At 33.9% G+C, this 57,671-nt stretch carries 56 protein-coding genes and 2 other annotated features (2 of these 58 cut by a window edge); of the genes, 47 read left to right on the forward strand and 9 right to left on the reverse strand.

Features of this window, described 5'->3' with window-relative positions; all coding sequences use genetic code 11:
• The 8 genes from cydD to V7S50_RS26610 all read left to right on the forward strand — a co-directional run.
• On the forward strand, positions 1-1,279 hold the 3' portion of the coding sequence (gene cydD / locus V7S50_RS26575; RefSeq protein WP_309260022.1) for a thiol reductant ABC exporter subunit CydD. It extends 446 nt beyond the left edge of the window; only the last 1,279 of its 1,725 coding nucleotides appear in the window; the start codon falls outside the window, past its left edge; the stop codon is at positions 1,277-1,279.
• Entirely contained in the window at positions 1,272-2,996 is a 1,725-nt protein-coding gene (gene cydC, locus V7S50_RS26580) for a thiol reductant ABC exporter subunit CydC (RefSeq protein WP_242251549.1), read from the forward strand. Before cydD ends, cydC begins: the two co-directional genes overlap by 8 nt.
• 163 nt (positions 2,997-3,159) lie before the next feature.
• Positions 3,160-4,308, forward strand: a complete 1,149-nt coding sequence (locus V7S50_RS26585; RefSeq protein ID WP_242251551.1) for a hypothetical protein — start codon at positions 3,160-3,162, stop codon at positions 4,306-4,308.
• Between the two features lie 106 nt (positions 4,309-4,414).
• Positions 4,415-6,976 (forward strand): glycosyltransferase, encoded by a 2,562-nt coding sequence (locus V7S50_RS26590; protein WP_242251554.1) that lies wholly within the window; start codon positions 4,415-4,417, stop codon positions 6,974-6,976.
• 19 nt (positions 6,977-6,995) lie between these two features.
• Positions 6,996-8,126, forward strand: coding sequence for a DegT/DnrJ/EryC1/StrS aminotransferase family protein (locus tag V7S50_RS26595; RefSeq protein ID WP_242251555.1), 1,131 nt, complete (start codon positions 6,996-6,998; stop codon positions 8,124-8,126).
• On the forward strand, positions 8,119-8,685 hold the full coding sequence (locus V7S50_RS26600; RefSeq protein ID WP_242251556.1) for an acyltransferase: 567 nt from the start codon (positions 8,119-8,121) through the stop codon (positions 8,683-8,685). Before V7S50_RS26595 ends, V7S50_RS26600 begins: the two co-directional genes overlap by 8 nt.
• Before the next feature lie 233 nt (positions 8,686-8,918).
• Positions 8,919-9,140 carry a hypothetical protein gene (locus V7S50_RS26605; RefSeq protein WP_063224199.1) on the forward strand — a complete coding sequence of 74 codons (222 nt, stop codon included), beginning with the start codon at positions 8,919-8,921 and terminating at the stop codon, positions 9,138-9,140.
• A gap of 90 nt (positions 9,141-9,230) precedes the next feature.
• Positions 9,231-9,677, forward strand: coding sequence for a DUF6376 family protein (locus tag V7S50_RS26610; RefSeq protein WP_063224198.1), 447 nt, complete (start codon positions 9,231-9,233; stop codon positions 9,675-9,677).
• Positions 9,678-9,820: 143 nt separating this feature from the next.
• Here V7S50_RS26610 and V7S50_RS26615 read toward each other — a convergent pair whose 3' ends face one another.
• Entirely contained in the window at positions 9,821-10,822 is a 1,002-nt protein-coding gene (locus tag V7S50_RS26615; protein ID WP_242251557.1) for a S66 family peptidase, read from the reverse strand.
• A gap of 206 nt (positions 10,823-11,028) precedes the next feature.
• Here V7S50_RS26615 and V7S50_RS26620 point away from each other — a divergent pair, with 206 nt between their 5' ends.
• Together V7S50_RS26620 and V7S50_RS26625 are read left to right on the forward strand one after the other, a co-directional pair.
• On the forward strand, positions 11,029-11,982 hold the full coding sequence (locus tag V7S50_RS26620; RefSeq protein ID WP_242251558.1) for a D-alanyl-D-alanine carboxypeptidase family protein: 954 nt from the start codon (positions 11,029-11,031) through the stop codon (positions 11,980-11,982).
• 245 nt (positions 11,983-12,227) lie between these two features.
• Positions 12,228-12,830, forward strand: coding sequence for a nitroreductase family protein (locus tag V7S50_RS26625; protein ID WP_242251559.1), 603 nt, complete (start codon positions 12,228-12,230; stop codon positions 12,828-12,830).
• 47 nt (positions 12,831-12,877) lie between these two features.
• On the opposite strand, the gene V7S50_RS26630 is transcribed toward V7S50_RS26625, so the two are convergent.
• The gene (locus tag V7S50_RS26630) at positions 12,878-13,048 is read right to left on the reverse strand and encodes a DNA mismatch repair protein MutT (protein ID WP_242251560.1); all 171 of its coding nucleotides are present in this window, start codon (positions 13,046-13,048) and stop codon (positions 12,878-12,880) included.
• Between the two features lie 629 nt (positions 13,049-13,677).
• Here V7S50_RS26630 and entFM point away from each other — a divergent pair.
• Positions 13,678-14,943: an enterotoxin EntFM gene (gene entFM / locus V7S50_RS26635; RefSeq protein WP_242251561.1), complete on the forward strand. Its 1,266-nt coding sequence runs from the start codon at positions 13,678-13,680 to the stop codon at positions 14,941-14,943.
• A gap of 99 nt (positions 14,944-15,042) precedes the next feature.
• Here entFM and V7S50_RS26640 read toward each other — a convergent pair whose 3' ends face one another.
• Positions 15,043-15,807 (reverse strand): alpha/beta fold hydrolase, encoded by a 765-nt coding sequence (locus V7S50_RS26640; RefSeq protein ID WP_001194292.1) that lies wholly within the window; start codon positions 15,805-15,807, stop codon positions 15,043-15,045.
• 240 nt (positions 15,808-16,047) lie between these two features.
• On the opposite strand from V7S50_RS26640, the gene V7S50_RS26645 reads away from it, so the two are divergent.
• Genes V7S50_RS26645 through hitS form a run of 3 tightly spaced genes read left to right on the forward strand, consistent with a single transcriptional unit; the run spans position 16,048 to position 19,598 of the window.
• Positions 16,048-17,808: an ABC transporter ATP-binding protein gene (locus tag V7S50_RS26645; protein ID WP_336376431.1), complete on the forward strand. Its 1,761-nt coding sequence runs from the start codon at positions 16,048-16,050 to the stop codon at positions 17,806-17,808.
• Between the two features lie 36 nt (positions 17,809-17,844).
• Complete coding sequence (gene hitR / locus V7S50_RS26650; RefSeq protein ID WP_242251919.1) at positions 17,845-18,522, forward strand: envelope stress response regulator transcription factor HitR; 678 nt, start codon at positions 17,845-17,847, stop codon at positions 18,520-18,522.
• Positions 18,519-19,598 (forward strand): envelope stress sensor histidine kinase HitS, encoded by a 1,080-nt coding sequence (gene hitS / locus V7S50_RS26655; RefSeq protein WP_242251563.1) that lies wholly within the window; start codon positions 18,519-18,521, stop codon positions 19,596-19,598. Before hitR ends, hitS begins: the two co-directional genes overlap by 4 nt.
• A gap of 17 nt (positions 19,599-19,615) precedes the next feature.
• On the opposite strand, the gene V7S50_RS26660 is transcribed toward hitS, so the two are convergent.
• Positions 19,616-20,203 carry a DUF3139 domain-containing protein gene (locus tag V7S50_RS26660; protein WP_242251564.1) on the reverse strand — a complete coding sequence of 196 codons (588 nt, stop codon included), beginning with the start codon at positions 20,201-20,203 and terminating at the stop codon, positions 19,616-19,618.
• A gap of 195 nt (positions 20,204-20,398) precedes the next feature.
• Between V7S50_RS26660 and V7S50_RS26665 the strand changes: the two genes are divergently transcribed.
• The 4 genes from V7S50_RS26665 (at position 20,399) to V7S50_RS26680 (ending at position 23,885) form a co-directional block, all read left to right on the forward strand.
• Positions 20,399-21,118: a 3-ketoacyl-ACP reductase gene (locus V7S50_RS26665; protein ID WP_026591950.1), complete on the forward strand. Its 720-nt coding sequence runs from the start codon at positions 20,399-20,401 to the stop codon at positions 21,116-21,118.
• Between the two features lie 148 nt (positions 21,119-21,266).
• On the forward strand, positions 21,267-21,938 hold the full coding sequence (locus tag V7S50_RS26670; protein ID WP_242251565.1) for an O-methyltransferase: 672 nt from the start codon (positions 21,267-21,269) through the stop codon (positions 21,936-21,938).
• A 131-nt stretch (positions 21,939-22,069) separates the two neighbouring features.
• Positions 22,070-22,939 (forward strand): aminoglycoside 6-adenylyltransferase, encoded by an 870-nt coding sequence (locus tag V7S50_RS26675; protein WP_242251566.1) that lies wholly within the window; start codon positions 22,070-22,072, stop codon positions 22,937-22,939.
• A 118-nt stretch (positions 22,940-23,057) separates the two neighbouring features.
• On the forward strand, positions 23,058-23,885 hold the full coding sequence (locus tag V7S50_RS26680) for a peptidoglycan-N-acetylglucosamine deacetylase (protein WP_063224186.1): 828 nt from the start codon (positions 23,058-23,060) through the stop codon (positions 23,883-23,885).
• A gap of 183 nt (positions 23,886-24,068) precedes the next feature.
• Here V7S50_RS26680 and V7S50_RS26685 read toward each other — a convergent pair whose 3' ends face one another.
• Positions 24,069-24,677: an NUDIX hydrolase gene (locus V7S50_RS26685; RefSeq protein WP_242251567.1), complete on the reverse strand. Its 609-nt coding sequence runs from the start codon at positions 24,675-24,677 to the stop codon at positions 24,069-24,071.
• Between the two features lie 81 nt (positions 24,678-24,758).
• On the opposite strand from V7S50_RS26685, the gene V7S50_RS26690 reads away from it, so the two are divergent.
• The 22 genes from V7S50_RS26690 (at position 24,759) to V7S50_RS26795 (ending at position 49,384) form a co-directional block, all read left to right on the forward strand.
• Complete coding sequence (locus V7S50_RS26690; RefSeq protein WP_242251568.1) at positions 24,759-25,397, forward strand: pyridoxamine 5'-phosphate oxidase family protein; 639 nt, start codon at positions 24,759-24,761, stop codon at positions 25,395-25,397.
• A gap of 234 nt (positions 25,398-25,631) precedes the next feature.
• Positions 25,632-25,863 (forward strand) — a binding site (T-box leader).
• Positions 25,864-25,978: 115 nt separating this feature from the next.
• Positions 25,979-26,210, forward strand: a binding site (T-box leader).
• Positions 26,211-26,364: 154 nt separating this feature from the next.
• Positions 26,365-27,660 (forward strand): homoserine dehydrogenase, encoded by a 1,296-nt coding sequence (locus V7S50_RS26695; protein ID WP_242251569.1) that lies wholly within the window; start codon positions 26,365-26,367, stop codon positions 27,658-27,660.
• On the forward strand, positions 27,653-28,711 hold the full coding sequence (thrC, locus tag V7S50_RS26700) for a threonine synthase (RefSeq protein ID WP_242251570.1): 1,059 nt from the start codon (positions 27,653-27,655) through the stop codon (positions 28,709-28,711). The genes V7S50_RS26695 and thrC overlap by 8 nt, the downstream gene beginning before the upstream one ends.
• Positions 28,708-29,601 carry a homoserine kinase gene (thrB, locus tag V7S50_RS26705; RefSeq protein WP_242251571.1) on the forward strand — a complete coding sequence of 298 codons (894 nt, stop codon included), beginning with the start codon at positions 28,708-28,710 and terminating at the stop codon, positions 29,599-29,601. The genes thrC and thrB overlap by 4 nt, the downstream gene beginning before the upstream one ends.
• Before the next feature lie 115 nt (positions 29,602-29,716).
• Complete coding sequence (locus V7S50_RS26710; RefSeq protein ID WP_063221738.1) at positions 29,717-29,926, forward strand: DUF6366 family protein; 210 nt, start codon at positions 29,717-29,719, stop codon at positions 29,924-29,926.
• Between the two features lie 215 nt (positions 29,927-30,141).
• Positions 30,142-32,442 (forward strand): glycoside hydrolase, encoded by a 2,301-nt coding sequence (locus V7S50_RS26715; protein WP_242251573.1) that lies wholly within the window; start codon positions 30,142-30,144, stop codon positions 32,440-32,442.
• Between the two features lie 201 nt (positions 32,443-32,643).
• Positions 32,644-33,645 (forward strand): LCP family protein, encoded by a 1,002-nt coding sequence (locus tag V7S50_RS26720; protein WP_063221744.1) that lies wholly within the window; start codon positions 32,644-32,646, stop codon positions 33,643-33,645.
• 164 nt (positions 33,646-33,809) lie between these two features.
• Positions 33,810-35,057 carry a hypothetical protein gene (locus V7S50_RS26725; RefSeq protein ID WP_242251575.1) on the forward strand — a complete coding sequence of 416 codons (1,248 nt, stop codon included), beginning with the start codon at positions 33,810-33,812 and terminating at the stop codon, positions 35,055-35,057.
• A gap of 13 nt (positions 35,058-35,070) precedes the next feature.
• Positions 35,071-35,760, forward strand: a complete 690-nt coding sequence (locus tag V7S50_RS26730) for a response regulator transcription factor (RefSeq protein WP_063221735.1) — start codon at positions 35,071-35,073, stop codon at positions 35,758-35,760.
• Positions 35,757-37,118 (forward strand): sensor histidine kinase, encoded by a 1,362-nt coding sequence (locus V7S50_RS26735; RefSeq protein ID WP_242251578.1) that lies wholly within the window; start codon positions 35,757-35,759, stop codon positions 37,116-37,118. The genes V7S50_RS26730 and V7S50_RS26735 overlap by 4 nt, the downstream gene beginning before the upstream one ends.
• 100 nt (positions 37,119-37,218) lie before the next feature.
• A complete protein-coding gene (locus V7S50_RS26740) occupies positions 37,219-38,040 on the forward strand; it encodes a peptidoglycan-N-acetylglucosamine deacetylase (protein ID WP_063221733.1) in 822 nt (273 codons plus the stop codon).
• Positions 38,041-38,054: 14 nt separating this feature from the next.
• On the forward strand, positions 38,055-38,711 hold the full coding sequence (locus V7S50_RS26745; protein WP_242251580.1) for a YkyA family protein: 657 nt from the start codon (positions 38,055-38,057) through the stop codon (positions 38,709-38,711).
• A gap of 158 nt (positions 38,712-38,869) precedes the next feature.
• A complete protein-coding gene (locus V7S50_RS26750; RefSeq protein WP_000119510.1) occupies positions 38,870-39,550 on the forward strand; it encodes an MgtC/SapB family protein in 681 nt (226 codons plus the stop codon).
• A gap of 70 nt (positions 39,551-39,620) precedes the next feature.
• Complete coding sequence (locus tag V7S50_RS26755) at positions 39,621-40,187, forward strand: GNAT family N-acetyltransferase (protein WP_242251581.1); 567 nt, start codon at positions 39,621-39,623, stop codon at positions 40,185-40,187.
• Between the two features lie 310 nt (positions 40,188-40,497).
• Positions 40,498-42,306 (forward strand): IucA/IucC family protein, encoded by a 1,809-nt coding sequence (locus V7S50_RS26760; RefSeq protein WP_242251582.1) that lies wholly within the window; start codon positions 40,498-40,500, stop codon positions 42,304-42,306.
• Between the two features lie 59 nt (positions 42,307-42,365).
• Positions 42,366-44,204, forward strand: coding sequence for an IucA/IucC family protein (locus tag V7S50_RS26765; RefSeq protein ID WP_242251583.1), 1,839 nt, complete (start codon positions 42,366-42,368; stop codon positions 44,202-44,204).
• Entirely contained in the window at positions 44,191-45,429 is a 1,239-nt protein-coding gene (locus V7S50_RS26770) for an AMP-binding protein (RefSeq protein WP_063221728.1), read from the forward strand. Before V7S50_RS26765 ends, V7S50_RS26770 begins: the two co-directional genes overlap by 14 nt.
• On the forward strand, positions 45,426-45,701 hold the full coding sequence (gene asbD / locus V7S50_RS26775) for a petrobactin biosynthesis protein AsbD (RefSeq protein WP_063221727.1): 276 nt from the start codon (positions 45,426-45,428) through the stop codon (positions 45,699-45,701). The genes V7S50_RS26770 and asbD overlap by 4 nt, the downstream gene beginning before the upstream one ends.
• A gap of 23 nt (positions 45,702-45,724) precedes the next feature.
• Positions 45,725-46,708 (forward strand): DUF6005 family protein, encoded by a 984-nt coding sequence (locus V7S50_RS26780; protein ID WP_242251584.1) that lies wholly within the window; start codon positions 45,725-45,727, stop codon positions 46,706-46,708.
• 37 nt (positions 46,709-46,745) lie between these two features.
• Positions 46,746-47,588, forward strand: coding sequence for a petrobactin biosynthesis 3-dehydroshikimate dehydratase AsbF (gene asbF / locus V7S50_RS26785; protein WP_242251585.1), 843 nt, complete (start codon positions 46,746-46,748; stop codon positions 47,586-47,588).
• A gap of 123 nt (positions 47,589-47,711) precedes the next feature.
• Positions 47,712-47,918, forward strand: coding sequence for an alpha/beta-type small acid-soluble spore protein (locus V7S50_RS26790; protein ID WP_000113545.1), 207 nt, complete (start codon positions 47,712-47,714; stop codon positions 47,916-47,918).
• 236 nt (positions 47,919-48,154) lie between these two features.
• Entirely contained in the window at positions 48,155-49,384 is a 1,230-nt protein-coding gene (locus V7S50_RS26795; protein WP_309260265.1) for an MFS transporter, read from the forward strand.
• A gap of 53 nt (positions 49,385-49,437) precedes the next feature.
• On the opposite strand, the gene V7S50_RS26800 is transcribed toward V7S50_RS26795, so the two are convergent.
• Positions 49,438-50,052 (reverse strand): LysE/ArgO family amino acid transporter, encoded by a 615-nt coding sequence (locus V7S50_RS26800; protein ID WP_063221724.1) that lies wholly within the window; start codon positions 50,050-50,052, stop codon positions 49,438-49,440.
• 118 nt (positions 50,053-50,170) lie between these two features.
• Here V7S50_RS26800 and V7S50_RS26805 point away from each other — a divergent pair, with 118 nt between their 5' ends.
• Both V7S50_RS26805 and V7S50_RS26810 read left to right on the forward strand, forming a co-directional pair.
• On the forward strand, positions 50,171-51,613 hold the full coding sequence (locus V7S50_RS26805; RefSeq protein WP_242251586.1) for an aminotransferase-like domain-containing protein: 1,443 nt from the start codon (positions 50,171-50,173) through the stop codon (positions 51,611-51,613).
• Positions 51,614-51,625: 12 nt separating this feature from the next.
• Positions 51,626-51,793 carry a DUF3933 family protein gene (locus tag V7S50_RS26810; protein ID WP_000816383.1) on the forward strand — a complete coding sequence of 56 codons (168 nt, stop codon included), beginning with the start codon at positions 51,626-51,628 and terminating at the stop codon, positions 51,791-51,793.
• Positions 51,794-51,901: 108 nt separating this feature from the next.
• On the opposite strand, the gene V7S50_RS26815 is transcribed toward V7S50_RS26810, so the two are convergent.
• Together V7S50_RS26815 and V7S50_RS26820 are read right to left on the reverse strand one after the other, a co-directional pair.
• Positions 51,902-52,867, reverse strand: coding sequence for a patatin-like phospholipase family protein (locus V7S50_RS26815; RefSeq protein WP_242251587.1), 966 nt, complete (start codon positions 52,865-52,867; stop codon positions 51,902-51,904).
• 87 nt (positions 52,868-52,954) lie between these two features.
• Complete coding sequence (locus tag V7S50_RS26820) at positions 52,955-53,098, reverse strand: YjcZ family sporulation protein (RefSeq protein WP_000540420.1); 144 nt, start codon at positions 53,096-53,098, stop codon at positions 52,955-52,957.
• A 224-nt stretch (positions 53,099-53,322) separates the two neighbouring features.
• Here V7S50_RS26820 and V7S50_RS26825 point away from each other — a divergent pair, with 224 nt between their 5' ends.
• From V7S50_RS26825 to V7S50_RS26840, 4 genes are all read left to right on the forward strand, one after another.
• Entirely contained in the window at positions 53,323-54,075 is a 753-nt protein-coding gene (locus V7S50_RS26825; RefSeq protein ID WP_242251588.1) for a YwqG family protein, read from the forward strand.
• A 145-nt stretch (positions 54,076-54,220) separates the two neighbouring features.
• Positions 54,221-55,381 carry a transglutaminase domain-containing protein gene (locus V7S50_RS26830; RefSeq protein WP_242251590.1) on the forward strand — a complete coding sequence of 387 codons (1,161 nt, stop codon included), beginning with the start codon at positions 54,221-54,223 and terminating at the stop codon, positions 55,379-55,381.
• A 103-nt stretch (positions 55,382-55,484) separates the two neighbouring features.
• Positions 55,485-55,682, forward strand: coding sequence for a DUF4083 domain-containing protein (locus V7S50_RS26835; protein ID WP_242251591.1), 198 nt, complete (start codon positions 55,485-55,487; stop codon positions 55,680-55,682).
• 30 nt (positions 55,683-55,712) lie between these two features.
• Positions 55,713-56,174: an NUDIX hydrolase gene (locus V7S50_RS26840; RefSeq protein ID WP_242251592.1), complete on the forward strand. Its 462-nt coding sequence runs from the start codon at positions 55,713-55,715 to the stop codon at positions 56,172-56,174.
• Between the two features lie 47 nt (positions 56,175-56,221).
• On the opposite strand, the gene nadE is transcribed toward V7S50_RS26840, so the two are convergent.
• Positions 56,222-57,040 (reverse strand): ammonia-dependent NAD(+) synthetase, encoded by an 819-nt coding sequence (nadE, locus tag V7S50_RS26845; protein ID WP_242251593.1) that lies wholly within the window; start codon positions 57,038-57,040, stop codon positions 56,222-56,224.
• A 271-nt stretch (positions 57,041-57,311) separates the two neighbouring features.
• Between nadE and V7S50_RS26850 the strand changes: the two genes are divergently transcribed.
• Positions 57,312-57,671 carry the 5' portion of an FtsX-like permease family protein gene (locus V7S50_RS26850; protein WP_242251594.1) on the forward strand. The gene runs 1,521 nt beyond the window's last position, so the window shows 360 of its 1,881 coding nt (coding positions 1-360); its start codon is at positions 57,312-57,314; its stop codon lies off the right edge, out of view.

Genomic DNA, 57,671 nt, shown 5'->3' on the forward strand with positions numbered 1-57,671 from the left:
TGTTTTTACGCTAGATATTGAGTCTGGAGTCATTTTAGTTGTAACGATTCCTATCGTAATTATATTTATGATCCTACTAGGATTAGCAGCGCAGAAAATGGCGGATAGCCAATATGAAACATATCGTGTTCTTTCTAATCACTTTGTAGATACGTTAAAAGGGGTAGAAACATTAAAGTATTTAGGTAAAAGTAAACAGCATGAAGGAAAGATTGAGAAAGTAAGTAAAAGGTATAGAAAAGCAACGATGCGTACTTTGCGAGTTGCTTTTCTTTCTTCTTTTGCATTAGATTTCTTTACGAGTTTATCAATCGCATTTGTGGCGGTCGGATTAGGGATACGTTTAATAGACGGGACAATTGTACTATTGCCAGCCCTTACGATTTTAATTTTAGCTCCGGAATACTTCTTGCCGATTAAACAAGTTGGAGCAAATTATCATGCTACGTTAGATGGGCAACTTGCAATGGAGCAAATAGAAGAGATTTTACAGCAACAAAAAGAAATAGAAACGAAAGAATCAAATGTCGATATCATATGGAATTCCACAAGTAACTTAAAATTACAAGATGTAAAAGTAAAGATTGATGAATCTGAAAAGGCAATATTAGAAGGAATTAACTTTACTTGGGAAGGCAGTGGCACTATAGGTGTAATTGGTGAAAGTGGGGCGGGGAAATCGACGTTAATCGACGTATTAGCAGGATTTTTAACTCCTTCGGGTGGAAAGATGATAGTAAATGGTGTGGAAATTGACGGGGCTACTCGTGAAGATTGGCAAAAGAATATTGCTTATATTCCGCAGCAACCTTATATTTTCCCGCTTTCATTAAAAGATAACATTTGTTTCTATGAAACAAATACAACTGATGAAGAAGTGGAAAGAGTCATTAATGAAGTGGGTCTTCATTCACTCGTTACATCGCTTCCAAATGGGCTGTACGAAAGAATTGGAGAAGGCGGGCGTATGCTTAGTGGCGGACAAGAACAACGTGTCGCAATGGCACGTGCACTTTTAAGTAAAAAGCCAATTATTTTATTAGACGAACCTACAGCACATCTTGATATTGAAACTGAATTTGAAATAAAGCAATCGATGTTACGTCTGTTTGAAGGTAAATTAGTATTTCTTGCAACACATCGTCTTCACTGGATGAAACAGATGGATCATATTCTTATTTTAAATAAAGGGAAAATGATAGAGAGTGGAACATATGAAGAACTTTTAAAGAATGAGGCATTACATTTTCAAAGGAAAGAGAGGGATAGAGATGAGTAACTGGATTAAACCTTATATACAGCAAAATAAAAGTAGAATGACTTTAACTATTTTCCTTGGTCTTCTTGGAGTTAGTTCAGGTGCGATGCTACTTTTTATTTCAGGTTATTTAATCTCTAAATCTGCTCTTAGACCAGAAAATGTAATGGCTGTATATGTTCCTATCGTTGCAACGCGTGCGTTTAGTATAGGACAAGCTGTGTTTCATTATATAGAGCGTTTAGTCGGACATGACGTTGTACTACGCATATTAGAAAAAATGAGAACGAAACTATATAGGATAGTAGAACCACAGGCGTTATTTTTCCGTTCGCGATTTCAAACGGGTGATATGTTAGGGGTATTATCCGAAGATATAGAGCATTTGCAAAACCTATATTTACGTACAATATTTCCAAGCATATTAGCATTAGTTGTATATAGCATATTCGTACTTGTTATCGGTGCATTTGACGTGATGTTTGCACTTATTGCAGCAAGTATGTTGGCTATTATCGTTTTTCTTCTTCCACTTGTATCATTACTTTTAATGAAGCAACATCATGTTACATTAAAGCAAGGAAGAAGCCGTTTGTATCAACAACTAACAGATGCTGTTTTTGGATTATCTGATTGGCAAGCAAGTGGTAGAAAAGATGAATTCATTGATAAGTATGTAGAACAAAATGCTCAGTTGTTAAAAACGGAGAAAAGAATGAAGCGCTGGAATCATATTCGAGATAGTATCATTCAATTAGTAGTGGGGATTGTAGTTATTTCAATGATCATATGGACTGGAAATGAGGCAGCCAGTGAACAGATTGCACCTACCGTTATTGCGGCTTTCGTCTTAATGACGTTATCGGTCACAAACGCGCTTATTCCTCTTTCAGATGCAATCGATCGAATTCCATCATATGTAGAATCTGCTCATCGTCTCAATCAAGTAGAAGGTAATGATGTTTTGCAGGATGAAAAGGAATTACATGAAGATAAAGATTATGTTGCATCAAAACATATAGACATTGAATTAAATCATGTATCGTATAGTTATCCAGATAGTAATGAATTTGTATTGAAAGACGTATCATTACAAATAAAAGCAGGGAAGAAAATCGCCATTTTAGGAAGAAGCGGAACAGGGAAATCTACTTTATTAAAACTGTTAACAGGTGCGATAAGCCCGTTACATGGTGAAGTTTTATTGAATAGTGAACATGCTCATACGAATCTTTTAGCAAAATATATTTCTGTATTGAATCAAAAGCCACATTTATTCGATACGACAATTGGAAATAATGTGCGAATCGGCAAACCAGAGGCTACAGATGAAGAGATATGGACAGCGTTAGAGAAAGCACAATTAGCTTCGCATATTGCTTCTCTTCCAGATGGACTACAAACAAAAATGCATGAAATGGGAAAAAGGTTTTCTGGCGGGGAAAGACAACGGGTTGCTTTTGCTAGAACGCTAATGCAAGAAGCGCCAATTATTGTACTTGATGAACCTACGATTGGCTTAGATCCAAAGACAGAATTATCTTTAATCGAAACAATGTTTTCTGCAACGGAAGAAAAGACAGTTATTTGGATTACACACCATCTTGTAGGAATTGAACATGTAGATGAAGTTATATTCCTTGATCGTGGTCAAATCGTAATGCAAGGTAGTCATGAACAACTTCTTACAGAAAATGAGAAGTATCGAAAGCTTTATGAACTAGATAAAGGAATATAGTTTGAATAAGTAATAATTGTAAAAATAGCTAAGCCAAATGGTGAAGCTATTTTTTTGTTTTGAAATGAATATTCTATTCTTTTTCATGTTGGATTGCAGATGTATATGATTGTTACGAATGAAAAATGAATTTCATATTATACATATAATGGAGGGGATGTACATGGAGAGGCAGTATAAAATTATTATTTTAAGTGATGAATTATCAGAGGGGCGGATTCGAAATGTATTAGACAAAAATAAATGTAAAACAATAGTTCATGTTGTAGACGTTACAGATATTGTTCATATAGAAAATTCTTTTCAATATATAATCATTTGGAGAGTGGATGCAGAAAAACTTACAAATGAATTGAGAAACAGAGGCGTGCAAAGTTCAAAACTTATTAATTTAACAAAATACATGTATGAATGGAAGAATAAATTGATTTCTATATATCAAATAAATCCGGATCTTATGTCTATATACATTTCTATGAAAAAAGCAAAGAGTGATCCGACGTATGAATTGTTTGCGACAGGTTTGTCTTATCCGCATTGTGGCATAAGTACGGAGCTCCTCTTAAAAAAGTCAATGAAATTAACACTTCCATCGCAAGATCTATACTATGATTATTTAATAGCGTCACAACTTCTATCAAACGATCATTCATTTCAATATTGTTTGATAGGAATAGCTTATTTCTCGTTTTACTTTGATATGTCGTTATCATCTGAATCATATAGAATTCACAAAGTATATTATCCATTGTTTCAAGACGGTCATCATACTGTAGTTCATTCTCCTCTACCCACTGATGGATTCGCACATCTAGATACCCCGAAACCACTTTTTTCTATTTTTAATTTGCATTTTGAATATGTTTTATTAGACGAACTAAAAGATGAATCATTGATACTGCCCTGGATAAATGCTGAATGGAATACCACTCCTCTTCACATTCCTTTTGAAGAACACGGCAAAATAAGAGCAACTTCGCATGCTAAGTTGTCATATCCTCATACTTTAGTTGAAAATAAAACGATTTTTAAAAAATATTTAGAACTACTGTTAAAACATGATATAAAACCAATAATTGTTGTATTCCCAGTTACTTCACATTATTTCAATTGTAGTAGTAAGAAATTAAAAGAAGATTTTTATAAAGTTATAAATGATTTTCAAACTCAATATTCTTTTCGGATTATAGATCTATTTGATTCACCATTATTTTGTGATGATGATTTTTATGATAGTGATCATATGAATAAAAAAGGTGCAAATAAAATGTCTGCGTTATTAAATATGTTTATTCAGGAACGAAAAGTATGATATTTTATTTCATGTTTGCATAAAAGTATATAGGCTCCATACAGTTAAAGTAATGTGATTTTTGTGTCGCGTATATAAATAATATGCGAAGAGGTGAAAGAGTAAAATGGGAACTCGTATTGAAAGAACTGAAGAGATGGTAGATCAACTTCCATTGGTAAGTGTTTTAATTCCTACATATAATCGTCCTCGCTACTTTGAAGAGGCGTTATGTAGTGTGTTAGAACAAACGTACCCTAATATAGAAATTATAGTTGGAGATGATAGTACGAATGATGAAACAGAAAAGGTGTTACAAAAATACTTATGTGATCATTCAAATATTATTTATATAAAAAACAGGTCAACTCTCGGACAATTTGAAAATGCGCTAATGTTATTTAATGAAGCGAACGGAGAGTATATAAACTTTTTAATGGATGATGATATATTTCATGTGAATAAAATTGAAAAAATGATGAAGTATTTTTTCAATGATCTAGATAATGAAATTAAGCTTGTAACATCTCATCGTCAAGTAATTGATGATAAAGGAGAAGAACTACGCCATATTTATTCAACTGTTCGTTTATTTGAAGAGGATATGATTATAGAGGGAACAGAATTAGGGAATAGGGTAATTATAGATCAAAAAAATTATATCGGAGAACCGACAACAGTTTTATTTCGTAAAAATGATTTACAAGAACCGTATGGGATTTTTGATAAGAGGAGGTATCTATGCAACGTAGATATAGCTTCATGGTTATCTTTATTAAGTAAAGGAAAAGCAGTATATATAGCAGAGACACTTAGTTACTTTCGATTACACCAAGATCAACAGCTAAATGAATCTAATAAAATGATGGATGGATTAGAAGATTTTTCACATAGTATTATAGCAGGAGAAAAATATGGTTTCTTATCCACCGAAAAAGAGTTAGACAAAGCGATAACTAATTTTCTAGATTATGCAAGAAGGATAGTTCCATCATCGATATTATATACATTAGACTATTATCAAAAAATTAGGGGAAAGAAAATAAACATAGAAAAGAAAAAACAACATATAAATAATAATTCTTCATTACCGAAAGTAAGTATACTGATTCCAGCGTACAATAGACCTTATTACTTGGAATTGGCACTCAACAGCGCTCTGAATCAAACATATGAAAATATTGAAATTGTTATTTCTGACGACAGTACAAATAATGAAGTCAATGCTATGATTCAACCGTATTTACGTGAATATGATTGTGTTACATATGTTAAAAATGAAACACCGTTAGTTGCTGAAAACTTTAATAAGTGTATAGAACTTGCGAACGGAGAGTATATAAACTTTTTATTAGATGATGACTTATTTCACCATGAAAAAATCCAGAGAATGATGGAATACTTTTTGAAGTTAGAAAATATTTCATTTGTGACGTCATATCGTGAACTGATTGATGAGAATGGGGAGATATTACCACCTACAACATTGAATATGAAAATTGCGAAAGAAACTACACTTTTTGAAGGAAAAGAATTAGGGAATTATATATTAAAAAACTTAAAAAATATAGTTGGTGAGCCGACAACTGTTCTGTTTAATCGAGATTTGTTTGAAGGGAGGTTTGGGTATTTTAAAGGGAAGGCGTATTCTGCTATTAACGATATTGCAACTTGGTTAGATATGATGAGGAGAGGAAAAGTAGTTTATATACAAGAACCTCTCAGTTATTTTAGACAACATAGTGGACAAAATCAAAAACAAATGCACTTTATTTTAATGACAATTGAAGAATGGATTGAATTAATTATAGATGCGTATAATAGTGGATTTTTAAGTTCTGAAAGAGATTATAAAGAGAGCTTATCTTATTGTTTAGAAAATGCGGGATTTATAGTTAAGGATGCAGTAAGAAATGGCGAACTAGATAAAATTTATAATGAAAAGATAGAAAAAGGGTTAAACAAGCTAGTTGCTCATATGTTTGAGAAAGAATGTTGTTATTGTCAATATTGCAATCAACAATTTGAAAAATTTTCCCCATGGCCAGCACATTATGATTTTCCGAAATATAAATTCGAGATGTGGAATAAAGATACAGGGATATGTCCAGTTTGTAGTTCGATGGATCGTGAAAGATTGTATCGTGCGTACATTGAAGCAGAAACGGACTTGTTAAGTAGAAAATATACTATACTTCATATTGCACCTGAAGCAAATTTAAGAGATTGGTTTAACGAGTATAAAAATATTACGTATGTATGTGGGGATTTAGAGCCAAAGGATCCACTAATGAAGGAAATTGATGTTACAAGAATTACATATGATAGTAATACTTTTGATGTGATTTTATGTAGCCACGTATTAGAACACGTTCCTGATGATGACAAAGCAATGCGAGAGTTATATAGGGTTCTAAAGCCAGGTGGATGGGGAATTATTCAAGTACCAATCGTAATGAATGTGGATTCTATTATAGAGAATGAATTAATTGTAACTCCACAATTGAGGAAATTAGCTTTTGGTCAAGAAGATCATGTGCGAATTTATAATCAATCAGGATTCATTCAACGATTAATAAATGCGGGATTTAAGGTAGAATTATATAACATAGCTGAAAAACAAGGAATGAAAAGTGCTAGGAAATTTGGACTATCTGAAACAGATATGCTCTATATTGTCCGAAAATGATAGGAAGGAATAGATAGATATGGAGAATATTCCTTTTTTACGTGCTTCAACTGTACCTGTAATTGAGTATTTGGAAGAATTGAAGGAAATTGATACATCTCATATATATACGAATTATGGACCCATAAATCAACGTTTTGAAGAAATAATTATGTCGGATTTTTTTCAGAACAGGGGAGCTGTTACAACAGTAGCAAACGCAACGTTAGGGTTAATGGCGGCCATTCAACTTAAGAAAAGAAAAAAAGGAAAGTATGCCCTCATGCCTAGTTTTACATTCCCTGCGACTCCATTAGCGGCTATTTGGTGTGGATTGGAACCTTATTTTATTGATATTTCAATAGATGATTGGTATATGGATAAAACAGTACTTTTGGATAAAGTTGAAGAATTAAAAGAAGAGGTTGCGATTGTTGTCCCGTACGCAACTTTTGGATCATGGATGAACTTAGAAGAATATGAAGAATTAGAGAAGAGGGGTGTTCCGGTTGTCGTAGATGCGGCACCGGGATTCGGATTAATGAATGGAAGTATGCATTATGGACAGGATTTTAGTGGAATGATCGTATATAGTTTTCATGCAACAAAGCCTTTCGGAATTGGTGAAGGAGGGCTTATATATAGTAAAAATGAAGAAGATATACAACGTATTAAAAGAATGGGGAATTTCGGATTTGATAAAAATCGTGAATGTACGATGATGGGGTTTAATTGTAAAATGTCTGAATATGCAGCCGCTATTGGGATTGCAACTATGAAAAAATGGGATCAAAAATTAAAAGAACGCACTCGTATTTCTGAATGGTATAAACAGTTGTTACAAAATACTAGGTTAATACAAAAAGGGTGGCAAGTCCAAAAGACAGAAGTAGTTATTCAACAATTTATGCCTATTCTTTGTCCAGAAGAAGTTCACAACATACAAGTAATAGAAGAACTGAAAAAACAGAACATAGAAGCTAGATTATACTTTTCACCATCTTGCCACCAACAAGTACTTTTTAGAAACTATAAATCTACAGATTTAACAAAAACGAATAAAATAGCAAAACGAATAGTAAGTTTACCTTTATGGGAAGGAATGACGAAAGAAATAGTAGAACAAATTGTAAGCTGTTTAGGGCAGAAGGTGGTTTGGGCAGATGAATAGTTTTTATAGTTTAGAAGAACTAAAGAAAATTGGTTTTTTGTCTGTTGGGAAAAATGTATTGATTAGTAAAAAAGCAAGTATATATAATCCAGGTGTTATATCAGTTGGTAATCATGTAAGAATTGATGATTTTTGCATTTTAAGTGGCAAAATCACAATTGGAAGTTATTCGCATATATCAGCGTATACAGCGTTATATGGAGGAGAAGTTGGAATTGAAATGCATGACTTTGCAAATATCTCAGCTAAAACAATAATATATGCAGTACTTGATGATTTCAGTGGAAATACATTAATGGGGCCAACCGTCCCGAATCAATATAGGAATGTGAAAACAGAAAAAGTTATTTTAAAAAAACATGCGATTATTGGTGCTGATTCTATTATTTTTCCAAATGTAACTATAGGAGAAGGCACGGCAGTCGGTGCGATGAGTATGGTAAAAGAGAGTTTAGATGATTGGTATATTTATGCGGGAGTTCCCGTAAGAAAAGTAAAACCTCGTCAAAAAAAGATGCTAGAGTTAGAAATTGATTTTTTAAAAAGCATTCATTCTTAATAAAAAAGAATGAATGCTTTTTATTTTTATCCCGCTATTTGCCGGGCAGTAAAACCCCATCTCAAAATTGAGCGAAAGCAAAGAAGTTAGGTTGGGGCCTCGCTGCCAGTGAGGGCTGATTAAAGTTTCACTTTACGATTAAACAGAATGTATCTTAACTTATTATGTTTTAAATTTTGCTAACCAAGGCAATACTGAGCCATAGTGAATGTAAAGTTGGAGGGCGAGCGTATATGTTTGATGAGGATGGGATTGTTTTAATTATGGAACCAGCTGATGAAAGGAACTTGAGGAGATTTATTTTTTCAGTGCCAAAGTCAGTGTATGAAAAGAAGGGGCTTACATTACACTATGGAACAGCTATAGGACAAGGATATATGGATATAATTGAAGATATTATTAGCGTACATATAGAAATAGATGTTGTAACTGTAATCGGGCATGTAAGAGGATAAATAGCTATTTGAAAAAAGGTTTTAAGTAATTTAGCTAGAAGTTATGATAGAGAAAATTGCAGACAATTATAAAGACGAAGGGAGCCTAAAATGAAAATAAAATCAATTTTATTAGCATGTATAGCCTCAATTGGATTAATGGGATGTTCACTAGTAGAGGAAGGAAAGAACTCCCTAGATTATGCGCAAAAAGCGACGGACTATGTAAATGAAATAAGTGCATTTGCAAATGATGCACCAGCATTAGCTGAAAAGGCCGTTAATGATAGCGAAGCTCGAAAAGAATTAGAAACGAAGCTTAGTGAAATTAAACAAGATATACCCGCTTTCAATGAATTAACGCCACCTGATGTAGCGAAGGATCTTCATCAGCAAATCGTCGGATATAACGAAAAGTTAAATACGTTAATTGATACGGCGATGACAAAGATAGAAGAAGGAAAAGTGGATGTAGAGCAATTTAAAAACTCTGAGCTTATGCAGACGGTTGATCAAGTTCGAGATTTGAAAGATAAGATACAAAATTTAGGCCAATGATGAAAAGCTCCGTTTGTAATAACGGAGCTTTTTTATGTTGTCTAATGGGAAAGTCCATTATATTTTCTTCCTATAGTATAAGCATTTTTAATTCCGCTATTTGCTGGACGGCTCAATTGGTGAGGGCTAATTAAAGTTTCACTTTATATGTTCCATTTTTCTAAAATATGTATCGTTTTATTGGTTACATCCATGTTCACTTGAACACCTATAGGCATAGTGATCATCGGATGGGTATGACAACAATCGAAGTCAGCTAGTAAAGGGATTCTTTGGTTTTGCAGTATTTCTAAAAGTATTTCGTAAGGTTTGCGATTTGTACCACAATCATCAAATTGCTCATGTTTTCCAAGAATAATGCCTGAAACTTTGTCAAATACACCGTTAATTTTAAGTAATGAAAAGCTTCTTTCAATAGTAGCTGCATCTTTTGAGCTATCCTCAATAAATAGAATATCGCCTTCTTGAATACATGGCATATAAGAGCTGCCCCAAATTCCTTGTATTGTATTTAAGTTGCCGCCAATAACACGTCCAGTAGCTTGTCCATTTGTTACAGAAATCCAATTATTTGGTCTAAGTTCTTTTTCTTTCGTTTTCTCTTCCCAATTAATAAATTCATCTGACCAAAATAACGGTTGTTTTATGTTGTAAGGAAGAGGCGGATCGTTTTGTAATGTTTCTGAGAAATATTTGTATGTGTCATCTACAAAAGGTTCAAATTCTCCAAAGGAAGGTACGAGTGCCGGACCGTAAAATGTAGGAATTCCTGTTTTTGCATAAATCCCTAGTAATAAAGCTGTTGCATCTGAATAGCCAATCATTATTTTAGGGTTATTTTGAAAAGCTTCATAATCAATATAAGGTAATAATGAATTAGAATTCATACCACCAATTGTTGACATTATACAAGAAACATCAGAGTTTCTTATCAAGGCGTTTAGTTCCTCAGCACGTTCTTGGATGCTACCTGAACGATAATAATCATATCGACCTGTTAGTGAACCTTCTAATATGTGAAATCCTTTCTGTTGTAAGAAAGATTTCGCTCGTTCAAATCTTTTGGGAGAAGTGTAGGTTACTGGAGAAGAAGGTGAGTAAATCCCAATTGTGTCTCCGTATTTTAAAGATTTTGGAAGTATCATTTGTATGAATCCCTTCTATTAAATAGTTTATTTATGAGGTTTTATCATTGAATATTCTTATATTTCAGTATTGTTATTGTAACATACATACATTGAAATAATAATTGCTGTAGATGAATAAATATGCTTTTTACCTTGACGATATAAAGGGAAAGTTGTTATGGTTGAGTGTGAGTGTATAAAAGGTTTGCTAAAGGAGTTTTGAAATGAAGCAGTTAAAATGGGGAAGGATAACGATCCTATTAGTTATTATTTTAGGGGTATGTTGGTTCTTATTCCAAGGAACTCAAAAGAGTACAGCAAGTGTAGAGGGACCACCTTTACAAGTGGCAGAACTACCTGAAACAGGATTAACTGAAAAGGTAGTACCGCCAAAGTACATCCCACCGGAAATTGATGCAAAAGCAGCTATGATTATCGATGCGAGTAATGGAGATATTATTTATCAACATAATGAAAATGAAGCTTTTGCGCCAGCTAGTATGTCCAAGATGATGACAGCGTACCTTTTATTAGAAAATGTACATAACGGGAAAGTTCGCTGGGAAGATCCAGTGAAAATGAGTGCGAAAGCGGCACAAACAGAAGGTGCAAGAATCCCAGTTCAAGTGAATGACACATTGACTGTTAAAGATCTGTTCCATGCATTAATGATTGAATCAGCAAATAATTCGGCTGTGGCGTTAGCGGAACATATGGCAAAAACGGAGGAAGATTTCGTTCAGCTTATGAATGCAAAAGCGAAACAGTTAAAAATGTCGGATTATGCTAAATTCGCAAATGCATCAGGACTACAGGAACCTGATGGAAGTGAGACGAAGATGACAGCTGCTGATGTAGCAAACTTGGCATATCATCTTATAAAAGATTATCCAGAAATATTAGAAGTGACTCACTTACGTCAAAGTCAGTTAGCATTTAATAATATTAATGTTATAAGTACAAATGATATGTTAAATAAAAATAATAAAGCTTTATATATAGAAGGAATAGACGGATTAAAAACAGGATTCACAGATAGCGCAGGGTATTGTTTTACGGGTACGGCCAAACAAGCGGATACTCGTATTATTACAGTTGTAATGGGAACGAAAGGTAAAACGAAGCGTTTTACAGAGACGAATAAGCTAATGTCTTATGCATTTGGCTTAGTTAAGTAAGTAAAATATTGAGTTAGATCATCATATAAGAAAGGCAATTTGTTGTTACTTATTATCGGTAACAATAAATTGCCTTTTTATTTCTAGCATTATGAAATAAAAAGGTAAAATATGTGAGTGTTATTATTTGAGTTTAGTATTGTTTGTTGATAGTATAAAGTTAGAAACTTATTAATGATAAGTTTTGAGAGGCGTAATATGAAGTATACATATGAAAAAGCCTCAAATGAAAATTGGAGGGAATTATGATGGCAAAAGATTTTTACTCAGCAATTGAAGACCGAAGATCTATTTATGCGATTAGTAAAGAGCAAGTAGTTTCTGATGAGAAAATTCAAGAAGTGATTTATCATGCTGTAAAACATACACCTTCAGCCTTTAACTCTCAGAGTGCTCGTGTTGTCGTCTTGCTAGGAGAACAACACGATAAATTATGGGATATTACGAAAGAAACGTTACGAAAAATTGTACCTGAAAATAACTTTGCATCTACTGAAGAAAAAATGAATGCATTTAAAATTGGTTATGGAACGGTTTTATACTTTGAAGATAATCAAGTAGTGGAAGAACTGCAAGAAAACTTTGCATTATATAAAGAGAATTTTCCGATTTGGTCTCAGCAATCCTCAGGAATGTTACAATTTGCAATTTGGACAGCTTTAGAAATAGAAGGATTTGGTGCTACATTGCAGCATTACAATCCATTAATTGATGAAGAAGTGAGAAAAGAATGGGCAGTTCCAGAAACCTGGAAACTTACTGCGCAAATGCCGTTTGGTAAACCAGTGGTACCTGCAGGCGAAAAAGAATTTCAGCCATTAGAAAACCGTGTGAAAATTTATAAATAATATAGAAACGATAAAAGGTGAACAGAAATATAATCTGTTCACCTTTTTTATATGTAATAAGGATTTTTTTGTTCGGTATTTTTCATCTGATGTTTTAATTCGCTTTTACGTGTTTCAATAGTTGATATTTTTTGTAAGGTGATAAATGAAGCGAATTGAAAAAAAGCATAGTACAGTTCTATATTTTTATTTATCGGATCATCTATTATATTTTTCATAAATATACCTCCTTTTTTATCCGATTATTTGCGGTCAATAAAACTTGTATGGATTAAAATACCACTATATATATGATAATATGAATATCCTAAAACTTCCATAGATAGAGAAAAATACTTAGTAGAATGTGCCTTTTCGTCAAATTAAAACAGAATTTTTGATGTTAAATCTTACAAATCGTCAAATCTTTTAGAAACGATAGATAGTATCAAAAATAGTTTTCTGAAAATATTATACTATTGATAAAAAAAGCATTTTTTGTCATGATAAGAGTATCCTTCATGGAAGGAACTTTACTAGGGAATACATTCATTGCACTGTATTAGATTAAGAGAGTTTTTAAAAGTGGATAGAAATATATATTAAGATAATGAATGGGATGTCGAATTTTCAATGAAATACATAAGGAATTTGAAAAAATCATTGCAAAAGCATTGAGTTTAATGGTAAAGTTCACATGAAGTTCACACGGAATTCACTTCATGCATTTAAAATGAACTCTGTGTGAAAAATAAAACTCTTGTTAAAAAATGGAACTTAATGAATATTTTACTTTGATAATATTGTAAAGTATTAAGTTTATAAGTTTTTTAAAGAGGATAGTAGGGAAAGGAAGTAAAGACAACTTATGAAAAAAGTAATTGCAGGTTTAGCAGCAGCTTCTGTAGTAGGTGTTGCAGTTCCAGGTATGGATTCTGCTCATGCACAAGTTTCAAACGAAGCGCTAAAAGAAATTAATGGACAAACTCAAACTCAAACGACTGTAACTGAAACAAAAACTGTAGAAACAAAATCTGACTTAAAATACACAGTAACTGCTGATGTATTAAATGTTCGTTCAGGTGCTGGTACAGGGCATAATGTTATTTCTAAAGTGAAATCAGGTCAAGTACTACAAGTAATTGGACAAGAAAACGGTTGGTTCAAAGTAACTGTAAACGGTCAAACTGGTTATGTAAGTGGTGACTTCGTAACGACTGGTGATCAAAAAGGAACTTCTACTGTTCAACAAGGAACAGGTACTTACACAGTAAACGTTTCTTCACTTAACGTACGTACAGGCCCAAGTACATCTCATACAGTATTAGGCTCTGTAAATAAAGGTAAAACAGTACAAGTTGTTAGTGAAGTACAAGATTGGTTTAAAATCAACTTCAATGGTGGAACTGGATACGTAAGCAAAGACTTCGTAACAAAAGGTGGTTCTGCTGTATCTAACCAAACACAACAACCAACTACAAACAACAATACTACTACAGTTCAAACTGGTGGTTCTTATGTTGTTAACACTGGTGCTTTAAAAGTACGTACAGGTCCAGCTACATACAACGCTGTAATCGGTGGCGTAACAAACGGTAAAGTATTAAACGTTACTGGCGCTGAAAATGGTTGGTACAAAATTAACCATAACGGTCGCACAGGTTACGTAAGTGCAGACTTTGTTAAGTTTGTAAAAGGCGGAGTAAACAACGTTACGAATAACGTTCAACAACCAGTTAAAGATGTACAAAAACCAACAACAGGTGGAGATACATCTTCAATCGCTGGATTCGCTAGATCTTTAAATGGTTCACCATACAGAACTGCTGGTACAACACCTGCTGGTTTTGACTGCAGTGGATTCATTCACTATGTATTAAATCAAACTGGTCATAAAGGCGCTCGTCAAACAGTTGCTGGATACTGGAGCTCTAAAACAAAAACTAGCAATCCACAACCAGGTGATTTAGTATACTTCCAAAATACTTATAAATCAGGTCCTTCTCACATGGGTGTTTACTTAGGAAACGGTCAGTTCATTAGTGCAGAAACTGATGCAACTGGTGTACGTATTAGTTCTGTAAGTAACTCTTACTGGAGCAAGCACATGTTAGGTTACACAAAAGCATACTAAGAAAAAGTAGTTTTATATACTTTTCGTATAGAGAAAAGGCTTTCCAGGGAAACTTGGGAAGCCTTTTTATAGTTGAATAGATCGGGAATGTAGTAGTTTTTACTGTAACTTCCCATTTAAAAATCGAGCGTATAGGTCATGAAAGTAGTTGGGACGAAATAAGTTTGCTGCATGTCCTGCTAACGGTATTTCTTTATATAAAACGTTAGGGAGAATGGACTTTAAATCAAAAAGACAAGATTTATAGAGATGATCATGTTCGCCCATTACCCATAGAATAGGGTGGGGAAGTGATTTTAATTTAGATTTTAAATCAAATTCTAAACGGTGTCGTAATGATTGGGCAATAATTGATGAGTGTAATTGCAATCCGAAACGGTAATAAATATTTCTTGAAATGACTGCGAACGGATTTGCCTTTAGTATGCCACTTGGAAAAATGGTATTTGCGTATTGAGAGAGCCATTTAGAGTAATCGTCTCCTCGCTTCTCCCAAAACTTTTGAAATACATTATATAAAAGGGAAGGATTATTATAATGTCCACCAATATGACAAATGCTTAATACTTTTTCTGGGTGCATTTGTGCAAAAATGGTAGAGATATAACAGCCGTAGCTTAAAGCGCAAATATGAGCTTTTTGAATGCCTTCTTTTTCGTATAAGTTCAATAATTGATCCACGAGACGCTGTAATGAAAATTCGATAGCTTCTCCTTTATCATCGCCGTGACCTAATAAGTCATAAGTAATAATGTTGTAAGAGGCAGAAAATCGTTTATGCTCTTTTTTGAAGGCACGACGATTGCCGACTAATCCATGAATAAAAATAATTGTTTCCTTTTCGGAATGTATATTTGTTTGCAAAAAGGATACTCCTTTCAATAACGGGAGATTTATATAGTATTGTAAATTGGTTATCTATCATTCGCATAGAATAATATTAAGTACCAGGTAATAATATCAGATGTTTATATCTGTTGTAAAGATGCGTTTTTATGTATATTTTGTAAAAATAGAAAAAGTGTGTTTACATTCAGTTTACATTCGTATTGTATTCTACTTTTAGAAAGAACAGTTTGGTTTAACACGAGGAGATGAACAGGAATGGAAGTTAAAAATGAAATAAAGAAAAAAGGGAGCTGGAGGCAGTTTTTACGCCTTATTCAAGATACAAATCCTCCGAAAGGGATTCTTGTTTTTGCGTTATTAATGAGTTTGCTTTCTACGGGAGCAAGTTTGTTTATTCCAATGTTAACAAAAGGATTAGTAGATAATTTTTCACTTTCATCAATTAGTACAGGACAAATTGTTGGGCTAGTTGCATTCTTTATTATGCAAACTGTAGCTGCAGGATTATCTATATATTTACTAAATTATATAGGACAGAAGATTGTAGCTGGACTGAGAGAACGTTTGTGGAAAAAGGTGCTTATATTGCCAGTATCTTATTATGACCAAAATAGAACAGGCGATACAATTAGCCGAATGACAAATGATACAGGAGTTGTGAAAACATTAATTTCTGAGCATTTGTCAAACTTATTAACAAGTGGTATTTCAATCGTCGGATCATTAATTGTACTATTTGTTTTAGATTGGAAAATGACACTTTTACTTTTAACGGTTATCCCATTATCAGTACTAATTTTAGTTCCACTCGGACGAAAAATGTATAAGATTTCAAAAGCACTTCAAGATGAAACAGCTTCTTTTACAAGTGTGCTAACGCAAGTATTATCAGAAATTCGTTTAGTGAAATCTTCAAATACAGAAAAAAGAGAATATGAAACAGGGAATACAGGTATACAAAAGTTATTGCAATTTGGTTTGAAAGAGGGAAAAGTGCAAGCGTTAATTTCACCAGTTATGTCGTTTGTTTTAATGGCACTGCTTGTTATTATCGTAGGGTATGGTGGAATGCGTGTTTCTAGCGGTGTGTTAACAACAGGGGAACTAGTAGCGTTTATTTTATATTTAGTTCAAATTATCATGCCGATGAGTCAATTATCTATGTTCTTTACACAATTCCAAAAGGCAATTGGTGCAACGGAAAGAATTAATACGATTTTAGAATATGAAGTAGAAGACCATGAAACTGGTGTGAAGGTTACAAACGCTAAGCAGCCAATCGTTCTGGAAAATGTACATTTTGAGTACAACGAAGAAGAGCAAGTCTTAAAAAATATTGATTTCACAATTGAATCAGGAAAAGTAACAGCGATTGTAGGGCCAAGTGGTAGCGGGAAAACGACGTTATTTTCATTATTAGAACGTTTTTATGAGCCGACTAGCGGTGCCATTAAATTAGGAAAAGACTCGATCACGAACTATTCATTACAGTCATGGCGACGTCAAATTGGTTACGTTTCACAAGATAGTCCGTTAATTGATGGAACGATTCGTGATAACATTTGTTACGGTGTTGAGGGTGAAGTAACAGATGAAGAAATCGAAAAAGTAGCAGCGATGGCATATGTTGATGCATTTATTCATGACTTACCAAACGGATATGCAACAGAAGTAGGAGAGCGCGGTGTGAAGCTTTCCGGAGGACAAAGACAGCGAATTGCGATTGCACGAGCTTTACTTCGAAACCCACAAATTCTTATGTTAGATGAAGCAACTTCAAGTTTAGATAGTAAATCAGAGTCTGTCGTTCAAAAGGCATTAAATAACTTAATGAAAGGCAGAACAACGTTAGTTATTGCAAATAGGCTTTCTACAGTTGTAGATGCAGATAAAATTATCTTTATTGAAAAAGGGAACCTTACAGGAAGTGGTACGCACGATGAATTATTACGTACACATGACATGTATCGTGACTTTGCAACGCAACAATTGAAAATTAAAGAGGGCGCATTATAAAATATAAGGATGTTAAGTAGAAAGGAAATGGTTCCTTTGATACCTAAAATTTTAATAGTAGACGACGATCCGCATATTAGAGAACTTGTTACTGTATTTTTAGAGCGGGAAGGTTTTCAAACATATGAGGCAATTGATGGACTGGATGCTCTTCAGAAAATAGATGAAGTGAAAGTTGATATGGTTATTCTTGATATTATGATGCCGAATATGGATGGATTTGATGTATGTTTTGAATTAAGGAAATACTATGATATTCCGATTTTGATGCTAACTGCTAAAGGGGAAACATCTCAAAAAGTAAAAGGATTTCACCTTGGCACGGATGATTATCTTGTAAAACCATTTGATCCGATAGAACTAGTAGTGAGGGTAAAGGCACTACTGAAACGTTACCAAATTACAGTGTCGCAATCGATTCAAGTTGGAGATGTACAGTTAAATCGTAAAACATTTGAAGTTTCAGTTGGAGAACAAACGGTTACGTTACCGTTAAAAGAATTCGAATTGCTCTTTACTTTAGGTTCTAAAGCAGGAAGAACGTGTTCGAGAGAGCAATTAATTGAAGCTGTATGGGGATATGATTTTGAAGGAAATGAACGTACATTAGATGTTCATATAAATCGGTTACGTGAGAAGTTCCAAGAAGAGAAGTCGAAATTTAGTATTAAAACGATAAGAGGATTAGGGTATCGTTTAGAGGTAAGTAAATGAGAAAAAGAAAACGAATGAGTAAGTTGAAGATGCTGAAAGTAATTGGAGCGGTAATAGCACTTTTTTCTTTTCTCACTATAATTTGGTCTATAGCTTTTTATATATCATCAAGTGTAATGAATGCGCTTGAAATACAAGTATCGCCTTTTGTTACTTTTCTAATTAGTGATATGGTCGGCTTTATATTTATTGTTCTTATCTGGGTATTGATCGGGGTATTAATGAGACCCAAGCGAGAGGCAATGATTTGGACTATTATTGAACCGATACAAAAAATTGCAAAAGGGGACTTCTCGGTAAAAATACGAAATGAAGAGAAATATGATGGAGAAATTGGTGTGCTCGTAAAAAGTATAAATGATATGACAGATGAACTGAATACGATGGAGAAAATGCGCCAGGAATTTGTATCGAATGTTTCTCATGAAATACAGTCACCATTAACTTCTATAAAAGGATTTGCTAGAGCACTACAAGATATTAATCTTCCTGAGGAAAAAAGAAAGCATTATCTTACCATTATTGAAACAGAAACGACGAGATTATCTAAACTAAGTCAAAACTTACTGAAACTCACCCTATTAGAGTCGGAAGAATATACACCAGAAAGAGCGACTTATCGATTAGATCAACAGTTAAAGCAAATTGTGTTAAATAGTGAACCGCTCTGGGCTGAAAAAGAAATTGAGTTAGACCTTGATTTAGACAAAGTGCATATTACTGCTGATCAAGAAAGTATGAGTCAAGTTTGGATTAATTTAATTCATAATAGTATTAAATTTACTCCAAGTGGTGGTACGATTTCAATCAAGTTAAAAGAATATGAGACATTAGTGGAAGTGCGTATTCGTGATTCGGGAATTGGAATATCCGAAGAACAGAAACAACATATTTTTGAACGTTTTTATAAAGCGGACTCTTCACGAAATCGTGCTTATGGAGGAAGTGGCTTAGGATTGGCCATCGTAAAAAAAGTACTCGACCTTCATCAAGGAGAAATAAAAGTCGAAAGTGAGGAAGGGAATGGGACAGAATTTATTGTGTGTATTCCTAAATATAAAGAGAAATGGTGTTAGGAGGATATCTTCTAACACTATTTCTCTTTATAAATACATTTACCATTGCTGCAGCTATATTGATAAGCTTTTCCTTCGCTATTCATACGGTATGAGTAATCAGATTCTTTATCTTTCTTAAAGTTAACGTATGCTTCTGCACCGTTTTTATCATTGTCTATATCAATGAATTGAACGCTTCGTATAGAATAATCTCTTTTTTCACTTAAACCTTTTTCTTCTAAGTTTGTATGAATACCCTCTACTAACTCGTCAAACAATAACCAGTTTAAATTAAGATTTTCAAAGGACTCAGTATGTCTTCCTAAAATGCCGTTGTCTTGTATTATTTTTTTATTATTATCGTATGTATAAGAGTATGTAAAATAAGGTTCGTCTTTATATACTACTGTTGCATAATAGCCGATATTATAAAGAGGAGTATATTTTCCGGTTATGCTTTGTATTTCTTTTTGTTTATATCCTTTTATTGTATGGACATAATCGCTAGTATCTTTTTCTATTACTTTATAATGTAGTGGATTACCAAATATAAAGTACATAGCCAAAAATATGATACATAGTCCGACTGCAGTTAGTGACAAGAACCATTTTTTTCTTTTCATACACATATCCTCTCCTATGGTGGATTTATTTTATTTTACATAAATAATGGCAAAAAGATGAGACTTATAAATAAAAACTTTCTATAGTTACCTACAAGTAACCTACGCACATGAAAGTGCATCATTGCCTTTTTACATAAACATAGATACAATTTTAATATAATACATAACAGAGATCATTAAGGAGTGTTATACTTGGCAGAATTATTACAAGGTAAAAATGCTTTAATTACAGGAGCAGGTAGAGGTATTGGTCGTGCTGTAGCGATTGCATTAGCGAAAGAGGGCGTAAATGTAGGTCTTTTAGCTCGTTCAGAAGAAAACTTAAAAGCAGTTGCAAAAGAAGTAGAAGCAGAAGGCGTAAAAGCTGTTATTGCGACTGCTGATGTTTCTTCATATGAAGAAGTGACTACTGCGATTGAGACGTTAAAAAGCGGTTTAGGATCTATCGATATTTTAATTAATAACGCTGGTATTTCTAAATTTGGTAAGTTTTTAGAATTAGACGTTGCTGATTGGGAAAAAATCATTCAAGTAAACTTAATGGGTGTATACTATGCAACTCGTGCAGCTTTACCAAGTATGATTGAACAACAATCTGGTGATATCATTAACATTTCATCTACAGCAGGACAAAAAGGTGCACCGGTAACAAGTGCATATAGTGCTTCTAAATTTGGTGTTCTTGGCTTAACAGAATCGTTAGCGATGGAAGTTCGTAAGCATAACATTCGTGTAACGGCTTTAACACCAAGTACAGTAGCAACTGATATGGCTGTAGATTTAGGATTAACTGATGGAAATCCGGATAAAGTTATGCAAGCAGAAGATATTGCAGAGTTTATCGTAGCGCAGCTGAAATTAAATAAACGTACATTTATTAAATCAGCAGGACTTTGGTCTACTAATCCGTAAGGGATACATGTATAAACAAAAGAAGGGATATCTATTTTGTAATGAAGTAGATGTCCCTTCTTTATTTTTTGTATACGAGACGGAATTTTCGGTATAATCAAAAGTGAATAGTAGAAATGCATTGAAAAATTGAAGGGATGGTATTTTCATGAGTATGGTTGAGAAATGGACGGCCGTTGATCAATATGTGAGTGATGTATTAATACCGAAAGATTCTATATTAGAAGAAGTTCTTCAAGCAAATGCTACAGCTAATTTACCGGCACATGAAGTATCGCCAACGCAAGGGAAGTTTTTACAACTATTAGTACAAATTCAAGGAGCTCGTAACATTTTAGAAATTGGTACTCTAGGCGGATATAGCACGATATGGCTTGCAAGGGGATTGTCATCGGGAGGACGAGTTGTTACATTGGAAGCAAGTGAAAAGCATGCTGACATTGCGCGTAGCAATACTGAGCGTGCTAGTTTGAATGATAGAATTGAAGTGCGAACAGGATTAGCTTTAGATTCTTTACAGCAAATCGAAAATGAGAAGTATGAACCATTTGACTTTATTTTTATAGACGCTGATAAACAAAATAACCCTGCTTATTTTGAATGGGCACTGAAATTATCACGACCGGGGACTGTAATTATTGGAGATAACGTAGTACGTGAAGGAGAAGTTATTGACAATACTAGTAATGATCCTCGCGTACAAGGGATACGTCGTTTCTATGAGCGAATAGCTGCTGAGCCGCGTGTAAGTGCTACAGCGCTTCAAACGGTCGGTAGTAAAGGGTACGATGGATTTATAATGGTGGTCGTAAAAGAATAACGAAAGGAGATAAATAGAATGAAAAAGATGTTTGGAAAATTATAATATGTATCGTATACAACGCAGTTAGCTCGTGGACCTCCTATATATATCACTATATTTTATATGAAAAAATTGGAGGTTGTGAGTAGATGAGAACTGAAAAAGAAATGTTAGACTTAATTATAAATACAGCAAAAGAGGATGAAAGAATTCGAGCTGTTATCATGAATGGATCGCGTGTGAATCCAAATGTGAAAAGAGACTGTTTTCAAGACTATGATATTATGTATGTTGTAAAAGATATACGCTCTTTTACGTCTAATCATAATTGGATACGTAGATTTGGAGAAATAATGATTGTACAAATGCCAGAAGAAATGTCATTAGTTCCTGCGGACGAAGACGGGAAATTTCCGTATTTAATGCAGTTTATGGATGGGAACCGAATCGATTTAACGTTAGTTCCAGTTGATTTAATAGATATATTTGTAGGGCAAGATAGTTTAAGTAAACTGCTTCTTGATAAAGATGATTGTATGGATGAATTTCCACGAGCAAGCGATAGGGATTACTTAATAAAAAAGCCTACAGAAAAAGAGTTTTTGGATTGCTGTAATGAGTTTTGGTGGTGTAGTACGAATGTGGCAAAAGGACTATGGAGAGAAGAACTTTCTTATGCGAAAGGGATGATTGATGGTCCAGTGCGAGATATGTTCATCGTAATGCTAGAATGGCATATTGGTATGAAAACAGACTTTACAGTTAATGCAGGGAAGTTTGGAAAGCATTTCGAGCAATATATTGAAAAAGATATGTGGGTGCAATTTAAAAGGACATTTTCTAATGCAGAATATGAAAACATATGGGAGTCATTCTTTGTCACGTGTGATTTATTTAGAGAAGTGGCGAATGAAATTGCTAACACATATGGATATCAATATCCGCAAGATGATGATAAAGTGACGAACTATTTAAAACATGTGAAAGCTTTGCCAAAAGATAGTACATCGATTTATTAATAATATAAAGCAGTAAGACTGTCCTAATTAAGGACAGTCTTATTTTTGTTTATGAATAACAATTTCTCTAACAAAGTGCAGATGAATCACATATGAAAATTTAGGGAGGTTTTTTATCATGTATTATTTTTATTCGCCAGAAATGTTTGCTCCATATCAATGGGGACTAGAACGAGATGTTTCGTATGCGTATATGCCATATAACTCATTTTATTATGGAGACTATATAAGCACATTGCCATACGAATATATCCCTCAAAACTATGAAGTACAAATGAAAGCAGATGAGCGTGGATCGTGGACACCATTTTTATGGGTCGAAAAATATGCGTACGCATTTTCAGGACCGTACAATAAAGCGGAAGTCGCTCTTACATTTGATGATGGACCGGATTTAGAATTCACGCCAAGAATATTAGATAAGTTAAAACAACATAATGTAAAAGCTACTTTTTTCCTGCTTGGTGAAAATGCAGAAAAGTTTCCGAATGTAGTGAAGCGTATTGCGAATGAAGGGCATGTAATTGGCAATCATACGTATAGCCATCCAAATTTAGCGAAAGTAAATGAGCCTGAGTACCGTAATCAAATTATAAAGACGGAAGAAATATTAAATCGTTTAATTGGTTATGCACCGAGGTTTATACGTCCGCCGTATGGTGAAATACTTGAAAATCAATTGAAGTGGGCAACTGAGCAAAATTTTATGATTGTACAGTGGAGTGTTGATACGGTTGATTGGAAAGGTGTAAGTGCTGATACGATTACAAATAATGTGTTAGGAAACTCATTTCCTGGTAGTGTCATACTTCAACATTCAACTCCAGGTGGGCATTTGCAAGGATCTGTAGAGGCACTAGACAAAATTATTCCACAGTTAAAAACGAAAGGGGCACGCTTTGTAACACTTCCAAGTATGTTTCAAACATCGAAAGAGAGAAAATAAAGTGGAATTTAATTGAGTCGGGTTTTGTCAATTATCCATTGAGTATAAGCTCTCGTTAATCGGACTTGTACGGGCGAACCATGCCTTTGCAGAAATTTGAGGTAAGATTATTATTGCTCGCACGTAAATAGTAAGATAAAGAATAGGACTCCTGAGTAATGTACGCTGAGAGTCCTATTTTATTTACAAGCTATTATTTTTTAGTAATTCTTTTCCTTGTTCTACAACAAATTCATAGTACGCAAGATCATACGGATAAATATCTTCAAATGTTATCGTAATCGGGTTACTGTTTAAAACTGAAATAGTCGTTAAAGATGAAATCTCTCTTTTTAATAGTTGTAGAAAAGAAGTTGCATGTATTTTCATCATATCGTCTACTTCTTCACCTGGTGCGAATGGAAGTGGCTGGATGACATTGTGAAAATACATATGACAAAACTCGCGATCCGTAAGATTTGAAATTTCATAATCTATTGTAAAGATTCCTTTGTATGCTAAATCAGTCGTTTGAAAGGAAAGTCCTAATTCTTCTTCAATTTCACGAAGACCACCAATTTGTACATCTTCATCATGCATAATATGTCCAGCTGAAGTAATATCCCATATAAGTGGAGCTTCTTTCTTATTTTTAGAGCGTAATTGGAAATATAAAAACATATCTGCATCATCTTTTTCTACAAACCAACAATGAAATGTTTCGTGCCAATCACCGTCACGGTGCGCTTCATCACGTAATTTCTTCCCAAGTATGTTTCTTTCAGTATCAAATATAGTTAACCACTCTGCCATTTAAATTCCCCTTTCTGCAAATTTTATTATACAATATTTGTATTGAATTTTGGGAAAATAAAGAAAAAGGGGTCGTTATTAGTGGGAATAGAGGGTAAGGAAATAAAATCGATTATTTCAACAGAGAAGGAATTACGGGAAATATTGGGGCAACCAAGTGAACGAGCTTTAAAAAAAGTTATTTCATCATTAGACCACCATTGCGTAGATTTTCTGTCTAAATCTCCTTTTCTAGTATTATCTACGGCAAATAAATTAGGAGAGTGTGATGCTTCGCCGAGAGGAGATGCACCTGGATTTGTATACGTATTCAATAATAATAAAATTATCATTCCAGAAAGACCAGGCAATCGTCGTATAGACTCCATTTTGAATATTATTTCCAATCCACGTGTAGGATTAATCTTTTTTATTCCAAGTCTTGGGGAGACACTCAGAATAAATGGCCCAGCGTATATTACAAACGACGAAGAAATTTTGCAAGAAATGCAGGTGAATGGACGCAATCCGTTACTTGGAATTGTTGTTGAAATAGAAGAGTGTTATATTCATTGTGCAAAAGCTTTTATTCGTTCTAAGATGTGGGATCCAGAATCTTGGTTGAATAAAAAAGAGTTACCTTCAGCAGCAAAAATGTTGCTAGAGCATGCGAAAGTGAATGCTTCAGAAGAAGATGTTGCACGTTCTTTAGAAGAAAGTTATACGAAAAGATTGTATTGAAAATTTTATTGCTATAATTTTTTCGAGGTGAATATGTACGTGTTTTAGAATGGAATATTTATATATGAACCGTTGATTTACAAACTGGAGAAATAACCAAATAGGTAAATTGAGTGGCAGTTACATAATGCTATTGTGAAATACAATAAAAAAATGTCTTGAAAATAGTTAGGAAAAATAGGCTTGCTTTTTAAAAAATTGATAACTATAATAAGTTAACAAATAGACATGAACGAAAAAGTAATGATAAGGACACGAAATCATTTTTACGGTTTACAGAGAGGGAAGTCAAGGGTGTGAGCTTCCTAACACGAGAAATGGTTTTACCACCTTTGAACTTCAATAGTGAACGAGCAATCTAGTAATTATTGACGGTATCAGCCGTTATCTGAACTTGAGCAATCTAGGGGGAAATATGTCTAGATTGGAACAAGGGTGGAACCACGAAAACACACTCGTCCCTTTCCTAGGGACGAGTGTGTTTTTTTACGGATCTTAAGATTGAAAATTTTAAATAATTAAAAAATAGTATTGATTTTGTTTTTTATGCGAGTATAATGAGTTAACAAATAAACATGAACGAAAAAGTAACGATAAGGACACGAAATCATTTTTACGGTTTACAGAGAGGGAAGTCAAGGGTGTGAGCTTCCTAACACGAGAAATGGTTTTACCACCTTTGAACTTCAATAGTGAACGAGCAATCTAGTAATTATTGACGGTATCAGCCGTTATCTGAACTTGAGCAATCTAGGGGGAAATATGTCTAGATTGGAACAAGGGTGGAACCACGAAAACACATTCGTCCCTTTCCTAGGGATGAGTGTGTTTTTTTATTACTTTGAAAGGAGGTGCTGTAACATGAAACGATTTGTACGTACGGAAATAACCACCACCTGCACAATTAAAAGGCAGAGCAAGGTGATTGATAGAGATAAAAAACAAAATTGTAGGAGGAGATTAGAAGATGAATAACGTTATTAATGTTGGGGTGTTAGGATTAGGTACAGTCGGAAGTGGTGTTGTCCATATTTTGAAAGAACATTATAAAAAAATCGCTCTTGATACAGGATATGAAGTAAAGGTAAAGACAGTCGTTGTACGTGATTTAGAAAAAGAACGTGATGTTTGCATCGATGGAATCGTAGTAACAAGTCATGTCGATGAAGTTCTAAATGATTCAAATATTGATATTGTAGTAGAGGTAATGGGCGGAATTGAAGAAGCAAAACAGCATATTGTTAAGGCTTTACGAAATAAGAAACATGTCGTAACAGCAAATAAAGATTTAATGGCTGTATACGGTGCGGAGCTTCTCCAATTAGCGAATGAAAATGATTGTGATCTATGTTATGAGGCAAGTGTAGCGGGTGGTATTCCAGTGTTAAGAGGATTAACGGACGGATTAGCTTCAGATCAAATTGAAAAAATAATGGGAATTGTAAATGGCACAACAAATTATATGTTAACAAAGATGAGTCAAAAGGGATGGTCTTATGAAGAGGCTTTACAGGAAGCACAAAAATTAGGTTTTGCAGAATCGGATCCGACTGCAGATGTAGATGGATTAGATGCAGCGAGAAAAGTAGCAATTCTTGCAAATTTAGGTTTTTCGATGAATGTTTCTTTAGATGATGTGCAAGTAAGAGGGATTCGAAAGGTCGAAAAAGAAGATTTACAAATGGCTGAAAAGTTAGGGTTTACTATGAAATTAATTGGTAAAGCAGAGAAACAAGGATCAGCCATTCATTTAAGTGTAGAACCGACTCTTTTACCAAGTCATCATCCATTATCAAATGTAAATAATGAATTTAATGCCGTATATGTTCACGGTCAAGCAGTAGGAGAAGTAATGTTTTACGGACCTGGAGCAGGTAAATTGCCGACTGGTTCTGCTGTAGTAAGTGATATTATTTCAATCGTTAAAAATATGAATCAAGTTCAGAAAAATAAAAGTGCGTTAAAAGAACCAGAACCATATGAATTACAAGGGGATGAAGAAGTCTTTTCGAAATATTTCTTACGTATCTCATTACGAGATGAACCTGGGATGTTACAAAAAATAACAGAATGTTTCGTTAATTATTCTGTAAGTTTAAAAGAAGTTATTCAATTACCTTTAAATCGTGAACTTGCAGAAGTCGTTGTTGTGACACATCAAACTTCAAAGTATCAATTCGAACGAGTTTTAGGGGCGATAGAAGATGTCGCAAGTGAAATAAACAGTTACTACATTATTGAGGAGGAAAAACAATATGTATAAAGGACTATTAAACCAATATGCTTCTTATTTACCTGTAAATGAAAACACACCTGATGTGAGCTTAATGGAAGGAAATACACCCCTTATTCCGTTATTAAATATATCAAAACAATTAGGGATTCAGTTATACGGTAAGTACGAAGGAGCGAATCCGACAGGTTCTTTTAAAGATCGTGGTATGGTAATGGCAGTCGCAAAGGCGAAAGAAGAAGGTTCGGAGGCCATTATTTGTGCATCGACAGGTAATACATCAGCATCGGCTGCCGCATACGCAGCACGCCTTGGAATGAAATGTGTTATCGTAATACCGGAAGGAAAGATTGCGCATGGAAAATTAGCGCAAGCAGTTGCCTATGGTGCTGAAATCATTTCAATAGAAGGAAATTTTGATGATGCACTAAAGGCTGTAAGAAATATTGCTGCAGAAGAGCCGATTACGTTAGTAAACTCTGTAAATCCTTATCGAATTGAAGGGCAAAAAACAGCAGCATTTGAAATTTGTGACCAATTGCAAAGTGCACCAGATGTTTTAGCGATTCCTGTTGGGAATGCCGGGAATATTACAGCGTACTGGAAAGGTTTCTGTGAATATGAGAAAGAAAAAGGCTATAGAAAGCCAAGAATTCACGGATTTGAAGCGGAAGGAGCAGCTGCTATTGTAAAAGGGCATGTCATTGAAGAGCCCGAAACAATTGCAACAGCGATTCGCATCGGTAACCCAGCAAGTTGGTCATATGCTGTAGAGGCTGCCGAGCAATCTCACGGTGAAATAGATATGGTATCAGATGAAGAGATTTTACATGCGTATAGATTATTAGCAAAATTGGAAGGGGTTTTCGCTGAGCCAGGATCAAATGCTTCATTAGCGGGCGTAATTAAACATGTTCAATCTGGAAAAATCAAAAAAGGAGAAACAGTTGTTGCAGTTTTAACTGGAAATGGCTTGAAAGATCCTGATATCGCAATTTCTTCTAATACATTAGATATTGCAAGTGTTTCAAATAATTTAGAACAAATTAAGGAGCATATTAAAGGGGTGATTATGTCGTGATACCATTAAGTATTCGTGTTCCTGCTAGTACAGCAAATGTTGGACCTGGATTTGATTCAGTAGGAATAGCTTTGTCATTATATTTAAATGTAGTAGTAAAAGAAAAAGCTGATAAATGGCAAGTAATCCATTCCTTTGAAGAGTCTATTCCGACAGACGATAAAAATTTAATCGTAAGCACGGCATGTAAAGTATGTCCTTCTTTATCACCCCATATAATAGAAGTTACTAGTAATATCCCACTAACAAGAGGACTAGGAAGTAGCGCATCAGCAATTGTAGCTGGGATAGAGCTTGCGAATCAACTAGGCAATTTGAACTTAACTACTAATCAAAAAGTTCAAATTGCTACAAATCTTGAAGGACATCCTGATAATGTTGCTGCTTCTATATTGGGAGGGACTGTAATCGGAGCACTTGATGGAAAGGATGTTTCTGTTGTAAGAATTGAAAGTAAGGAATTAGGCGTAATTTCTCTTATTCCAAATGAAGAGCTAAATACAGATGAAAGCCGATCTGTATTACCAGATATGTTTCCGTTTCATGAAGCAGTAAAGGCTAGTGCGATAAGCAACGTATTAGTAGCTGCGTTTTGTCAAAAGAAATGGGAAGTTGTAGGAGAAATGATGGAAAGAGATCATTTTCACGAGCCATATCGTTTAGAGCTCGTACCGTTATTACCATCTATACGTAAATGTGCAAAAGAATTCGGAGCATATGGCACAGCACTTAGTGGCGCAGGACCATCTATTTTTATTTTAACGCCGTATGAGAAACGTCAAGAAATTGCTGAGCAATTAGCGAGAGTATTTACGTCTATGAAAGTGTGTGAGTTAGAAATTGATCATAGAGGGACTACTGTAAATAAGAAAGAACATATTGAATTATAAAGAAAGCTAGCATCGCTAGCTTTCTTTATGTTGTAAATATCTTTTAAGTTTGCATATAAAAGAAAAATATTAATGTATAATTTAGTAAAGAGTGTATTAATTTGGAGGTGATCGTATGAAGAAAGAATCACCGGAAGAAAAAAGAGAACTTATAAGGCAAAGTGAATTGAAAAATAATCCTACAGGTTCTTTAAAGGATGGACTTAACAGAGCTGAAACAGGTAGTCCAGTTGATATGACGGGTGGTATGAATTGGAAAGGTACAGGGCTAGTAATTTTAGTGCTAGTTTTAGGATATATTATATACACTTATTTTTTTAGTTAAGAAATGCATGTTAAAACTTTGAATGATTTGCTTTCATATTTAGTGAGGATAAAAGACCACGGTTAGAGTACTACATATATATTCTAAGCAGATAATAGTTGTTCATATACACTTATTTTTAATACTCAAAATAGAGCTAGCGTTATGCTGGCTCTATTTTTTTGCCATATTCCTGTAACAAAGCCCCTGTATATTCAGTGGTGGAGGTGCAGAAGATGAAAAAAATGATAGCGATATGTCTGCTTACAACTATGTCATTTTCGACTTTAGTCGGGTGTGATGTAAAAGATAACAATGCTGTACAAAGGTCTAAAATAAAGAAAGCGACATATAAAGAGTTTACTTACGATGTAAATCCAGAGACTTTCACGTTAATTGTAGAACATGACGGTGTAAAGGAACAGGCGTCACAGCCGTTGCCGAAAATGAAGGTGTCGAATGTAAAAAAAGACAAGGGTCGCACATCTTGGGAATATCCAGATCAAAAAGTAAAAGTGAATCTAGTAAAGAAAAAAGATCACTTAAATATCGAGGTGGAATCGACTGGTGCAGAAAGCTTTACATGGCCGAAAGTACAAGCTGAAACTTATACACTTCCGTTATGGGAAGGGAAGCAAATTCCGAGTAATGATGAAAATTGGAAAAAGTTTTTAAAGGATGATGCATATTCATTTGCTGAATCATTTTCTATGAAGTTTTTTGCATTAAATGGTTCGAAATATTCCATTGTATATATTGCGAACAATATGTTTAATAATGAATTGAAATTTCATTCGGATCCGAAAATAGGATTTGATTTCATACATGAATTTCCGCGTATAAATAAAAACAAAACATATGGATTTCAGTTATACGTGACAAATAATGATGCAGTTAGTATTGCGAAACTATATAAAGACAATATCGCTCGAAAAGGTGAATTCAAAACATTAGAAGAAAAGGCTAGAAAAAATAAAGAGATAGAAAAGCTTTACGGCGCAGCTCATTTTTATTTTTGGAATCAAAATGGCTTATCAGAAAGTAATGTAAATTGGCAAAAGTTAAGAGAGCAAATAAATAGTCCTGTGTTCAGTCATATAAAAGAGCTTATTCAAAAGAATAGTTCAGAGCCTGGGGAGCTGAATGTATTTGAGCAAGTAAATAAACAAGATTTTGTTGATAAGTATCAAAAAAATATTATTCTGCGTTATATGAATGAAGTATTATCAATGAAGGAATTGTATAAAGAGGACATTTTCCTAAAAGTTGATCAGAAAGCTAGTGAGTTATTAAACAAAGGTGTAGATCATTTATCGAAGATGGAGTTATATAACTTAAATAAGCATGTATTAAAGTCGGTGCTCGGTGATGCGGTTGAAGAAGTAAGTAAATGGGGTAAGGCAGATGGAACGGATATTATAAAGGAAATGAAAGCGGCAGGAATAGATAATGCTTGGATTGGGTTACCGAACTGGGAACAAGGGTATATGCAGCCTGATTTCGTGACAGAAGCTAAGAAAATGGGATATTTAGTTGGTCCGTATGATTCTTACCATTCTATTCACGAAAAAGCTGATAAAAATTGGAATACAGCTTCTTTTACTGATCCATCGTTATATGAAGAGGCAACTGTGACGAAGAGAAATGGAGAAAAGGTGCAAGGGTTTTTAGGTAGAGGACGAAAATTAAATCCAACTTTATCTCTTCCTAGTGTAAAAGAACGAATGAACGATATATTACAAAATGGACCTAAATACAATTCATGGTTTATTGATTGTGATGCAACAGGTGAAATTTATGATGACTATTCGGCTAAACATATAACGACACAAGAACAAGATTTAAAAGCAAGATTACAACGAATGGATTATATTGCGCAGGAAAAAGGTATGGTAGTTGGCTCTGAGGGCGGAAATGATTTTGCAAGTAGCACAATTGCATTTGCCCACGGCATTGAAACGCCTGTTATTAAATGGGACGATGATGATATGAGGAAAAACAAAACAAGTCCGTATTATGTGGGCGGATATTGGTCACCGAATCAAAATGTTCCAGAAAAATATGCAAAACAAGTACCGTTAAAAGAAGAGTATAAACAAGTGTATTTAAATCCTGTATATTCAGTACCGTTATATAAATTAGTATACAATGATTCTGTAATTACAACGCATCACTGGGAATGGGGAAGTTTGAAAGTGAAAGATGAGGTCGGAAACCGTATGCTATACGAATTATTGTATAACGTTCCTCCGTTGTACCATTTAGATGAAGTAGAGTGGAGTAAGCATAAAAAAGAAATTACGCAGCATCTGAAAGTTTGGAATGAAGTTCATGAAAAGGCAGTGAAAGAAGCAATGACGAATTTTGCATATTTGTCAGAAGATAAGTTAGTACAAGCAGCTTCGTATGGGGAAAATATTAAAATTATTGTAAATTTCTCAAATGAAGATATGGAAATAGAAAAGACGAAAATAAAAGCAAAATCAGCTTTCATTATTAATAATGGAAAGCAAACTATGTATACACCAAACCAATAAAATTATAATATATAAATTTTATCGTATTTTTGTATAAATAGTGACTTGCCAAAAATAAGTACAAGAGTATAATGTGAAATGGAGTACATATTGGATTCATGCAGTAACCTTACAAAATTGTAAGGTAATTGAAAGGAAATTCAATATGAAGGTTAATAGACTTGCATTATAATTGGGAAAGAGAAAGAGAGGCGAATGGATATGAGCTCTGAATTAGAACAGAATACAAGAAGCAGTAAAAAACGTTCTAAAAGAAAGTCAATAAAATGGTTCATTTTAATTCCATTTTTCCTACTTATTTTTGGTGGAGTAGGATATGGATCGTTAATATATAATAAAGCAAAAGCAGTGGTAAGTGATGCATATGCACAAATTGATAAGTCATCGAAGCGTGATAAAGAAGTTGAACCTTTAAAGGATAACATTTCAATTCTAATCATGGGTGTTGATGGTAGTGAAATGAGAAAAAGTCAATACGGAGAAGCTGTTCGAACAGATGCACTTTTATTAGCAACAATTAATAAAGATGATAAATCAGTTAAATTAGTAAGTATTCCGCGTGATTCACGTGTATATATTCCATCTAGAAAGAAATTAGATAAAATTACACATGCACACGTATTTGGTGGTGTGGAAAGTACACGGGATACGGTGGAAAGATTTTTAAATGTTCCTGTTGATTATTATGTGAAGTTTAACTTTGAATCATTCGTACAAATTGTCGATTCACTTGGTGGCATTGATATTGATGTACCAGTTACTTTCACAGAACAAGATAGTAAAGACCAAGCTGGTATGATCCATTTAGAAAAGGGTTATCAACATTTAAATGGAGAGCAAGCACTTGCGCTTGCAAGAACGCGTAAAATTGACAGTGATGCAATGCGTGGTCAAAGACAGCAACTTGTAATTGAAGCAATTGCTAAAAAAGCAATGTCTGTCCAATCAATTAGTAAAATGGGCTCATTACTTGATGCAGTTGATAAAAATATGAAAACGAACTTAACTTTCGATGATATGCTTGCTATTACGAAAAATATGGCAGGGTCTAACTTGGAAATGGAAAAAATGCAAATTGAAGGTACAGATAAACGTATCGGTGGTATTTATTATTACATTCCAAACGAAAAAAATGTGAAAGATATTTCAAAAAAATTAAATGATCATCTAGGTGTAACACCAAAATCAGTTCGAAATGAATAATAAAAAAAGATTGGCTTCTGCCAATCTTTTTTTATCGGAATTGATTTGTAACTTTTCTGTAACGATTTTTTATTGTAGAAAAATTATACTCATATGTATGAGAATATTGGAGAAGTAAAAAGTAAAAAGAAATAATTAAAATCTGTAATAAGGAAAGATATTATATGCAGAAATGGATAGGCATTATGGGAATCATTTTTATGTTGACTGGATGTAAAATGTCTGAAGCTCCAACAAATTTAATGGAAGCTCCTGCCAATGAGAAATGGATTAATGAACTAAAAGAGCAAATAGATAAAGATTTGCCTGTTAATTATCGATTGCTTACTCCAATGTCTAATGAAGATAAACAGATGATTTGGTCAATGGATTTTAAACAAGATAATAAAAAAGAAGCCATCATATTTTATAAATTACCGAATGAAGATCATAGCGTATATTTAGCTGTATATGAGGAAAGCGGCAATGGGTGGAAAATAAAGTCTACGCAAAAATTTGATGGTGGAGATGTAGATATCGTTGAAGTTGGTGATTTCACAGGGAACGGGAAGCGAGAGTTATTAATTGGAATCTCTGTAAGTCGTGAATCGCTAGAACATGTTATGTATGTTTTTTCGGAAGAAAATGAAGATATGAAGGAGATTTATAATCGACGTTATACAAAGTTATTTATAGATGATCTAAATAGAAACGGTCTTAATGATTTAAGCCTTGTTACGTATGAAAAAGATGAGAAGTTGACAGTTGAATTCATTGAACAATTTAAGACTTTATCTGAAGCGTCATTCGATCCATTTATAAATAGCATTCAAAGAATACAAATGGGCCGTATTTCAAAATCACAAAAGGCGATTGTAATTGATGCAGGAATTGGCGCTCATTCAGGTATAACGTATGTAGCAAAATTTGATGAGAATCATTATGAGGTACTACCTATAGATGGGAAAGAAGATTTGTTCAATGAATATGTTGTAGAAAGTAAAGATGTTAATGAAGACGGCATTATTGAATTTGTTCGTACTGTACGTCCAAAAGGTTGGGAAGATAAACCACATGGTGATAGCCCGCTCTTTGAACGTTACATACAGTGGAGTGAATCTGGAATTAAACCAATTGAAGAAAGATATATCGATATAGAAAAAGGGTATTATGTAAAAATTCCTAAAGAGTTAATAGGAAAAATTACGATACCAGATCAGCAAAAGGAATCAAATTCCCAAAAGTTTTTGGATATAAGTAAAAACGACATATGGCTTGAAGTCTACATTTTTAAGCGAAAAGAATGGTTCAAAATAAAAGGATATGAGGCAGCAGTTAAAACGGCTTCTCACGTATATGCAGTACCAAAACAACCTAAGTTTGAAAAAGTGAAAGTATATATAAAACCGCTAGCGGATTATCAACAAGAGTAGGGAGGTGGAAATTATGCCAACAATTTTAGTTTTAGAAGATGAAATGCCTATTCGTAGTTTTATTGTCTTAAATTTGAAACGTGCTGGATTTTATGTGTTAGAAGCTAGTACTGGAGAAGAGGCGTTACAAATTTTATGTGAACATACTGTAGATGTAGCATTGCTTGATGTAATGTTACCGGGAATTGATGGTTTTCAAGTTTGTAAAGCGATCCGAGAAGGAAATAAAAAAATGGGCATTATTATGTTAACAGCACGTGTACAAAATGAGGATAAAGTACATGGACTAGGGATTGGTGCAGATGATTATATTGCAAAGCCGTTTAGTCCAGTGGAATTAACTGCACGTATACAATCTTTATTAAGAAGAATAGAGGTACATGAAGAAAAAACAAATATAATTATGTCTGGTCCGTTTTCGTTACACATTATTGAAGAAAGAGTATATAAAGGTGGACAATTAATTGATTTAACCCCTACAGAGTATATGATATTACAGTATTTAATGAATCAGGCTTCAAAGCCCGTTTCGCGTGATGAAATTTTAAATATGATTTGGGGAAACAATTATGTAGGCGAGACGAAAGTAGTAGATGTAAATATGAGACGGCTACGTCAAAAGATAGAATGTAATCCATCAGAACCTGAATTTATTCTTACTGTGTGGGGAAAAGGATATGTGTGGAAGGAAAGTATAAGATGAAACGGAAAGTGACTTTATATTTTATGACGGTCATTATACTTATGCTTGTATTATTTGAAGTAGTATTTTCAGTCTCTATTTATCGATATTATTATAATGGTATTGTGCAATATGTAGAATCTCATGCGAAGACGAGTACACGATTTTTCTCTGAATACAATTCATTATATTTTATTCGTTTGCAAGAATATAGTGGTGACATCATTAGTAGTTTTGAATTAGAAGGAACAGAATTACAATTAATTGATCGTCATGGTTCGATTATACAATCTTCAAGTGGGCAAAAGGTAGAAGGTAAAGTAGTTATTCCGTATTCGTTACTAGAAGGAGAAATGTATCATCAAGTCACTACTACGAAAGACAATGTGAAACAATTGGAAGTGATTAGTCCACTTATTCATCAAGGACAAACTATCGGTGTTTTAAAATATACGACTGTATTAACACATGTAAATGCTAAGATTATTGAAATTATAATGTTTACTATTTCTGTAGGTATTGTTATTTCAGGAATTGTGTTCTTAATCAGTAGACGATTAGCAAATTCGTTTGTGAAACCTATTGAATCTATTATTCATGCTTCTTCACAAATTGCAGAAGGCACATTAAAGAAGAAAATTAAAGAGGATTATCCTGGTGAATTAGGGGAGTTAGCGTGCAGTTTAAATCATATGTCTAATAAAATAGAAAAAGCGGAACAGATGAAAAATGAATTTATTGCTTCTATTTCTCATGAAATACGAACGCCTTTAACAGGAATTAAAGGTTGGAGTGAGACGTTAAAAACGGTAGATTATTTAACGGAAGAAGAGATTAAGCAAGGCATGGGAATTATTTCAGGTGAGACAGACCGATTAATTCACTTAGTAGAAGAATTGCTAGATTTTTCAAGATTACAATCAAATCATTTTAATTTATATAAACAAAAGGTGCAATTATACGATATACTAGAGGAGACGATTTGGCAATTAACTCCTAACGCTGAAGAGAAGCAAATGCAATTCATCAAAACTATAGAACGAATTGAATTGATAGGAGATCGAAATAGGCTAAAGCAAATTTTCTTAAATATTGTTCAAAATGCAATTAAATATTCACATAAAAATGGTACAGTATATATTGAAGCGACCAAAAATGAAGGACAAGCAGTCATAAAGGTGAAAGACGAAGGGATTGGGATTGCTAAAGAGCATTTACCATATATAGAACAGTCATTTTACCAGATTAATAATCATGCTACAGGTGCTGGTCTTGGTTTAGCTATCGTTAAAAAAATGGTAGAGCTTCATGGAGGTACAGTAAATATTATAAGTAAAGAAGGAATAGGAACAACCATTATGATAAAAATCCCATTATAATACATATAAAGTCTGTTTATATAGTTTAATAAAATAAATAGATGTATAATTATATTGGGTGATTTATATATAAGATTAATAGGGAGAGGAATTCGATAGAATGGAAAAAGCTTTTAAAATTAAACGAGTAGTATTCGTTTTAATAGCGATTGCAGCGGTAGCTATTGGGTATTTCATGTTTCAATCCATTACTTCACCAGCAAAGGCTGTTGCAAAACAAGAAAATGTAGTACAACTCGCAAGTGAACAACCAAAAGTAGAAATGAATAAAACGGCACCAAGTCGTTTTAATGGTAAGGAAAGAAAAGTTGCTTATCTTACATTTGATGATGGCCCAGGGAAATATACGGCTGAATTATTAAATACGTTAAAACAACATGATGCGAAGGCGACATTCTTTTTAATTGGAGCAAATGTAAAAGAATTTCCAGATTTAGTGAAACGTGAAAATGCAGAAGGTCATTATGTAGGAATGCATAGTATGACGCATAATTTTGCAAAGTTATATAAAAATGGCGAATATGTAAATGAGATGAAAGAGGATCAAAGCTTAATCGCAAATATTATTGGGAAATCACCTAAATTAACACGTCCACCATACGGTTCGATGCCTGGATTAAATGAAGGTCTTCGAAATAAAGTGGTAGAAGGCGGCTTTAGAGTGTGGGATTGGACAATTGATTCATTAGACTGGAAATATAATAAAATGCAAGTTGATGCAGCTGCAGCACAAATTGCTCAAAATGTATTAACAAATGCAACAAAACCACAGGAAGTCATTTTAATGCATGATATCCACCCGCAATCAGTTGCTGCTGTGCCAGCAATTTTAAAAGGGTTAAAAGAAAAGGGTTATGAGTTTGAAGCTTATCATGAAGAGAGTCACTTCCCAGTGAACTTCTGGCATGATAACCGTATGTAATGGAGGAATGAACGTTGAAGTATGGAAAAGTAGCAGTAGTTGGAGCACTATCAGTAGGACTATTAGCAGGTTGTTTCGGTGAAAAACCAGAAGAAAATCTATATACAGCTTTTGAAACAGCAGCGACACAAGAAAAATCTTTAGTTGATGAAGCAAAGAAACTAGAGAAGTTAGAGAAGGATGGTCAAGAACTATATTCTCAAATTTTACAAGAAGGTAAAGATCATAATGAAGCTGTTATGAAAAAAATCGAGCAAGCTACTGCAAATGTAGATGACCGTGAAAAAGTATTAAAAAATGAGAAAGAAATGCTAGAAAAAGCTCAGAAAGAAACGAAATCCGTTCAAGGAAATATAGAGAAGCTTGAAGATAAAAAGTTACAAAAACAAGCGAAAGCAGTAGAAGAGTCGTATAAAAATCGTTATGATGCATTCCAAAAGATGAATGAAAATTATACGAAGGCGTTAGCGACTGAAAAAGAACTGTATGAAAAATTAAAAGTAAAAGAAACGAAATTAAAAGAGATTGGTGAAAAAGTTAAGGCTGTTAATGAATTAAATGTGGAAGCACAAAAATCAAAAGAGCAATTTAACAATTTTACAAAAGAGTATAATGACAGTAAATTAGCATTTTACAAAGATGCAGAGATTAAGATTAAAGATCAAAAATAAAGAAGAGTCTTAAGCGTAATAATAAGCCGGAGAAACATCGTCACAAATGTTTTTTCGGTTTTTTACGTTAAATGAATAGAAAAGACTGGAATTGATATCATAAAAGAGTTATAGTGAATTATTCCAAGGGAACATTGTAAAGTAAGGAGAATGGAAATATGTCATATGAATTTTTACTCAAATTAGGTTTAGCACTCTTTTTAGGATTATTCATCGGGATAGATAGGCAGCTAAAGAATAAACCACTTGGTGTGAAAACAAGTATGGTTATTTCTGTAGCAAGTTGTTTAATTACGATGGTTTCAATTGAATCCGTACATGTATATTCTGTTCCAGGGCATACAAATATGGATCCAATGCGTCTAGCTGCTCAAATTGTGAGTGGGATTGGTTTTCTTGGGGCAGGTGTTATTTTACGAAGAAGTAATGATGTTATTTCTGGATTAACGACAGCTTCTATGGTGTGGGCTGCTTCAGCTTTGGGTATAGCAATTGGGGCAGGATTTTATTTACAAGCGACGGTTGCTATGGTTTTAATTATTTTAGCAATTAATGTACTTCCGCAACTTGTGAAAATTGCAGGACCGTATTCATTAAGACAAAAGGACTTATCTATAAAAATTACTGTAAAAGAGCATCATGAATTAGATGGTATATTTAAGCAGATAAAAAATTTAGGAATGCATGTGAAACGAGTGAAGATTAAAGATATAGATAGTGGAGCATTTCAGCAACTGGAGATGGTTATTTTAGCTCCAGAAGACTTGTATACAACGGAGTTATATAGTTCACTAAAAGAGATTGATCGAGTAGTTTCAGTTGAAGTGGAAAGTAGATAATTGTGATAAAAAAGAGTGAAGTGCATTCACTCTTTTTTTATTTGGATTTTTAAGGAAAAAAATTGATATAATGATGAGTAAACAAGGGGGAGAAATGATGGAAATACATATTAGAAGAGCGATAAAAGATGATATATCAGGTATCGCAAAGGTGCATGTTGATAGCTGGAAAACAACGTATAAAGGGATATTTGCTGACGAATTTTTAGAAAATATAACATATGAGCAACGAGAAAAACAATGGGAAAACATTTTTCAACAAGAAGGTAATCATCAATTTAGATTTGTAGCAGAGACGTTAAATGGAGAAATAGTTGGATTCATTGATGGGGGAATAGAAAGAAGCGATGTATATAACTGTGACGGGGAATTATATGCGATCTACCTTTTACAAACGTATCAAGGAATGCAAATAGGACAAAAGTTATTTCAAGCTTTATTATCGGAATGTATAAACAATGATATGCAATCCCTTTTAGTTTGGGTCGTTACGAATAATCCTTCTAAAAAGTTTTATGAAAAATTTAATCCTGAAAAAATTGATACGAAATTTTTAGAGAGAGTACAGATAGAAGAGACAGCGTATTGTTGGAGAGATTTGAATTTGTTATATGAACAGCTAGATAGATTGATATAAATAATAATATTATGTAAACAAATAGCGGGGAAAGGTATACCAAATAAGGTATACCTTTTTATTAATCCATTTTTGATGGATTAATAAAAAATAGTAGGTAATTAGTTTGGAAACAAGAATTTTTTTAGCGTATTTTTAACTAGGTTAAAGAAAAGAAAGAAAAAAAGAAAAATTAAATTTCATAAAAAAATTCTGAAATATACTCTTGAATTGAATATCATTATCAATTAGAATCATAATTGATAACGACATTCAATTATCGTTTATTATATAAAATTTCGATAGCTTTAATATAAAGAGGAGGACCAGTATGCAGCATGCGAAACAAATCGCAGAACATGCAACATTACAAAGCTTTTTAAACTGTTATTTAAGAGAAACAGGGAGTGGAGAATGGATTACAGAGGATGAAGGAATGGAAAGTATCTTCAGTAATACGTTGAATAGAGATACAGTCCCCACATATTTATGCTGTCGGCTATCGGCACAGAACGTTACTTTGTATGGAGAAGTTATTTATAAATCATCAACAGATCGCCATTTGTTTGGAGAACAATTTTATTATCAAATTGGAGATAGTAATTCTGTTATTAAAGCAGATTACGTAACAGTTATTACTTTCTTAATAAAAGAGATGTCTATCAACTACGGAGAAGGGAAGAATCCTGCTGAACTTATGCTTCGAGTTATTCGTAGTTGTCAAAATATTGAGGGATTTACAAAAGCGAGAATAGAAGACACATCTGCATTATACGGTTTCCATACAACTTTTATAGAGGCTGAGCAGTCTTTATTATTTGGACATTTAACTCACCCTACACCAAAGAGTAGACAAGGTATATTGGATTGGAAAAGTGCAATGTATTCTCCAGAATTAAAAGGAGAATGCCAGCTGCATTATTTTCGGGCACATAAAAGTATAGTGAATGAAAAATCATTATTATTAGATTCTACAACAGTAATTTTAAAAGAAGAGTTACGTAATGATGAGATGGTTAGTAAGGAATTTATCTTAAAGTATTGTAATAAAGATGAATATTCATTAATTCCAATTCACCCACTTCAGGCAGAATGGTTATTACACCAATCTTACGTCCAGGATTGGATAGATCAAGGAGTACTTGAATATATTGGTCCTGCTGGTAAGTATTATATGGCAACATCATCACTTAGGACGTTATATCATCCCGATTCAAAGTATATGCTTAAGTTTTCATTTCCGGTAAAAGTAACAAATTCAATGCGCATTAATAAATTGAAGGAACTTGAGAGTGGTCTTGAAGGGAAGGAAATGTTAAATACGGCTATTGGTGAAGTACTAGAAAAGTTTCCCGGCTTTGATTTTATTTGTGATCCAGCATTTATTACATTAAATTATGGAACACAAGAATCAGGATTTGAAGTAATTATACGAGAGAATCCTTTTTATAGCGAACATGTCAATGACGCTACATTAATTGCTGGGCTAGTTCAAGATGCTATACCTGGAGAACGTACTCGCTTATCAAATATTATTCACCGCCTAGCAGATTTAGAAAGTAGAAGTTGTGAAGAAGTAAGTTTAGAGTGGTTTAGACGATATATGAATATTTCATTAAAGCCGATGGTATGGATGTATTTACAGTATGGTGTTGCATTAGAAGCTCATCAGCAAAATAGCGTTGTTCAGCTAAAGGACGGTTATCCGGTCAAATATTATTTCCGTGATAATCAAGGTTTTTATTTCTGTAATTCAATGAAAGAAATGCTTAATAATGAGTTAGCTGGTATTGGAGAACGTACTGGAAATTTGTATGACGACTATATTGTAGATGAAAGATTTCGTTACTACTTAATTTTTAATCATATGTTTGGACTTATTAACGGATTTGGTACAGCTGGATTAATTAAGGAGGAAATTCTTCTCACAGAATTAAGATCTGTACTTCAATCGTTCCTTCCTTATAATCGTGAACCTTCTACCTTTTTAAGAGAATTGTTGGAAGAGGATAAGTTGGCATGTAAAGCAAATTTATTAACGAGATTTTTTGATGTCGACGAGTTAAGTAATCCTTTAGAACAAGCAATTTACGTACAGGTACAGAATCCGCTCGTTAGAGAAGTGGCTGTTCGTTCATAAATAGTATTAAAATTTCACGTAATACAATTAATGGTATTTTTCGTAAGGTAGAGGAGGTTATGAGAATGGACATGTATCATACGAAAATATTGAAAGCGCTTGAGTCAGAAGATTACATTTCAGTACGAAGAAGAGTTTTATGTCAATTAGTAGAGTCGTTAATTTATGAGGGGATCATTATACCAGTTCGTATAGAAAAAGAAGAAAAAATTCTTTTTCTTATACAAGGACTTGATGAGGAAAATAAAAGTGTCACGTACGAATGTTACGGAAGAGAACGAATGACATTTGGACGTATCTCTATAGATTCATTAATAGTAAGAGTTCAAGAGGAAAAACAAGAAATACAATCAGTTTCGCAGTTTTTGGAAGAAGTTTTTCGGGTTGTTAACGTAGAACAAACGAAATTAGATTCTTTTATTCACGAATTAGAACAAACGATATTTAAAGACACGATTGCACAATATGAAAGACGTAATAAGTTGAAATTTACTCAAAAATCATACGATGACTTTGAAAGCCATTTAATTGATGGTCACCCATATCATCCAAGCTATAAAGCACGCATTGGGTTTCAATATCGTGACAATTTTCAATATGGATATGAATTTATGAGGCCAATAAAACTTATATGGATTGCAGCTCATAAGAAATATGCGGCTGTAGGTTATGAGAATGAAGTGATTTATGACAAAATTTTAAAAGATGAAGTAGGTGAGCACAAATTAGAAGCGTATAAGGAACGAATTCACAGTGCGGGATGTGATCCAAAGCAGTACGTGTTTATACCTGTTCATCCTTGGCAATGGGAGAATTTCATCATTCCAAATTACGCTGAGTATATACAGGATAAAAGTATTATTTATTTAGGGGAATCAGCGGACGATTATTGTGCGCAACAATCTATGAGAACGTTAAGAAATGTTACGAATCCAAAGAGGCCATATGTAAAAGTATCGCTGAATATACTTAACACTTCGACACTCCGTACGCTGAAACCATATTCAGTTGCGAGTGCACCAGCTATATCGAATTGGTTAAGTGATGTCGTAAGTCAAAATTCTTATTTAAGGGATGAATCACGTGTAATTTTGTTAAAGGAATTTTCGAGTGTAACGTATGATACGAATAAGAAAGCCACATATGGTTCATTAGGATGCATTTGGCGTGAAAGTGTTCATAATTATTTAGATGAGCAAGAGGATGCAGTTCCCTTTAACGGCTTATATGCAAAAGAGAAAGATGGGACACCAGTTATTGATGCATGGTTAAACAAATATGGGATAGAAAATTGGCTGCGATTACTTATTCAAAAAGCGATAATACCTGTATTACATCTTGTTGTAGAGAACGGAATTGCAATCGAATCACACGGTCAAAATATGATTTTAGTTCATAAAGAAGGGCTACCTGTCCGTATTGCATTAAAGGATTTCCATGAAGGACTTGAGTTTTATCGTCCATTCTTAAAAGAAATGAATAAATGTCCGGACTTTACTAAAATGCATAAAACGTATGCGAATGGGAAAATGAATGATTTCTTTGAAATGGATCGTATCGAATGTTTACAAGAGATGGTACTAGATGCACTGTTCTTATTTAATGTAGGGGAATTAGCTTTCGTACTTGCGGATGAATATGAATGGAAAGAAGCAAGTTTTTGGATGATAGTGGTTGAAGAAATTGAAAATCATTTTAGAAAATATCCACATTTGAAAGATAGATTTGAAAGTATTCAGCTATACACTCCTACATTCTATGCGGAGCAATTAACGAAGCGTCGATTGTATATGGATGTGGAATCGCTAGTTCATGAAGTTCCAAATCCATTGTATAGAGCAAGGCAACTTAACATACAAAAATCAGTTGTTACAGGGGGAAATTATGCTAATCGTTAATAAACAAGAGTATAGCAAAAGTGATTTTGATTTGAGATTACAAGTTTACGAAGAAATGGAACAATTTCAAGAAGCGGAAGGAAATAGATTTGCGCTTTGTCTGAAGGACCCATTTGACATTATTACGCTTGTATTTTACTTAAAAGAAAAGAAATCATCAGTATTACTTATACATGAAGATACGCCAAAAGAAACGGCTATTGAAATGGCAAAGCGTGCAAATTGTATAGGGGTTTTATATGAAGAATATAGAGATTTTACAAAACTAGAAGTAGAGGATTTTTTACTAGAAGAGCCTTCTTTATTGCAATATAGTTCTGGAACAACTGGGGAACCGAAACTGATTCGTAGAGCATGGACGGAAGTTGATAAAGAAATTACTGCTTATAATGAAGCTTTAAACTGCAAAGAGGATGAAGTGCCGATTGTTATGGCTCCTGTTTCACATTCATACGGACTAATATGTGGTACGTTATCTGCAATTACGAGGGGAAGCAAGCCTATCATCATTACGAATAAAAATCCTAAATTCGCATTAAATATCGTTCGCAATACAGAAAAACATATCATATATGCAGTACCACTTATGCTACATATTATGGGGAGTTTCCCGCAAGGAACGTTTCAGTTTCATAAAATTATGACATCCGGAGCGCCTTTACCAGAAGCATTATTTTATAAACTAAAAGAGACGACAACATATATGATGCAACAATACGGTTGTTCTGAGGCAGGTTGTATTAGTATATGTCATGATATGAAAAGCCATTTAGATTTAGGAAATCCGCTATCTCATGCGAGTATAAGCATAGGTTCAGATGAAAATATGCCTGAAGAAATTGTAGTGAAAATGAACGATAAGGAAATTTTTACGAAAGATTTAGGGTATAAATCTGAACGTGGCATTCATTTTATGGGGCGTATGGATGATGTGATTAACGTTTCAGGATTAAAAGTCTTTCCTATAGAGGTAGAAGAAACAATGCTTCGATTGGAAGGTGTTCAAGAGGCAATTGTATATCGAGGGAAACATCCTGTGATGGGTGAAATTGTTAAAGCGAAAGTAATCTCTCAAATTGATCCCGTGCAAATAAGAGAATGGTGTATGCAGCATTTACCATCTTATAAAGTTCCGCATGAAATTGAAAGTGTAACTGAAATTCCGAAAAATAAAACTGGAAAAGTAAGTAGAAAGTTACTAGAGATGGGAGAGGTTACAGCATGAGACGGGAAGCATTAAAGAATGCCGTATTAAAAATTATGACAGAAAAAATGGAACTGAAGAATATAACGCATTTAGAAGAAACGATGCACTTAAATCAAGATTTATATATAGATTCGGTAATGATGTTACAACTCATTGTATACATAGAAATGGATTTAAAGCTATGCGTTCCAGAGGATGAGGTAGATCCAAAGGCATTTCTTACTGTAGGATCCTTGCTTGATTTTATGGAAGAGTTACAGCCGTTACAGGATATAAATGTGAATAACTAACCTTTAGGAAAGTGGATGAGAGTATGACTTCAATAAAAGTGCATTGTTTAGTAAGTTGTTTTTGTGAAATTATAAAAAGACGAAGCGATATAGATTTTCGTCCATTTTATTTTGGTTTATGGGATGGAGATTTTGATATAACAGATGGTGGCATTATTTCGTATCACTCCGAAAATATTAACCATGATAATTATTTATTATGGTATGAAAGATTATACGGTATTAAAGTGAACGAATGGTATGATCATGCAAAAGATAAAGATAGCAATGTAGAAACGTTTTTAGAATTAGTAGAAAATAAGCCTGAAAATCGTTTCGTAATTGTAATGGTTGATATGTCTCTATTACCAGAGAGAGAAAATAAGTTTCATCAAAAGCCATTTCCGCATTATTTAATGATATCGAAGACAGAGAAAGAAGAAGAATGGTTCATGCTAGATCCTGATTTTCGCTGGGAAGGGAATATGGAAAGAGAAAAAGTGCTTTACTCTGTTCAAGATAACCCATTTGGTGGAGGCTATTTCATTGATGTAGAAGGAATTCAAGAACCAACACAAGAAATGGTAGCTAGTTATTTCACAGAAACATTCAAAAAGAACGACAATGAACTGACTATGGAGCTAAAAAACTTAATTATAAAAATGGCAAATGAGGAAGATGGATATGCGCTTTCTGGTCTTGTAGCAGCAGTAAAACAAATACCAGTACTTGCAATTCGTAAATATAGTTATGAACATGCCTTTGCATACTTCCGTGAAACGTTGCAATATTCGGAGCGAGAATTTGATTATTGGTGTGATCGGGTAGAAGATATTGTACAAGGATTTACAAATGTACAGTATCGTGCAATTAAAATGGCAATGACGAACAATAAAGGTATGTTATTATCAATTGTTGAAAAGCTGGATGAAATGAATGCAATTGAACTGCAAATTAAGGAGGAATTAGAGAAACAATTTCTATCTTGGAAAGCTATAAAAATAAATCAGTCTGTCGTAACTCTTTAAAAAGTTTACTGAATTTAAGACAAGGGAGTTTAAAGCTATGAAATATTCACTATGTACCATTTCATTTCGCCATCAATTAATTTCATTTACTGATATTGTTCAATTTGCATATGAAAACGGTTTTGAAGGAATTGAATTGTGGGGGACTCATGCGCAAAATTTGTATATACAAGAGTATGAAACGACAGAACGAGAATTGAATTGTTTAAAGGATAAAACCTTGGAAATTACGATGATAAGTGATTACTTAGACATATCATTATCGGCAGATTTTGAAAAAACGATAGAGAAATGTGAACAACTTGCAATACTAGCTAATTGGTTTAAAACGAACAAAATTCGTACGTTTGCTGGACAAAAAGGTAGTGCAGATTTTTCGCAACAAGAGAGACAAGAGTATGTGAATCGTATTCGCATGATTTGTGAAGTATTTGCTCAGCATAATATGTATGTACTTTTAGAAACACATCCAAATACGTTAACGGATACGTTGCCTTCTACTTTGGAACTATTAGGCGAAGTAGATCATCCGAATTTGAAAATAAATCTTGATTTTCTTCATATATGGGAGTCTGGTGCAGATCCAGTTGACAGCTTCCAACAACTAAGGCCGTGGATACAACATTACCATTTTAAGAATATATCGTCAGCAGATTATTTACATGTGTTTGAACCGAATAATGTATATGCAGCAGCTGGAAGTCGTACTGGTATGGTTCCATTATTTGAAGGTATCGTAAATTATGATGAGATTATTCAAGAAGTGAGAGATACTGACCATTTCGCTTCACTAGAATGGTTTGGACATAACGCGAAAGAGATATTAAGAGAAGAAATGAAAGTATTAACAAATAGAAATTTGGTAGTAGTAACTTCGTAAAGTGAAATGGTGAAAGAGTCTCGTTAAGAGACTCTTTTTTTATAATGAAAAATAACCAAAAATTACCATGTATCTTAATTCGAATTTAACACAATTTATATATAAATAAGGAGGTGATTGGTAATGGCTAGAAATCGTAATTCTAATCAATTAGCATCACATGGAGCACAAGCGGCTTTAGATCAAATGAAATATGAAATTGCACAAGAGTTTGGTGTACAACTTGGCGCTGACACTTCTTCACGTGCAAACGGTTCTGTAGGCGGTGAAATCACTAAACGCCTAGTAGCGATGGCAGAACAACAACTTGGTGGCGGATATACTCGCTAATTGTAGAAGGTTATAGGAGAAAGGAAGGATTCTTCCTTTCTTTTTTTTTCAATTAATTGGTATGGATATATTGCGAACTGGATTCAAAGAATAGGAATAATACTATATTTTCCCCAATTTCTTTTGTTGTAAATGGGAAGTAGTAAAGATGTAATAGCCCTGGTGGAATGAACAATTACGTTCCAGCAGGGCTATTATATGGTAAGAAATATATGATGAAAGGTTCCGAAGCCGACATGTTAAAAAAAGAAAACTGTTGTTTAATTGCGCTTGCATCAGTTCCACTTGTTATGACATTAGGGAATTCAATGCTCATTCCAATCCTACCGACTATCGAAAAAAAATTACATATTTCATCGTTTCAAGTATCCATGATTATTACAATTTACTCTATTGTAGCCATTTTACTTATACCGATTGCTGGTTATTTATCAGATAGATGGGGACGAAAGATGGTAATGGTTCCGAGTTTGCTGATTGCGGCTATAGGAGGAGCGATAACTGGTTGGGTATCTTGGAAAGTTGATAATCCCTACACTTGGATATTGATTGGTAGAGCGATTCAAGGTATTGGTGCTGCTGGTGCAATGCCAGTTGTTATACCGTGTGTTGGTGATTTATACAAGGATGAAAAACAAGTTAGTACAGGTTTAGGAATCATAGAAACATCCAATACATTTGGGAAAGTGCTGAGCCCTATTTTAGGTTCTGCTCTTGCTGCCATTGTATGGTTCTTACCGTTTTGGGCGATTCCAGTTTTATGCGTAGTATCAATTGTTTTATTACTTGTTCTAGTAAAGGCAAAGAAACAAGAAGGAGAAGTACCACCACTTAAAGAGTTTATAAAATCAATTCTTGCTACGTTTCGTGAAAAAGGAAGATGGTTAATTGCCATTTTTGCATTAGGTGCAATTATTATGCTTATTTTATTCGGAATTCTCTTTTATTTGTCAACTATACTGGAATCAAAGTATGACATTCATGGTATATGGAAAGGGTGTGTACTTGCGATTCCGTTACTTGTACTGTCAATTAGTTCATATATGGCTGGTAAAAAAATTGGAGATAATCAAAATATGATGAAGAAGTGTATTTATATTGGTTTTTTAATGGCAGCTGCATCAGTCATCATTCCTTTATTTATAAAAGGGATTTATTTACTACTTCTTTGTCTCGTTATTATGGGGATAGGAATTGGTATGGCACTCCCATGTTTAGATGCTTTAATTACACAAGGAATTGAAAAGGAGCAAAGGGGAACGGTTACGTCATTTTATAGTTCAATGCGATTTATCGGTGTAGCAGCTGGACCACCTCTATATTCTTTTTTCATGAAAGGTGCTGACCATGAAGTATTTTATTTAACAAGTATATTCGCTGGGATCGGTGCTGCTATAGCAATCATCTGGATTAAACCAGCAAAAGATGCAAAGACGGTAAAACAGAAACCGGAACCTACTTCATAATTTGTAAGAGAATTGCATGATGTTTTCAGTAACATGCAATTCTCTTTCGTTCATTAGGAATAAATAACTTGTTTTAACATATAAAGTGCGACACCCCATATGATGAGACCAGAAAATTTATTTAATAATACGATTGTCTTTCCGGTTGAGTCTAGTCTTTTTAGAAATTTCCCCGCTAAAGCTAAGCTTATAAACCAAATCCAAGAAACGATAATAGTTGCAAGTGTGAAAGCCCATTTTTCGTTTCCTATGTATTGGATAGAATTTGTTCCAATTACACCGATTGTATCTAAAATTGCATGTGGGTTTAATAACGAAACCGATGCAGCGAAAAGGATTTGCTTTTTTAAGGGCATACTTTTTTCTTGTTTTACATCGTTGGAAGGGTTACTTCTCCAAATAACAAAGCCCATGTATAGGAGAAAGAAAAATCCAATTATATATAACGAGTTAGTTAGCCAAGAAAAAGTAAGGAGCACAAGGGAGACACCTTGCACCGCTATCAATATGAGTAACGTATCACATATAGAGGCAGTTAATACTACAGGGGCTGCCCTCCAAATATTTGGTTGGCTCGCACCTTGGTTAAAGACGAAAACATTTTGGACTCCTAATGGAATGATAAGGCCAAATGCAAGAATGATACCATGAATAATTGCTTCACTCATTATATTACCTCCTATTTTAATTCGTTATGATAGTGTATATTGTATAGAAGAAATGAAAATTTGTATCCATCCATATGGTTGGGGAGGTTACCAACCAAAAAGAATATAAGGTGATATGATGGAAAGATTCGTTTGGAAACCGAATATGTCTCTAGCGATGCCTCTTTATAAACAAATAGAAACGTATATAAAAGAAAGAATCGTTAATGGAGAATGGACTGTTGGAACGAAATTACCTTCACAAAGAGAATTGGCACATACATTTGGTGTGAATCGAAGCACAATTGTAATGGCTTTCGATGAACTAGTTGCAAAGGGATACATTGAAGGGAATGGCAGAAAAGGAACAATTGTTGTAAATAATAATGAGAATGCTTCAACATACGCACCCCCACCCAATTGGCAGTCTTATGTAGAAACAGGACTTCATTATCCGAATCTGCCTGCTATTCAAGAGATTAATCAAGCTGAATTTTGTCCGCATGTAATTCGTTTAGGAACAGGTGAGCTCGCGCCAAGTCTTTTACCTGAAAAAAAGATGAAAGATATTATGAATAAGCTTTTAGGATCAAAGATGACACTTGGCTATGAAGAGCCGAAAGGAAATCTCTTTTTAAGGGAGAAGATTGCGGACTATTTAAAAGGACATGGTATTTATGTAACTCCTAATTCTATATTAATTGTTTCAGGAGCAATTCAAGCATTGCAACTTATCTCTATGGGGCTTCTTCCAAAAGGGGCATCTATCTTATTAGAAAAACCATCCTATTTATATTCGCTTAATGTTTTTCAATCAGCAGGAATGCGTTTCATTGGAATACCAATGGATGAGAACGGTTTAAAAACATCATATATTACAAAATATAAGAAGCAATTTAATGCATCTATTTTATATACAATCCCGTCTTTTCATAATCCGACGAACTTTAGTATGAATGCGAAGAAACGAATAGAAGTGATGGAAATATGTAATGAAATTGGATTGCCTATTATAGAGGACGCGGTATATCAAGACTTATGGTTTGATGAGCCTGTTTCAAAGCCTTTAAAAGCATATGATAAAAACGGAATTGTACTACATATCGGGAGTATGTCTAAAGTCATTAGTCCAGGATTAAGAATTGGATGGATTGTTGGATCTGAGCCTGTTATTCAAAGGTTGGCAGACATAAAAATGCAAACAGATTATGGTTCAAGTTCTATTTCTCAGCAAATTGCAGCGGAATGGTTTGCGGATGGATTGTATGATGAACATTTACAGTTTGTAAGAACTAAGTTGAAAAAAAGTAGAGATTTTATGTTGCAAATGTTAGGGAAATATTGTCGTGATATAGCAACATGGTATGAACCAACAGGTGGTTTTTATATTTGGTTACATATGAATGTACCCGTTTCAAACCGTAGCTTATTTGACAAAGCTTTGAAAGAAAAGATTTTATTAAATCCAGGTACTTTGTATGATAGAAGTGCAAATCAATTTTTGCGCCTATCCTATTCATACGCAACGTTAGAAGAAATTGAAATAGGTATAAAAAAACTTGCACAATTAATGAAAAAGTAAGAGGAGAAAGTAATGAAACAATATGTAATTTGCCAAATTATCAATGGAGAAAAATATTTAGCTGCTTATGCGGAGACGAAGCAAGAGGCAATTGAAAAAGCGGAATTGTTAGGATTACGAACAGGAAATCGATACACAGTTATTACTGCGGAGGAAGCTGAAGGGTTAACGTATCCGTAACCAACGTATAATAAATTATACAGGAAGTAAATAAGCCTAGTAATATATAATATTACTAGGCTTATTTTTTTGAAAGCGTTACGTGTTCTTGTATGAAAAATAATATTATTATGAGTCAAGTTGACGGAAATACCGATTTGTTTTTCGGTCCTGATTTCCGTTTCTATATTCATCAATATATTGTCTGAAGTTCCACGATTGTAAAAACTTATTTGCGGCGTTATAACCAGAATTGTAAAGCCAATCTTTTTCTTCCTTTGTTAACTCAAAGTTTGTACTAGTAATGGACCCTGTTGGAATTGTAATTGTCCTTGCTTTTGATTCTTTGTCTAAATGACGTAAATCATGGGCTTGCATCATTGTTTTAAATAGTCCTTTGAACATGGAGATAGGCTCATTATAGTGGGCAGGGTCAGCTTGGATTTCATCTTTTACGAAATGAAATCCAAAAGTCGGCCAGCGAGGAGAGGTAGGTGAGTCGAAAATCCAAATTGGATAATTGCTTAAAATCCCTCCATCAACCATATAACAAGGTTGCTTCCATTTAGGGGTTCTCCATTTTACTGGTTCAAAAAAGAAGGGGATAGTACTACTCATTCTTACAGCTTTAGCAATAGAGAAGCGATAATTTAAAAATCCGTAGTTCGGTAAGTCATCAGGAAAGATAACCATTTTACCATTACTTATATCAGAAGCGATAATTTTAAGCTTATTTAAATCAGGTAAATCTGTAAATAAGTGAACTCCTTTTTTTCGAAGCAATTCTTCAATCCATTCTTCTATAAAAATATTAGAGTAAATACCAAGAGTAGTCCATGCGCTTAATCCTTTTCCGATAAACGGGATTCTGTCAATGAAGGTTCTCTTCGTAAATTTATTATAATCAATATCAGTTATAATCGTTTTTAACTCTGAACAAGAATATCCTGCTGCTAGGAGCGCAGCAATAATGGAACCAGCTGATGTTCCAGCTACACGCTCCCATTCATAGCCTTTTTCAGCTAACGCGCAAATTGCTCCTACATGCGCAATTCCGCGTACACCGCCTCCTTCAAAAACAACATCAATCTTCATTAATCATACTTCCTTTCGAATAAAAAATTTGAAAATGGCAAAAAAGCACGTATTGTACGTGCTTTTTTACAATAGTTTTTAAATTTACTAGCAGCCTACAAAGCCACCCCAACAGCTAGCTCCGATGATGATTAGAAGGATAAATAAAACGATTAATAAAGCGAAACCTCCATAACCACAACCGCCGCCGCCACCGTATCCGTAACCACAGCAACTATATCCGTAACCCATGTGGAATTCCTCCTTAAATTAAAAATAAAAATGAACGAGGGGAAAATGTACTGGAAGAAATAATGAACTATCGTGTTTGTAGGAACAATGTATACTATGCTTTTTTAAACTTGTTCGCGTATGGAGGAAGAGCCCGTTTTTTTGAAGGCTTGTTGTTTTTACAAAGAATGGAGTATAATTTTTGTGCGATGATACAAATAAGTATGTAAATATAAGGAGAATTTATGAATAAACAAATTGAAGTATTAATTGATAAATATGGGCTGACACATTTAAAAGAGGAACTTATTAATACTGTATTTCCTTGTATAAAAGTTGTGCCAAAGCAGGAGGAAACCGTTACGATAGGTAGTTCAAAAATGGGAGGAGTTCCTGATTTACCAGCTGCATTTGAATACCCAACGCATAAAGGAAATCCGTTACAGTTTATCGCTCAATTTAATTTAAATGATTTACAAAATGTTGGTATAGATCACAATCTACCTAAGACAGGAATGTTATACTTTTTCAGCATTGAAAATTACTTTGAAGAAGACGTGAATCCAACTGAAGCGGGGCGTGTACTTTATTATGATGTTCCTGTAGAGCAATTACGAAGAGCAGATGAATGGCAAACGAATTATAACCAGTGTGCAACTATTTTTGAACTAACGTATAAATTGCCAGAGCTTTTCATTGAAGATGAGGCTGATTCAGATCGTTTCTTGCAATTACTTGAAGAGCTAATTCCAGATAACTACGATAACCATCAAATGTTTGGTGAGCCATTCTCTGTACAAGATGAGGTATTGTACGAGACTGGACAATATATGGACATAGATCCGCAGCAAATGACGCTTTTATTCCAAATTGATTCAGATACTAAAAATTGTAATATGATGTGGGGAGATTTAGGGATGCTTTATTTCTGTATAGGAAATGAAGACTTGAAAAATCGACGTTTTGAAAATGTATGTTGTGTATTACAAACTTGTTAATGAAGAAGGTTGTTCTTGTAAAAAGAACAACCTTTTTACAATGTTAAATATGCATAATCTCATATGACCTATACGAAAAAGTATTGTATACTCTGAAACTATACGATACTTTTTCGTATAGTTATAGAATGTAAGGAGTGACATGATGGGAAAGACAAGTAAGTATGTGACAGCTACCCTGCTTTGTTCAACTATAGTAATGGGAGGCTTACAGGCGTCATCTGTATCTTATGCAGCTACGAATCCGACTGTAGCGACATCACAATCAGATGCAAAATTGTTAAATGATTTTAAAAAAGAATTAAAAAAACAGATTGATAATCGAGAAGAAAATATTACAATCGCATATAAAACAAAAGATAGAAATGCTAGAAATATTATGGATCAATTGTATGGGGAGTTTAATAAAATTGTAGATGCAGATGAGTATGTAAAATATAATGTAGCGTCTACTAGATATTCTATTAAAGGGTTACCAGGAAACTATACGTTTACACTGCAAGTGAAGTACCGTGAATCAAAAGAGCAAACACAATATGTAAAATCTCAGGCAAAAGCAATTATCGGCTCGATTGTAAAACCAGGAATGGATGAGCATGAGAAAGTAAAAGCGATTCATGATTACGTTGTAAAACATGTATCGTATGACACGTCTTATCAAGCATATACAGCATATGAAGCGTTAGCGAATCGCTCTGCTGTTTGCCAAGGCTATACGTTATTAACATATGAATTGCTAAAAGAAGCGGGTATCCAAAATCATATTGTAACAGGCACAGGAAATGGACAAGCTCATGCATGGAATTTGGTGAACATTGAAAACAAATGGTATCATCTTGATACGACTTTCGATGATCCAGTACCAGATAAAGCTGGGCGCGTAACATATTCATATTTTAATATGACTGATGAGCAATTAAGTAAAGATCACGACTGGGATCGTAGTAAATATCCAGCAGCAACTACAAGTTACTTTAATGAATTAACAAACAAAATAAAAGCTGGTAGTTCAAAAACTGCAGCATATGAGCAAATGTTAAAAGAAACAAATTTGAAATATTTGTCTGCACAATACGGAGCAGACAATTACAGTGAATTTAAGAAAAAATTACAGCAACAATTCGCTTCTAAGCCAGAAAAGGTAGAAGTGCGATATAAGCAGTCTATGGATGGAACAATGCAAGATATAAAGAAAGTGTTAAATGAAATAAATTGGCCAAAAGGTGCAAAGCGTGTATCTTATCAAGTAGCACCATATAGTGCAATGGCAGATTATTCATTAGCGACAATTACATTTACGTATTAATCGGTGAAAGAGAGCATCTGTAAAGGATGCTCTTTTTCTTATGTATTACCCTAAAAATCAGAATTGTATGATAAAATAAAAGGAGGAAGGATGTGGAATCTGAATGAATTTGTTCGAGAGTAATATTTTTACATTGATATATACTTGTTTAGTAATCGGACTTATCGTTTTGTTTTTCCTATCATTTACTTTGTTCATTAAAAGAGTATTGCAAAACAGCGCTGCAAAAAAACAACATTTGATTAATATGACCGAGAAGCTAGATCGAATTATCGAATTGCTTGAAAAAGATAAGAAATAGCGACAGAAGATATATGAAAAGGAGAAGGGGATGGCTAATTATATAAAAGAATTACGTGAAAAAGTAGGACACGACTGTGTTCTCATAAACTTTGCGGGTGGTTGCGTATTGAATGAGCATGGAGAAATATTGCTGCAAAAAAGAGGTGATTTTCACGCTTGGGGATTTCCTGGTGGTGCAATGGAAATCGAAGAATCTGCCGCAGAAACTGCGATTCGAGAAATAAAAGAAGAAACAGGTTATGATGTAGAAATAAATGAGCTTATCGGGGTATATACAAAATATTTTCAATCATATCCAAATGGAGACAGAGCCCAGTCAATTTTAATATTCTTTTCATGCTCAATTACCGGAGGAGAGAAAAAAGTAGACGGTGATGAAACATTGGATTTGAAGTTTTTCCCGCTAAACAAAATGCCACCATTGTTTAATCAACAACATGAGGATTGTTTGCAGGATTTAATAGAGAAAAGAGTAGGAATGTATCGCTAACATATAAAAAAGAAGCTAATCTTATTAGCTTCTTTTTTATATGTTATTTATTTCCACCAATCATCAAACATTGAAGCTGGTACGTGTCTTTTATGTTCGCTCACTGTGTAACGTTTTTCAATTTTTTCTGCAACGTTAGCTGGAACTGCTTTACCTTCTAAATAGTCATCAAGTTGATCATACGTAATACCTAACTCTGTTTCATCAGCTTGACCTGGTTTTTCATCTAATAAATCAGCTGTTGGCATTTTTAAGTAAAGTCGCTCGTCCGCACCTAATTCTTGTAATAGAGCGCGTCCTTGGCGTTTCGTTAATCCTGTTAATGGTAATAGGTCTGCGCCACCATCTCCGAATTTTGTAAAGAATCCTGTTACAGCTTCTGCAGCGTGATCTGTTCCGATAACAAGGAGCCCTTTTTGTCCACCGATTGCATATTGTGTAACCATGCGGATACGTGCTTTCACGTTACCTTTATTGAAATCAGTTAATGATTCACCTAATAAGTTTTCGTATTGATTTGAAAAAGTATCAACTGTTGAAGCGATATCAAATGCAACAGATTGATCCGCTTGAATAAATTGTAATGCTAATTGCGCATCATCTTCATCTTTTTGCACTTTATAAGGAAGGCGCACGGCGATAAACGTTGCTTTGCCACCTTCATTACGAATTTCCTCAACTGCAAGCTGAGCTAAACGTCCAGCTAATGTAGAGTCTTGTCCGCCACTAATTCCAAGTACAAACCCTTTTGCACCTGTTTTTTTTACATAATCTTTTAAGAAATCAACACGTTTACGGATTTCTGCTTTCGGATCAATTACAGGCTGAACATGTAATGCTTTCATAATCTGTTCTTGTAATGTCATTATGTTTTCCTCCTATTCATATTAAAGCGGTAAATAAGTTTATATGTATATTGGTACATACTTCTATCCTTTATTATTTCGCAAAACTAACGAATATACAATAGGATACGTGTATGAATATGAATGTAGTCATTATAATGAAACTGCTTCGTTTAAGTAATTTTTTTGGAACCTTTCAATAATGTAAGGTTTTTGTCATTTGAATCGATGGAAGGTATTTCCGGACTTTACTAATATAAGAACATAGTTAGTAGAAGGGCGGAGAAGTAATATGAACATTAGAGAACTCGCATATCGGAATGTCACGCGAAATAGACGAACATATTCAGCGTATTTTTTAAGTAGCGCATTTGCTATTATGGCCTTTTTTGTGTATTCATTTTTTGCGTTTCATCCAGCCTTAAGTGCTGGGAAATTGGGAAAATATGTGTTCGTAAGTATGTCTTTTGCACAGTCCATTATTTACTTATTCACATTTTTCTTTATTTTATATTCGATGGGAATGTTTTTAAAAACGAGAAAGCGTGAATTAGGAATTTTAATGATGTTAGGTATGACGAAATATCAATTAAAGCGTCTTATCTTTTTTGAAAATATTATGATCGGGATAGGGGCAATTATTTTTGGGATT

It is taken from the genome of Bacillus sp. CCNWLW194, assembly GCF_037120585.1.
GTDB classification, from domain to species: domain Bacteria; phylum Bacillota; class Bacilli; order Bacillales; family Bacillaceae_G; genus Bacillus_A; species Bacillus_A basilensis.

What these genes read in the sequence shown, in the direction of transcription:
- cydC (WP_242251549.1), top strand. Translation starts at nt 1,272, where the DNA reads ATGAGTAACTGGATTAAACCTTATATACAGCAAAATAAAAGTAGAATG.
- V7S50_RS26585 (WP_242251551.1), top strand. Translation starts at nt 3,160, where the DNA reads ATGGAGAGGCAGTATAAAATTATTATTTTAAGTGATGAATTATCAGAG.
- V7S50_RS26590 (WP_242251554.1), top strand. Translation starts at nt 4,415, where the DNA reads ATGGGAACTCGTATTGAAAGAACTGAAGAGATGGTAGATCAACTTCCA.
- V7S50_RS26595 (WP_242251555.1), top strand. Translation starts at nt 6,996, where the DNA reads ATGGAGAATATTCCTTTTTTACGTGCTTCAACTGTACCTGTAATTGAG.
- V7S50_RS26600 (WP_242251556.1), top strand. Translation starts at nt 8,119, where the DNA reads ATGAATAGTTTTTATAGTTTAGAAGAACTAAAGAAAATTGGTTTTTTG.
- V7S50_RS26605 (WP_063224199.1), top strand. Translation starts at nt 8,919, where the DNA reads ATGTTTGATGAGGATGGGATTGTTTTAATTATGGAACCAGCTGATGAA.
- V7S50_RS26610 (WP_063224198.1), top strand. Translation starts at nt 9,231, where the DNA reads ATGAAAATAAAATCAATTTTATTAGCATGTATAGCCTCAATTGGATTA.
- V7S50_RS26615 (WP_242251557.1), bottom strand. Translation starts at nt 10,822, where the DNA reads ATGATACTTCCAAAATCTTTAAAATACGGAGACACAATTGGGATTTAC.
- V7S50_RS26620 (WP_242251558.1), top strand. Translation starts at nt 11,029, where the DNA reads ATGAAGCAGTTAAAATGGGGAAGGATAACGATCCTATTAGTTATTATT.
- V7S50_RS26625 (WP_242251559.1), top strand. Translation starts at nt 12,228, where the DNA reads ATGATGGCAAAAGATTTTTACTCAGCAATTGAAGACCGAAGATCTATT.
- V7S50_RS26630 (WP_242251560.1), bottom strand. Translation starts at nt 13,048, where the DNA reads ATGAAAAATATAATAGATGATCCGATAAATAAAAATATAGAACTGTAC.
- entFM (WP_242251561.1), top strand. Translation starts at nt 13,678, where the DNA reads ATGAAAAAAGTAATTGCAGGTTTAGCAGCAGCTTCTGTAGTAGGTGTT.
- V7S50_RS26645 (WP_336376431.1), top strand. Translation starts at nt 16,048, where the DNA reads ATGGAAGTTAAAAATGAAATAAAGAAAAAAGGGAGCTGGAGGCAGTTT.
- hitS (WP_242251563.1), top strand. Translation starts at nt 18,519, where the DNA reads ATGAGAAAAAGAAAACGAATGAGTAAGTTGAAGATGCTGAAAGTAATT.
- V7S50_RS26660 (WP_242251564.1), bottom strand. Translation starts at nt 20,203, where the DNA reads ATGAAAAGAAAAAAATGGTTCTTGTCACTAACTGCAGTCGGACTATGT.
- V7S50_RS26670 (WP_242251565.1), top strand. Translation starts at nt 21,267, where the DNA reads ATGAGTATGGTTGAGAAATGGACGGCCGTTGATCAATATGTGAGTGAT.
- V7S50_RS26675 (WP_242251566.1), top strand. Translation starts at nt 22,070, where the DNA reads ATGAGAACTGAAAAAGAAATGTTAGACTTAATTATAAATACAGCAAAA.
- V7S50_RS26680 (WP_063224186.1), top strand. Translation starts at nt 23,058, where the DNA reads ATGTATTATTTTTATTCGCCAGAAATGTTTGCTCCATATCAATGGGGA.
- V7S50_RS26685 (WP_242251567.1), bottom strand. Translation starts at nt 24,677, where the DNA reads ATGGCAGAGTGGTTAACTATATTTGATACTGAAAGAAACATACTTGGG.
- V7S50_RS26695 (WP_242251569.1), top strand. Translation starts at nt 26,365, where the DNA reads ATGAATAACGTTATTAATGTTGGGGTGTTAGGATTAGGTACAGTCGGA.
- thrC (WP_242251570.1), top strand. Translation starts at nt 27,653, where the DNA reads ATGTATAAAGGACTATTAAACCAATATGCTTCTTATTTACCTGTAAAT.
- V7S50_RS26710 (WP_063221738.1), top strand. Translation starts at nt 29,717, where the DNA reads ATGAAGAAAGAATCACCGGAAGAAAAAAGAGAACTTATAAGGCAAAGT.
- V7S50_RS26715 (WP_242251573.1), top strand. Translation starts at nt 30,142, where the DNA reads ATGAAAAAAATGATAGCGATATGTCTGCTTACAACTATGTCATTTTCG.
- V7S50_RS26720 (WP_063221744.1), top strand. Translation starts at nt 32,644, where the DNA reads ATGAGCTCTGAATTAGAACAGAATACAAGAAGCAGTAAAAAACGTTCT.
- V7S50_RS26725 (WP_242251575.1), top strand. Translation starts at nt 33,810, where the DNA reads ATGCAGAAATGGATAGGCATTATGGGAATCATTTTTATGTTGACTGGA.
- V7S50_RS26730 (WP_063221735.1), top strand. Translation starts at nt 35,071, where the DNA reads ATGCCAACAATTTTAGTTTTAGAAGATGAAATGCCTATTCGTAGTTTT.
- V7S50_RS26735 (WP_242251578.1), top strand. Translation starts at nt 35,757, where the DNA reads ATGAAACGGAAAGTGACTTTATATTTTATGACGGTCATTATACTTATG.
- V7S50_RS26740 (WP_063221733.1), top strand. Translation starts at nt 37,219, where the DNA reads ATGGAAAAAGCTTTTAAAATTAAACGAGTAGTATTCGTTTTAATAGCG.
- V7S50_RS26750 (WP_000119510.1), top strand. Translation starts at nt 38,870, where the DNA reads ATGTCATATGAATTTTTACTCAAATTAGGTTTAGCACTCTTTTTAGGA.
- V7S50_RS26755 (WP_242251581.1), top strand. Translation starts at nt 39,621, where the DNA reads ATGATGAGTAAACAAGGGGGAGAAATGATGGAAATACATATTAGAAGA.
- V7S50_RS26760 (WP_242251582.1), top strand. Translation starts at nt 40,498, where the DNA reads ATGCAGCATGCGAAACAAATCGCAGAACATGCAACATTACAAAGCTTT.
- V7S50_RS26765 (WP_242251583.1), top strand. Translation starts at nt 42,366, where the DNA reads ATGAGAATGGACATGTATCATACGAAAATATTGAAAGCGCTTGAGTCA.
- V7S50_RS26770 (WP_063221728.1), top strand. Translation starts at nt 44,191, where the DNA reads ATGCTAATCGTTAATAAACAAGAGTATAGCAAAAGTGATTTTGATTTG.
- asbD (WP_063221727.1), top strand. Translation starts at nt 45,426, where the DNA reads ATGAGACGGGAAGCATTAAAGAATGCCGTATTAAAAATTATGACAGAA.
- V7S50_RS26780 (WP_242251584.1), top strand. Translation starts at nt 45,725, where the DNA reads ATGACTTCAATAAAAGTGCATTGTTTAGTAAGTTGTTTTTGTGAAATT.
- asbF (WP_242251585.1), top strand. Translation starts at nt 46,746, where the DNA reads ATGAAATATTCACTATGTACCATTTCATTTCGCCATCAATTAATTTCA.
- V7S50_RS26790 (WP_000113545.1), top strand. Translation starts at nt 47,712, where the DNA reads ATGGCTAGAAATCGTAATTCTAATCAATTAGCATCACATGGAGCACAA.
- V7S50_RS26795 (WP_309260265.1), top strand. Translation starts at nt 48,155, where the DNA reads ATGTTAAAAAAAGAAAACTGTTGTTTAATTGCGCTTGCATCAGTTCCA.
- V7S50_RS26800 (WP_063221724.1), bottom strand. Translation starts at nt 50,052, where the DNA reads ATGAGTGAAGCAATTATTCATGGTATCATTCTTGCATTTGGCCTTATC.
- V7S50_RS26805 (WP_242251586.1), top strand. Translation starts at nt 50,171, where the DNA reads ATGGAAAGATTCGTTTGGAAACCGAATATGTCTCTAGCGATGCCTCTT.
- V7S50_RS26810 (WP_000816383.1), top strand. Translation starts at nt 51,626, where the DNA reads ATGAAACAATATGTAATTTGCCAAATTATCAATGGAGAAAAATATTTA.
- V7S50_RS26815 (WP_242251587.1), bottom strand. Translation starts at nt 52,867, where the DNA reads ATGAAGATTGATGTTGTTTTTGAAGGAGGCGGTGTACGCGGAATTGCG.
- V7S50_RS26820 (WP_000540420.1), bottom strand. Translation starts at nt 53,098, where the DNA reads ATGGGTTACGGATATAGTTGCTGTGGTTACGGATACGGTGGCGGCGGC.
- V7S50_RS26825 (WP_242251588.1), top strand. Translation starts at nt 53,323, where the DNA reads ATGAATAAACAAATTGAAGTATTAATTGATAAATATGGGCTGACACAT.
- V7S50_RS26830 (WP_242251590.1), top strand. Translation starts at nt 54,221, where the DNA reads ATGGGAAAGACAAGTAAGTATGTGACAGCTACCCTGCTTTGTTCAACT.
- V7S50_RS26835 (WP_242251591.1), top strand. Translation starts at nt 55,485, where the DNA reads ATGAATTTGTTCGAGAGTAATATTTTTACATTGATATATACTTGTTTA.
- V7S50_RS26840 (WP_242251592.1), top strand. Translation starts at nt 55,713, where the DNA reads ATGGCTAATTATATAAAAGAATTACGTGAAAAAGTAGGACACGACTGT.
- nadE (WP_242251593.1), bottom strand. Translation starts at nt 57,040, where the DNA reads ATGACATTACAAGAACAGATTATGAAAGCATTACATGTTCAGCCTGTA.